Origin of the sequence: Steroidobacter denitrificans (genome assembly GCF_001579945.1) — a bacterium.
Classification (GTDB): Bacteria; Pseudomonadota; Gammaproteobacteria; order Steroidobacterales; family Steroidobacteraceae; genus Steroidobacter; species Steroidobacter denitrificans.
Window position 1 is genome coordinate 3,067,589 of sequence record NZ_CP011971.1, and the last position, 56,697, is coordinate 3,124,285.

A 56,697-nucleotide genomic window follows, 5' to 3' on the forward strand; every position below is an offset into this window, starting at 1 on the left:
GCTGCAGGACTTCTCAGGTCCCGGCACCGTCTTCGTCGGCATCCTTGTGGTCACCGGCGTCCTGCACTACGGCGACCTCACGGGTTGGTCCGTGGTGCCCTTGTTCCACAGCGTTCATGGCAAGCTGCTGCTGGTCAAGCTGGCGTTGTTCGCCGCCATGTTGGGACTGGCCGCACTTCATCGCTGGCGCGTGGTACCCAGATTGGAAGGTGAAGTTCTCGCTGGCGGTGGTTCGCGCTCGCTGCAGACACTTCGCCTCACCGTAACCATCGAGGCAACACTCGCTGTTCTGATCATTGCCGCTGTGTCCATCCTCGGCACCCTCAATCCACATGGGTGACCCGATGCCGACCCTAAAGATTGGGCTTCCCCGATCTATGAAGATCCGCGCGTTCGAAAGCATCTCGGGAAGGTCCTCGCTTCGCATTGCCAAGAGTGCCATCGAAGATCAAGCCAACTGGATTTCTAGCCCGGCCATTGGCGTTGGCTCATTGACCTAAGGGGAGCAGGCCCCATGGGTTGCAGTCCCATCTTCGTTGGCGTCGAAGCACATGAATCACAAGGAGAGTGATCTATGGAGCTTCGACATCTGCGCTGCTTCATAGTCCTGGCTGAAGAACTGCATTTCACGCGCGCGGCCGACCGTCTGCACATCGAACAGTCACCGCTTTCTCGCATCATCAAAGAACTGGAAGACGAGCTCGGCGTCCTGCTGTTCACCCGTGACCGGCGAGGAACCCAACTAACCCAGGCGGGGGCCGTGTTCCTGCAGGACGTCCGCAGGGTATTCACGATGCTGGAGCAGGCATGCGAGAACGCCAAGGCTGTTTCGGCAGGCTTTCGAGGTAGTCTGCGTATTGCGGTCTCCGATGGTGCTGTGGACCCGCGACTGTCGGCGTTCCTGGCGCGTTGTCGCGAGGAGGAGCCAGAAATCGAGATACGGCTCTCCGAAGTGCCACTGGTGGAGCAACTGCGCGGACTGCGATCCGGTGACTTCAAGATCGGATTCGCACACACGGCGGAAGTCGGAGACGGCATCGTCGCCGAACCGATCTGGCGCGACCCGCTCGTGGTTGCCGTTCCCGCGCGCCATCCCCTCTTGGTCCACAAGGAAGTTCCGCTCGATGAGTTGGTCAGTTACCCGCTTATCCTATGCAACCAGCACATTTGCGAAGGCTACTGCAGGGCGTTGACCCAATTGCTCCGACCACTGAAGCGAGAGCCCAACGTCGTCGAGCGGGTGACTTCTCTGGAAATGATGCTCACCTTGGTCGGGGCCGGCTACGGCGTTGGCTTCACCACCGCGCCCAGAATCGGACTTTCCCGCCATCCCGACGTTGTGATGCGGCCGTTAGCGATGGATTCGGCGATGCTGACGACCTACCTACTCAGGCTGGACAGCGACGAGCCTACAGCTGCATTGGAACGGCTCATCGCCCGGCTGCCTGTCCAGCTGAACTACTGAGGAGGACACTGGTACGGCGCTACGTTCTCAGCTTCGAAGCCGCGCGCAGATTGCTTTCCGTAGCCACCATCAGGTCAGCGGCGCTGATCTTCAACGCTATGGCGATCTTAAGGATCAGGGCAAGCGTCGGCATGTGCTCACCCCGCTCGATCTTGCCCATGTGGGAACGCTCGATCTCAGCCAAGGACGCAAGCTCCTCCTGCGCTATCCCTTGCTCCAGTCGAGCAGCGCGCACTGCCTTTCCGAACGCCGATGCTGGTTCAGGCTCATAAGTGGTCGTGCCAGCCGGTCGGCCTCGTTGGACAGTACGCTTCTGCATCAGCAAAAGCGTCGAATATTGCTCTGACTTAAACCACGTTAAATTTAACTCTTCCTATGCTGCGAGCCTTGTTTCCCCGGCCATAACTGAGGACAGCCATGCGCGGCTCACCCCCATCCTCGGTGCTCAAGCTCGGCATATCGTCCGGCGTCCCCTCGTCCCGGTTAGCGGCACTGCTCGCGCTACATCGCGCGAAAGAGCCCGAGACGCCTGTCTCGATGGAGGAAGTCACGTCGTCGCCGGACCTCATTGAGGGCGTGAAGAACGGCCGCTACGACATCGGGTTGGTGGCGACGACGACACCCGCCGACGACGCGCCGCTTTGGCGTGAAGAGTTGGCGGTCGCGGTGCCCGATCGCTCCCCCTTGCTCCGCTATGCCGCGATCCCCCTTGGGGCACTCCTATCCTATCCCTTGTTTCAGTATTGCCCCCTGGCCTGCGAAGTGCTGTTCGGTCAAGAGTGGCCCGTTCTTTACGGGGTCACGTCGTATGAATTGATGACCGTGATGGTGTCGGCCGGCTACGGGGTGGGCATCGCCCCCCGTTCACGCATCGAACAGTCCCGGAGCTGGGGTGTTGTGATGCGACCGTTGGCGGACGGCTCCTACTGGATCGGAACGCACATGTTCCGATCCGAGCGGAACGACTCGCCCGCCATCGAGCGTTTCGTCAAGCGAGCGCAGACGATCGCGTAGTGCCACCCTCCCGACGAGGGAGGGGGCCGTCGATCTGCTGGATGAGCAGTGCGCGACGCACTACCTGTACGGCCATTTCCAACGTCTCCAGCGTCACCGCCTCGATCGGCGACTGGCCGCCGAATTCGTCGTAGGGCTGCGTTAGTGCGTGGTAGATCTCCCAGGGGTCCACGCCGCGAGCCGTCTGCTTGAGGATGGTCTGGACCAGGCGACGCTTGAGCGGGTCGAGCTGCCAGTCCGGCACACGCTGCCCCCGGTTGCCCAGGCTGATCGACAGCAAGTTGCCCGCCGTGACTTCGTAGGTGATCCAGCGCCGCGACTTGCCGGCGAGCTTGGCGTAGTCGGCGACGGACAGGTTGTGGGGCGACTCCAGGATGTCGAGCAGGATCATCCGCTCGCGCTGGACGTTCGAGATGGTCGGTTCCGTCTTGGGAGCGCGCACCGCAGACAGCCGTTGCATTTGGATGGCTCCCTGCGGCGGCGCGTCGTGCGGCTTGGACAGCACCAAGGTCTGCACCGTTGTGCTCGCAGGCGATCCTTGCGTGTTCGATCCGTCACCAGCCATCGGCAGGCCTTCCAAGTGGAGGGCCAGAGGATTGCTGGCCGCTTCCAACTGGCCCTGCTCCAACAGGTCCAGCCGATCGGCCCAGTCCTGCATCATGCACCGACGCTGCTCGACGTACTCGGCATGGTTGTAGGTGCGGCGGACCGGGTTCGGGTCGACGTGCGAGAGCTGCGCGTCGATCCACTTGTCGGGATAGCCCAACTCGTTGAGCGTGGTCGAAAGGGTGGCGCGGATACCGTGGCCCGTCAGCCGGCCGTCGTAACCCAGCCGCTTCACTGCCGTATTGAGCGTGTTTTCGCTGATGCGCTGCTTCAGGCTCTTGGCCCCCGGGAACACGTGCTTCTGTCCCTGCTTGAACCGCTCCAGCATGTGCCGGACGATTTCAACCGCCTGCAGGGACAGCGGCACGATGTACGGCGGGATGTCCTCCGTCCGCAGGTTTTCCTTCTGCATCTTCAGTTCGAGCTGCTTCACCACATCTGGCGGAATGATCCACAGGCCGTCATCGAGGTGGAACTGATCCGGCGTCGCAAGCCGCAGCTCGCCCGTGCGCACGCCCGTCAGAAACAACATGCGGACGCCGAGCTGGGTCTGCAGCCGGCCGGGGTACTTGCGCAGCAGTTGCAGGAACTCGGGTAGCTCCGACATGCGCAGGAACGGGTTGTGGCGCACGGGCGGCTGCGGCATGGCGACCACATCCAGGTCGGAAGCCGGGTTGCGTTCCAGGCCGGGCACGACCACCAGCGCGTAGCGGAATAGCTGGTTGAGCCAGGTACGCACCTTCTCGGCCACCGAGGGCGCACCGCGTTTCTCGATCCGACCGACGATTTCCAGCAGGTCGGCGCGAGTGATGACGTGGATCGAGCGCTTGCCCAGCGTGGGGAGCACGTCGTTGCCGAAGATGCGCGGAAGCGTGGCGAGCGTGGTTTGCCGTCCCCTCTTGAGGCGACCCTGTTCCCGGAACTTCAGCCACTTTTCGTAGACCGCCTGGAAGGTGTTCTGCTCGGCCTGGGTCGCCAGTTGTCGGTCCCTCGTCCGCTGGCGCTGCGGGTTGATGTCCTTGGCGACGAGCGCCCGCGCCTCGTCGCGGCGGGTGCGTGCCTCGCGCAGGCTGATCTCGGGATACACCCCCAAGGACATCCGCTTCTGCCGGCCGAGCCAGGTATAGCGGAAGTGCCAGGTCTTCGTGCCCGCGGCCGAGACGGCCAGCGACAGGCCGTCGAAGTCGGGGAGGGTGTAGTCCGTCCCGGTGGCCTTGGCCTGCCGAACGGCGACATCAGAAAGTGCCATGTCTGCTCCTGAACTGAGTCAGGAGTCAGATCGTCATCCCATGGCCCGCTCGTCCCTACCAACAATCCGGACTCGAACCCAACCGCCTTGATGGACTACTGGATGGACTAAATCAGTCCATCTGTCGGTGGATTCCGGTGGCCTTCACTGGACGCTCATCCGGCGAAAAAGCCTTTGCTGATAGTGGTTTATGGAACTCCTTGGAACTCCATGGAACCTGAACTGGAGCGGGTGATGGGAATCGAACCCACGTTAGTAGCTTGGGAAGCTACAGTTCTACCATTGAACTACACCCGCTGAACTCTGGAAATTCTGGCCTGCCCGTACCGCTTTCGCAAGCCTTTACGCACTCCCTGAATCCCCCGCCGAGCTGCGTCGGGCTTCCGCCTTCGTTCTTGCGGATCCGTCCCGAGCCCTGCTGGAGTATCCTTGCGGCCCCACGCCCCGGAAACGACCGATTTGAAATTCGATCTGCGCGATCTCGAACTGTTCGTGGCGGTGGCCGACGCCGGCAGCATTGCCCGCGCCGCGGATCGATCCCATACCGTTCCCTCCGCCGTCAGCAAGCGCATCTCCGATCTGGAAGAGCGCTTCGGCAGCGTGCTGATTCGGCGCGGCGCCAAAGGCGTCGAACTGACCGCCGCCGGTCACGCCCTCCTCGTGCGCGCCCGCGTCCTGCTGCACCAAGCCGCGCAACTCGACGACGAAATGCGTCGTCACGCCTCGGGGACGCGCGGCTACGTGCGCGTCTTCGCGAATATCAGCGCGATCGTGGAGTTTCTCCCCGGCGCCCTGGCCTCTTTCGCACAAGGCCATGCCGATATCCACGTGCACCTCGAGGAACACGTCAGCGCCGCAGTCGCCGCCGCGGTCGCCGACAACACCGCCGATCTCGGTATCGTCAGCGAACTTCCTGCGATCGACGGCCTCGACACCATTCCGTTCCGCCGCGATGATCTCGCCCTGGCGCTGCGGCCCGATCATCCCCTGGCGCGGCGCACGGCGCTTCGCTTCGCCGACGTACTCGATCAACCCCTGGTGGGGCTGCACGCCGACAGCTCCCTGCACCGCCTGCTCACCCATGCTGCCGCCGATCTGGATACCACGCTCCACTGGCGCGTTCATGTCACCAGTTTCGATGCCGCCTGCGCCATGGTCGCCGCCGGGCTCGGCATAGCCGTCGTGCCCCGTGCCGCCGCCAGTCCCTATATCCGCTCCCTGAGACTGGTTTCGGTGCCGCTCACCGATGCCTGGGCACAGCGTCAGCTGTTTTTATGCATCCGCGCCAACGCCGAACTTCATCCCGCGGCAAAGCGCCTGTACGATCATCTGCTTGCGCAGGGCCGCTCGCAGGATGAGCAAAAACAGCCATGACCATGCGCAAGCAAGAATCCTCCCTCCCCGCTGGCACGCAAAGCCAGACAGCCGGTACCGATACTCCGCGGCGCACAGTGCGCAGCTATGTCCTGCGTGCCGGGCGGTCCACCGCCGCCCAGCAGCGGGCACTTGTCGAACTATGGCCACGCTACGGCGTGGAATTCACGCCGCAGGCGCTCGACCTGGATCAACTGTTCGCCCGACGTGCGCCGCGCATGATCGAGATCGGCTTCGGTGCCGGCGAAGCGCTGCTCGCCTTTGCCCGCGCACATCCCGGCATGGACTGCATCGGCATCGAAGTTCATCGGTCCGGCGTCGGACATCTGCTGCTTGGCGCTCATGAAGCGGAACTGACCAACTTGCGCATCATTTGCCACGATGCCGTCGAAGTTCTGCAACGGCAGATCCCGCCCGCATCGATCGCTCTGGTGCATATTTTTTTTCCCGACCCCTGGCACAAGAAACGTCATCACAAGCGCCGCCTCATCCAGCCGGCATTCATGGATGTACTCGCCACGGCGATCGCACCCGCAGGCACCCTGCGCCTGGCGACTGATTGGGAACACTATGCACAGCACATGCGCGAGGTCATCGACGCTCATCCCGAATTCAGGAATATCAGTCCCGGCACCGGCTTCATGCCCCGCAACGAAGAACGCCCGCTCACACGTTTCGAACGGCGCGGACAGCGGCTAGGCCATGATGTATGGGATCTCGAGTATTTCCGGCGCTGATCGATGCCGATATAGCAAGCGGAACAGAGCGAGACTCATCAAATGTCACCCTACTGAAATGCAGTCATACCAAACCGGTACTCTCCCTGAGCTCCAGCACTTGGCTGCACGCCGACCTTCAACTGCGCACTGACTTTCGACGCCGTGGCCGTACGGAAAAAATCCCTATTGAATACGCAGTACCGCGCAGCTACAAATGGCTGTGAAGATTCCGTGCACGGATCCTATCCGCTTCCAGTGGAGTATCTGCGATGGCTTCAGCGAACCCGGTAGTGGGGAATTGGTATCGGCGCAGCGACGGCGTTTCGTGCGAAATCGTAGCGATCGATCGCGATGACGGCACGATCGAGGTACAGCACTTCGATGGTACGGTGGAAGAATTCGACTTGGAATCCTGGGACGAACAGGAATTCGAAGCGGGGTACCCTCCAGAGGATTGGATCGCCTCGGTGGACGTCGAGCCGGAAGATTTTGACAATGATCGGGAGGTCAGCGCAGCGAGTCAGTGGATCGACCCTTTGACGAGCCTGGACCGCTCCGAAGCCTCCGGCTATTCGGAGTGGCCGGCGCACGGCGATATGTAGCTTTTTGCTCTGTCGCCGCTCATGCGGTGGCTTCCATGCCGCGTCGCCATCCCAGGCCGCTCGGTGCCTTGTGCCACAGCCAGATGATCAGAAGCAGCGCAGGCAGACTCAGTAACGAGGTATAGATAAAAAACATCGGATACCCGAAGTGATCCACGAAGGCGCCGGACAAGCCCATCAGCATCTTGCCGGGCAGCGCATACAGTGATGAAAACAACGCATACTGGGTGGCGGTATAGGTGGCGCTGGTCAAGCTCGACAGATACGCCATGAAAGCTGTTCCCGCGATGGCCATGGCAAAATTGTCGCTGCTCACGATCAGCGCCAGTGCGGCAGGACTGGGTTGGTCGATGAATGCCAGTACCATGAAAGCCAGGTTCGTCACCACGGTCAGCACCAGGCCCAGTGTCAGCGAACGCAGTGCGCCGAGCCTCGCCACCAGTACCCCTGCCGCCAGCACCCCGATGATGGTCGCGAAGGAACTGAAAAATTTCGCTACCGCGGCAATCTGCTTCAAGCTGTAGCCCAGATCCAGATAGAATGGATTGGCCATTACGCCCATGGTGAAATCCGTCAACCGGTAGGTGCACACCAGCGCTAGTATCAACACCGCCAACGATTTACCGAAACGCGTGACGAAATCGACGAAGGGGCAGACCACCGCCGCGATGAACCAGGCGCCTGCGCTGCGTAACCCGTCCGGCCAGTGCGCCTTGTCGGTTACAAAATCGATGACCCGTTGTTCCTGTTCGAGAACGGCGCCCCGCGCGGACTGCGGCGGCTCGTCCACGATGAAGGTGGTCACAATACCGATCAGCGCAAAACCCGCCATGCTGAGATAGGCAGTGCCCCAGCCCGCATCGGCCGCGATCCACAGCGCCAGGGCACTGCCGACGATGATCGCCACGCGATAGCCGAGCTGGTAGCCGGCCGCCAGGGCGCCCTGCTGGGCAACAGGCGCCGACTCGATGCGCCAGGCATCCAGGGCGATGTCCTGGGTGGCCGAAGAGAACGCCAGCAGCAAGGCGGCCGCTATGATGGCGCCCAGTCCGCCACCCACCGGATCGCTCACCGCCAGCTGCGCCAGCGCCACGACAATGCCGATCTGTCCCAGCAGCATCCAGCTGCGCCGTCTGCCGAGCCAGCGCGTCAGGCCGGCGATGGCCACCCGGTCGACGATCGGCGCCCAGAAGAATTTCAGACTGTAGATGAGACCCACCCAGGACAGCATCCCGATCGTCGTGCGCTCGATGCCTACGTCGCGCAGCCATGCCGAGAGTGTCGAAAACACCAGCATGAACGGCAAGCCGGCGGAAAACCCCAGGAACAGCATCGCCAGCACCTTGGGCTCGCGATAGACCTGTATCGCCTTCCACCATCCGGTCGACGGCGAATCCGCCTCAGCAGCGCCCGCGGAAGCCTTCAAGAATTGCAGTCCGTGATAGGCGGAGCATGGACCGAGCGGTCTACCACGCTATGGCGATCCGGCAAGCCGGCCTCAGCAGCGACGAGGATAAGAACAGGCATCGACACATTATAGAAGGGATCGGACAAGAGAGGCTGTCCTGCACTACCATTGCCGCCATCCTGATCATCCTCTCATCGCCTATGTCCTCATTCATCGATCTGTGCCTGCAACTTGGCGTCTTGCGTTTCGGCGAGTTCAGGCTCAAATCCGGGCGTGTCAGTCCTTATTTTTTCAATGCCGGCTTGTTCAATACCGGCCATGCACTGGCGGAACTCGGCCGCGCCTACGCACGGGCGATCCAGAATTCCGGCCTGGCCTTCGATCTGTTGTTCGGGCCGGCGTACAAAGGCATTCCGCTGGTATCGAGCACCGCGATCGCGCTCGCCGATCACTACGGCCGCGATCTGCCTTGGTCGTTCAACCGCAAGGAAACCAAGGATCATGGGGAGGGCGGCAGCATCGTCGGTACGGCCCTGCAGGGCCGCATCCTGATCATCGACGACGTGATCACTGCCGGCACGGCGATCCGGGAATCGGTGGAAATCATCCGCGCCGCCGGCGCGGATCCGGTCGGCGTCGTGCTGGCGTTCGATCGTCAGGAACGCGGGCAGGGCCGCCGCTCCGCGGTCCAGGAAGTCGAGCAGGATCTGGGCATGCCCGTCACCAGCATCATCAAGCTCGCGGACCTGATATCCTGGATGGAAACGGCGGGGGATGCGGCTGCGCTGGCGGCACTGCGGCGCTACCGTAAGGATCATGGGGTGTGATCGAAGTCTTACCGATGCATTGGATTCGCACATTCACGATTTTCGCCATCGTGCTGCCCGGCGCGGCGCTCCACGCGGCGCAAGGTGCCGGCGGCTCGTCCCGTGGGGCTTACTATCGTTGCAAGGATGCCAGCGGACAGACACATTACGGCGACAGCATGCCGCAGCGCTGTCGCGGGCTCGATACGGAAGTGCTCAACGAGAACGGCATCATTATCCGCGTGATCGAAGGGGAGCAGACACGCCTCGCCCGGCAGACTCGCGAAATGGCTGAAGCCAAGGCTCGCAAGGAACGTGAAGCAAGCTTGCAGCGCGATCGCAACTTGCTCGAAACCTACCTTGGCGTGGAGGACATCGAGCGCCTGCGTGATCAGCGCCTCGAGCTGCTGACCGGACAATACCGCGTCACCGAACAAAACATCGCCAACCTGCGTGAACGCCAAAAACGCCTCGAAGGCCAGATCGCACGCTTTCGACCCTACAGCGGCAACGACAAGGCGCCGCCGCTACCGGACCACCTTGCCGAGGAAATGGTGAATACGGTCAAAAGCCTGGATGTCTACTTGCAATCCCTGGACAGGAACCGCCAGGAACAAGATGAGGTCAGAGCTGCTTTCGCAGCGGACATCAAACGCTTCAAGGAGCTGAAAGGGTTGCCGCAAAAGTAGGGCTGCCGCAATCAAAGACCACGCCCGCCGGAGAGTGTCGAGAGACACCCTCGAATCAAGACGGAGCCTGCGGCGAATTCCGTGCGCATCGCCACCGGATCCACGACAATGGGCCTCGAATTCCGGCGGATCCTCAGCGACGTCCGGAACTGCCGAACCCCCCGCTGCCGCGCTGTGTCGCAGCAAACTCCTCGACGACTTCAAACTCGACCTGCACCACGGGTACGACGACAAGTTGTGCGATCCGCTCGCCCGGCTCCACGATGAAGCTTGTCTGGCCGCGATTCCAGCAAGATACGAATACCTGGCCTTGATAGTCCGAATCGATCAGCCCGACCAGATTGCCCAGTACGATGCCGTGTTTGTGCCCCAGTCCCGAACGCGGCAGAACGATTGCCGCATAACCTGGATCGTCGAGATGAATCGCGATTCCGGAAGGGATCAACTGAGTATCGCCAGGCCTGAGTTCCAGCGGTGCTTCCAGGCAGGCGCGCAAGTCCATGCCCGCGGAACCCGCTGTAGCGCGCTGCGGCAGGGGAAAATCGCGGCCGATGCGCGGATCGAGTATCCGGACCTGCAACCGGCGGCGCCTGTCTATGGTGCCCTTGGTGGTGCCCTTGGCCGACGCCTCGCCCGCCGATATATCGGCGAGTGTCACTGCGCCAGGCATGGCGGCCGAGGAAGCGGTGCCGTCAGCTGCCATGGGGAGTCGACTCTGTTTTATCTGGATCGCCGCCCAGGGAGGCTGCGCCCGCCCGAGCATGGAAACGCTCGGCGATCACCTCGACCAACTGACGTGCCAGCGCAGCCTTGCTGTTGAACGCCAGTTCGCGCTTGCCGTCGCGCCAGTACACAGTCAGCGCATTATCGTCCCGGTCGAAGGCCAGTCCCTCACCGACGCGGTTGGCGGCGATCATATCCAGGTTTTTGCCTGCAAGTTTGGCCAGGGCATTGCGCTCGACATGCTCGGTTTCCGCGGCGAATCCGACCAGGAAGGGACGGGAGGGCAGGCGCGAAACGGTACCCAGCACGTCCGGTGCACGCATCAAGGCCAGCGTCATGGTGTCGGAGGTTTTCTTGATTTTCTGTGGAGCAATTTCGATCATCCGATAATCGGATACGGCGGCGGCGGCAATGAGGATATCGGCGTTGCCCACCGCACCGGAACCTGCCAGGGCGGTCTGAACCGCCGCAAGCATTTGCTCTGCGCTTTCCACCTCCAGCCGCTCCACGCCCAAGGGTACGGGAATCTGCACCGGTCCGCTGATCAGCATGACGTCGGCACCGGCTTCCCGGGCAGCGGCCGCCACCGCATATCCCATTTTTCCGGAACTGCGGTTGCTGATGAAGCGCACCGGATCGATCTTTTCCCGGGTCGGCCCGGCTGTTACCACCACCCTCAATCCCCGCAACACCCCCGATTCACGTCGCGGTACGAACACTTCCTCGGCGATCAGTGCCGGCTCGAGCATGCGTCCAGCCCCCACTTCGCCGCAAGCCTGCACGCCGCTGGCCGGCCCCAGAATACGGATACCGCGCTGTTTCAACAGTTGGACATTGGCCTGCGTGGCAGGATTCGCCCACATCTGGCGATTCATGGCCGGCGCCAAAATGATCGGTGCCGTCGTGGCCAGACAAAGCGTGGTCAACAGATCTGCGGCGAAACCGTGCGCCAGTCGCGCCATGAACTCCGCCGTAGCCGGCGCGACCAGGATCTCATCGGCCCAGCGTGCCAGTTCGATATGCCCCATGGCGGCCTCGCCGGCTTCGTCCCAGAGATCGGTGCGCACCGGGCGCCCCGACACCGCCTGAAAGGTCAGCGGCCCCACGAACTCCCGCGCGCCCCGCGTCATCACCACCTGGATTTCTTCCGCGCCTCGCTCGAACAGGCGACGCACAAGGTCCGGGCTCTTGTAGGCGGCGATTCCGCCAGTCACACCAAGCAGGATTTTTCGCGGCTGGGCACTCATGAGATGCGATTATGAGCATCTCATGAGTGCCCGGTAAACAGTGGTTGCAAATACCGCCATCCCGGACCGGCATCCTCCCCCACCCTATCGCCTCCTCCTGCGCGCTGCCGAGGTTAAAACGGCATCGGCCTGATCATGCCGCTTGAACCATCCAGCGATTCGGCGAAGTTCCGCAATCCGGTGCAAATCTACGCAAACACGCACTTATTCAGCAGGATTGGCGCTCCCAACTCATCCATAATGCACTTCAGCCAGGCTCAAGGAGAGCCCTATGTCGATTCGACAATGGCCACACGGCGATCGCCCCCGGGAAAAGCTCCTGAACCTGGGTCCGGCAAGACTGAGCGAAGCGGAACTGTTGGCAATCCTGCTGCGCACGGGGATCCGGGGCCGCAGTGTCCTCGATATCGCCCGCGGCCTGCTGATGGAATTCGGCTCGCTGCGCGGGCTGCTGACCGCCCGCCAGGAGCAGCTATGTGCATTGCCTGGGCTGGGAGTCATCGGTTACGTCACCCTGCAGGCCGCCCTGGAACTCGCTCGACGCCACTATCAGGAGCTCATGCAGACCGGATCCGCCCTCGAGAACCCGCAGATGACCCGGGAATTCGTCCGCGTGCGCCTGCGCGACCTGCCCCACGAAGTATTCTGCTGCCTGTATCTGGACAACCGCTGTCGCGTCATCGGCTTCGAAGAGCTGTTTCGAGGCACGATCGACGGCGCCAGCGTCCATCCCAGAGAGGTCGTCAAACACGCTCTGAGCCGCAACGCGGCCAGTGTCATTCTGGCGCACAACCATCCTTCCGGTCAGGCGCTGCCCAGCCGCGCCGACGAACTCATCACCCGCCGCCTCAAGGAAGCCCTGGCGCTGGTCGATATCAAGGTATTGGACCACCTGGTCGTCGGCGACGGCGTCTGCGAATCCTTCGCCGAGCGAGGGCTGATCTGAGCTGATCCGAGTTGCTCCCAGGCGGCCACGCTGGTATAAAGCGCGATTCATTATAGGTTCGTTCCGGCCTGGGCTGCGTCGTCCGCGCGCCCCCCGGACTCCCGAAGGAATTCGTCATGTCCAAAGTCTGTCAGATCACCGGCAAACGGCCGATGACCGGCAACACCGTGTCGCACGCCAACAATCATCGACGCCGCCGTTTCCTGCCCAATCTGCATGTGCAGCGCTTCTGGGTGGAGAGCGAACGCCGTTTCGTGAGCCTGCGGGTATCCGCAAACGGCCTGCGCACGATCGAGAAAAACGGTATCGATGCGGTCCTGGCGAAGCTGCGCGCCAACGGCACCAAGGTCTGAGTGACCGAGCTGACCGACTCTCGAGGAGCATCAAGCCATGCGTGAAAAGATCAAGCTCGTCTCCACCGCCGGTACCGGCCATTTCTATACGACCACCAAGAACAAGCGCCTCCATCCCGACAAGATGGAAGTCCGCAAGTTCGATCCCAAGGTCCGCAAGCACGTGGCCTACAAGGAAGCGAAGATCAAATAACACCTCCCCGGAGAGAGGATAATGGCGGCAGGAATGCAGATTCCCGCGGCCAGGCGGCCATTATCGAATCCCCATGCCCGAACTTCCCGAGGTCGAAACCGCCCGGCGCGGAATCGCACCGTCCGTTTTGGGACGCCGTCTGGAGCGGATACTGGTACGCGAACCTCGCCTGCGCTGGCCGGTATCGGCCGCGTTGCCGCAGCTGGCCGCCGGCCAGCAGATATGCGATCTGCGGCGCCGCGCAAAGTATCTGATCTTCGACCTGGAGCGCGGCAGCCTACTCCTGCATCTGGGCATGTCGGGAACTCTACGGCTGCTGCCCCACGACATTGCACCGGTGGCGCATGATCATGTCGACATCGTCCTCGATTCTGGCCTGTGCTTGCGCTTCAACGATCCGCGCCGCTTCGGCAGCCTGCTATGGACCGCTGAAGATCCCCTCACCCATACCCTGTTGCGGCAATTGGCGCCGGAACCCTTGGACGAAGTCTTCGACGGGGCTTACCTGACGCGGGTCGCAAAAGGCCGGCGCGTAGCCATCAAGCAATTGTTGATGAATAGCCGACTGGTCGTGGGCGTAGGGAACATCTATGCCAGCGAAGCTTTGTTTCGTGCCGGCATCCGGCCGCTTCGCGCTGCCGGCCGGATTACACATGCGCAATTCGACGCGCTGGCCGCGGCCATCAAGGAGGTGCTGCACGAGGCCATCCGCGCCGGTGGCACGACACTGCGCGATTTCTTCGATCCCGAGGGGCTCCCGGGTTATTTCAAACAGGCGCTGTATGTCTACGGACGCGGCGGAGAACCTTGCCGCATCTGTAAAAAACCGATCAGACAGATCGTTCAGAGCGGACGCTCCACCTATTTCTGTCCCGGCTGCCAGCACTGAACCTTCCCGCGGCAGCGAGGTGACGTCGCCGGCGCCTCAATAGACCACGCCGACTCCGACACCCCGGGGATCGGACACCGCCCGGACGGCTCCACTGGCATAGTCCCAGGTAACGATCTGCATGTTGCCCGGCTGGCGCGATTCGCGAATCGTATGGCCGTAGCGCTGCAAGACTTTCCTCTCCTCCTCGCTCAACGCACCCGGCTCGAACGACAGAACGTCGGGCTGGTACTGATGATGATAACGGCCCCTCTTGACGAACTCTTGCGCCGGTACGCCGTCCAGCCAGTCCAGGGTGGCAAGCAGCACCATGCCCATGATGAAACTACCCCCCGGCGTCCCCAGGATCATCAAGCCGTCGGACTTCTCGACAAACGTCGGTGTCATGCTCGACAGCGGCCGCTTCCCCGGCTCGATCGCGTTCGCTGCCGATCCCAGCAAGCGAAAGCCGTTGGGGACACCGGGCTTGGCGACGAAGTCATCCATTTCATTGTTCAACATGACGCCCGTTCCCGGCACCATCAATCCCGAACCGAAAAAGAAATTGATCGACATCGTGCCCGCGACCCGGTTGCCCTCGGCATCCAGGATCGAGAAATGCGTCGTCTGGCGGCCCAGCCCGGCCGCGTTGATGCTCGGTAAAGCGTCACTCGGCGTCGCCCGGTCCATGCGAATGGAAGCGCGCTGCCCGGCAGCATAAAAGGGATGAATGAGTTGCCGGGTGGGCACCGGTACGAAATCCGGGTCTGCCAGGTATTCGGCACGATCCCGGTGGACTCGCCGCATCGCCTCGACGATCAAATGCTTGCGTGTGGCGCCGTCGAGTTTTCCCAAGTCATAGCCCGACAGAATGTTCAGCGCGTCGATCAACCCCACACCACCCGAGGACGGCGGCGGCGCGGAGACGATGCGTGCGCCGTGATAATCGCCATACAGAGGCTGGCGCTCCTTCACCTGATACTCGGCCAGGTCGGCCAGCGTCCAGAGACCACCGAGCGCCTGCACCCCCTCGACCAGACGCCGCGCCACCTCGCCCCGGTAGAAGCCATCCGCCCCGCGCTCGGCGAGTGTGCGCAAGGTACGCTCCAGGTCCGGCTGACGAATGACCGCGCCCTCCGCCGGTACTTCGCCGTCCGACAGGAATACGGCCGCTGCCGCACCCGCTTCGAAAATCGTCCGCTTCGCCTCGATACCGCCGCGCAAGCGGGCATTCAACGCGAAGCCCTTATGCGCCAACCGGATCGCCGGCTGCAGACTGGCCGCGAGACCAAGCCGGCCGTAGCATTCGGCCAGATATGCAAAGCCGGCCGGCTCGCCCGGGATGCCGGCGGCCAATGCAGTGGTGGTGGATCGCCCGCTCGCCACCTCGCCTCGTTCATCCAGAAACATGTCGCGCGTGGCGGCGCCAGGTGCCACCTCACGGGCATCGATCAGAATCTGCATCCCGTCGGCGGCGCGGTGCAACAGCCAGAATGCCCCGCCGCCCAGCCCGGAACTGCTGGGCTCCACGACCGCCAGCGCGGCGCTGACGGCCACCGCCGCGTCGAAGGCATTGCCGCCCTCACGCAGAATCTCCAGTCCCGCCTGCGTGGCCAATTCATGCGCACTGGCGATCGCCGCCTTGCCCGGTATTCGCGCAGGAATTCCCGGCCGACCGGCCGGGCCCGCCTCATCACGGAGGATCGGCGTCGCTGCGGCCGCTGCCGTGACCGGCATCTGCCTCGCCTGATCCGCGGCGGAACTTGGACCACACTGGGCCGCCTGTACCGAAGTCGGTACCAGTATCGACAGAACGATCAACGACAGGATTCGGCAAACCTGCGACATCTGCTCCGCTTGGCGATTCGCGCGCCGCATTTCTAGCGCTCGACGCGGCGCGCCGCCCAGGCGCGCCGCAGGGCGGCCTCCACGCTCGGATGCACAAATTGGGCGACATCTCCGCCTAAACTGGCGATTTCCCGCACCAACGTCGAGGAAATGAAATTGAACTGCGGCGCCGGCGTCAAAAAGACATAGTCCACCTGGTTGGTAAGATGCCGGCTCATGGTCGCGAGCTGAAATTCGAATTCGAAATCGGACACGGCCCGCAGCCCCCGCACGACCACACCGAGGTTGTGCTGACGAGCAAAGTCGACCGTCAATCCCGTATATCCAGTGATCTGCACGTTCGGCAGGTCGGCCAGCACTTCGCTCACCAGTTGCACGCGTTCATCCAGGGAAAACAAGGGCGCCTTGCCCGGATTCGCAGCTATCGCGACGACTACCCGATCGAAAATCCCGCTTGCACGCCGCACCAAGTCGTAATGGCCGTTGGTGATGGGATCGAAGGTGCCTGGGTACATGGCGCCGGTCATGACGTAACCTCGCGAGAGTTGGAAATCCGGCCCGTTCGCGGCAGGCCCGTTCGCAGTAAATGATAGCTGACTTGACCGGCGCGCCGGCTGCGATACATCTGCCAGGAAGGCGGTGGCAGCAAGGGCGTACCCTCCGCACATTCGATGTAGATCCAGGCCTGCGGTGCCAGCCAGCCCTGCATCAGCAGGCCGCACACCTCCGGCAAGGCTGCCGATTCGAATGGCGGGTCCAGGAACACGATATCGAAGGGCCGCGGTGCACGCCGCAGAAAACGACCGGCATTTTCCACATGGACCGAAGCCTGTGTGCACTCCAGTCCTTGCAAGGTATCGCGTAGATATCGCCCGATGCGCACCTCGCGATCGACGAAACACACGTGCGCCGCACCTCGCGATAGCGCCTCGAAACCCAGGGCGCCGCTGCCGGCGAACAGATCCAGACAGGACGCACCCACAATATGAGGCTGCAGCCAGTTGAACAAGGTTTCGCGCACCCGGTCGGGCGATGGACGGATGACCTGGATCGCCGGGAAGTCCAGGCGCCGGCCGCGCCAGCGGCCGCCGATGATGCGTAATTGATACGCCTCCTTGACGGCCTGCCGCTGCGCGCCGGGAACGCGACGCGTGGTTTTTTTTTCATCCACCGTACTGCCGGCCTTGCGGCTACCGGCTCTTTCGGCGCCTCTCTTGAGAGTCGGATGTACCATGCCATGATCATAAAGGAGGATGGTGCGGAATGATCGTGGCATGCTGCTAGAATCGCCCTCGCCCGCAGATCCTCCCTACGCTCGCAAGCGCCTCCGCCGTCCTCGTGAGACCGCGCGCGGCAGGTATGAGCGAACGAACGCCGCGCTTCGTCGCGATGCGCATCTGCAACCTATGCTGCCGGATGAATTCGGATGCTCGGCTTCTTCAAAAAATCCAAATCTGACTCCACTCCCTCGAAGTCCCCTCCCCACCCGCAAACGGCGGTGAGCAGACCGGGCTTGTTCAAGCGTCTACGCGAAAAACTCAATCGCGGCGATTCCTGGCTGACCTACGATCTAGCGAACCTGCTGCCCGGCGGACGCATCGATGAAACCGTGCTCGAGGAGCTGGAAATGCGGCTGATCACGGCCGATGTGGGTGTGGAAACGACCGAAAAGATCCTTGCAGACCTGCGCGGCAAAGTGGCGCGCCAGGAACTCGGCGATCTCGATGCGCTCATCGCCGCCCTGCGCACCAGCCTGCTGGACATACTCCAGCCTCGCGCCCGGCCGCTGAAAATCGACGCCGACCTCGCACCATTTGCGATTCTGGTCGTGGGCGTCAACGGCGCCGGCAAAACCACTACGATCGGCAAACTCGCCCATCATTTCAAGGCGCAAGGCATGAAGGTCATACTGGCCGCGGGTGACACCTTTCGCGCCGCCGCGGTGGAACAGTTGCAGGCCTGGGGTCGGCGCAACGATGTGACGGTGATCGCGCAAAGCACCGGTGCCGATCCGGCGGCAGTCGCCTTCGATGCCATGCAGGCCGCCCAGGCCCGCGGTTTCGACGTATTGCTGGCCGACACGGCCGGCCGTCTGCATACCCAGTCCAACCTGATGGACGAATTGCGCAAGGTGAAGCGTGTAATGGGCCGCATCGATGCCGGCGCTCCCCATGAAATCCTGCTGGTACTCGACGCCAGCCAGGGACAGAACGCTCTGCAGCAGGCACGCCTGTTCAATGCAGCCCTGGGCGTCACCGGCATCGTGCTCACCAAACTCGACGGCACCGCAAAAGGCGGCATCGTCTTCGCGATCGCCAGCGAGTTGGACATTCCGATCCGCTATATCGGTATCGGCGAGGCCGCCGAGGATTTCGCGGAATTCGATGCGCCGGCCTTCGTCGATGCGGTACTCAAGAAGGACTGAGGAATGATCCGCCTCGACCACGTCTTCAAACGCTATCCGAACGGTCGAGAGGCGCTCAGCGATCTGTCGCTGGACATCGCCGCCGGGGAAATCGCCTTCCTCACCGGCCATTCCGGCGCCGGCAAGTCCAGCCTGCTGAAGCTGATCGCGCTCATCGAACGCCCCAGCCGGGGCCGGCTGATCGTCAACGGACAGAATGTCGCCGGCGTATCGCGCTCCAGAATCCCGGCCTTCCGGCGTCGCATCGGCATGGTATTTCAGGACCACAAGCTGCTGCACGATCGCACCATCTATGACAATGTCGCCCTGCCGCTGATCGTCGCCGGCATCGGCGGCAAGGAAATCGGCCGGCGGGTGCGCGCGGCTCTGGATCAGGTCGGCCTGTTGGGACGCGAACACAGCGTGCCGCTGGAACTGTCCACCGGCGAGCAGCAACGTGTCGGCATTGCCCGCGCGGTCGTCAGTAAACCCCCGTTGTTGATTGCCGATGAGCCGACCGGAAACCTGGATCCGGACCTGTCGCTGGAGGTCATGAATATTTTTCGCCGCTTCAATGAGGTAGGCGTCACGGTGCTGATCGCCAGTCATGACCTGTTGCTACTGGAGCATTTTCCGGTGCGGCGTATCCGCCTGGAAGCCGGACGGCTCGCCGGCGACTCGCCCGCCCACGTGATCGCGAGCGAGCCTCCCCCGAATCCGATGTCCGAGCAGGCCGCCCTGCGCAACGATGCCCTGAGGACCGATACCCACCCGCCGGCCGCAATCGCACGCGACAGCGGGCCGGCGAACCTGCTCGATCCACGTAAGTTGATCGAACAAAACGAAGGAACGGCGCCATGACCGCCTGGATGACGCGCCATCTGCAAACGCTGGTCGGTTCGCTTGGACGCCTGATGCAGCACAAGCTCGCCACGCTGCTCACGGTCCTGGTGATAGGCGTCGCCCTCGCATTGCCCGCCGGCCTGCACCTGCTGATTACCAATGCCCAAGGCGCAGCCGGCAACTGGAACCGGACGCTCGACCTATCGGTCTTCCTCAAGCGTCCCACCTCGGCCGACGACGCGCGCGCCATCATCGAGCGTATCCGCCAGCGCCGGGATGTCGAAGGTGCCGAACTCATTCTCGCTGACGAAGCACTGAAAACATTCCGTCGCGAATCGGGATTTGGCGCCGCGATCGACGCGCTGAACGACAACCCCCTGCCGCATACGCTTGTCGTACGCCCCGCCCCTGAGCATGCGAACGCTGCCGGTCTCGAAATTCTGGCTGCCGACATCCGTGCGCTGCCCTCCGTTGATATCGTGCAACTCGATACGGACTGGGTGAACCGGCTGGATGCCATTCTCGCGGCCCTGCGCGCCGGTGCATTGATCGCCGCCGGTGTGCTGGCACTGGGCGTCCTGGTGATCGTGGGCAATACGATCCGCCTCGACATCCAGAACCGTCGCGACGAAATCGAGGTCACCAAGCTGGTGGGCGGCAGCGATGGCTTCGTTCGCCGGCCCTTCCTGTACGGCGGCATGTGGTATGGGCTGGCCGGAGGACTGACGGCGCTGCTCATCACCCAGATCGCCCTTGCGTTGCTGCAGGCGCCTATCGCCAGAATCGCGGGCTTGTACGGCAGCGATTTCAGATTGAGCAACCTGACCCTGGAATCCGCCCTGATCCTGTTGCTCACAGGTGCGGGGCTGGGTTGGCTGGGCTCCTATATCGCCGCCAGCCATCACCTGCGCCGTATCGAGCCCTCCTGAGCCGTCGAATCCTCCTGAAGGGCGCCAAACGGGGGAACCCTGAGCCCGGCCCAAGCGTTGCAATCCCTCGCGGATCGGGCCAGGTCACCCGGCATTGAATGGCCAGTTTCCTGGCATCAGGACTGCCGGACAAAGGGAACCTTTCCCTCGTTTAGCACTCTGAGTGTATGACTGCTAAACTTGCTATCAATTCTTCGGAGGGGGATCCTGCCAATGACTGATGTTGCGACTCCGATGGCCTTGACCACCACGGCACGCACCACGACCGAGCTTGCCTTCGCCGGTCCGGTCGGCAGTCTGGATGCCTATGTGGATCGCGTGGCGCGCATCCCGGTACTCACGCGCGACGAGGAAACGGCTCTTGCACAGCGCCTGCGCCAGGACGGAGATCTGGATGCGGCACGCCAACTGGTGCTGTCGCATCTGCGCTTCGTCGTGCATATCGCACGCGGCTATGGCGGCTACGGTCTGCCGATCGGTGATCTGATCCAGGAAGGCAATGTCGGGCTCATGAAGGCGGTGAAGCGCTTCGACCCGGGTGTCGGCGTGCGCCTGGTCTCATTCGCCGTACACTGGATTCGAGCGGAAATCCACGAATACGTGCTGCGCAACTGGCGTCTGGTCAAGATCGCGACCACCAAGTCGCAGCGCAAGCTGTTTTTCAACCTGCGCCGCTTCAAGAAGAATCTGGGTTGGCTGACCGATAGCGAAACGCGGGCGATCGCCAGCGATCTCGGCGTGAGTGCCGCGGAAGTCACGGACATGGAACAGCGCCTGAGTTCCCGCGACCTGTCTTTCGATCCGACGCCGGATATGGACGACGAGGACGGCGGCAGTTATTCGCCCTCAGCCTATTTGCAGCACCCCGAGGCCGATCCCTCGATCGCCATCGAGCGGGAACAATGGGACGAGGACACCTCCGAGCGTCTGGCACAGGCGCTGGAAACGCTGGATGAGCGCAGTCGCCATATCCTGCATAGCCGCTGGATGACGGAACAGAAAGCCACTTTGCACGAACTCGCCGAGAAGTACGGTGTCTCCGCCGAGCGTATTCGCCAGATCGAGGCCAACGCGATTCGCAAGCTGCGCGGTCTGATCGCGGAGCCGGCTGCGGCCTGATCCGCTGCCCTGAGCTGCTCCGCGATAAAAGCCGGCACCTGGGTCCAGGTGCCGGCCGGATCGGATCCCGCTCGTCATGCAGTGGCTGGTACCTGCCGGGCCGGCCTATGTCACCGGGACGATCGTCAACTCAACTCGTCGATTCGCCGCACGACCCTGCTCGGTATCATTCGAGGCAATCGGATAGTTCTTGCCGGCGCCGACGGTGAGCAGCCGCTGGGTACTCACCCCTCGGCTCGACAAATAGGCCGCTACCGATTGCGCACGGCGCTCCGACAAGGTCTGATTGTACTGGTCCGAACCCGTGCTATCGGTATGCCCGGCGATCTCCACCACGGTCTTGCCGTATTCCTTGAGGACCATGGAAACGCCGTCCAATACGCTGTAGAACTGCGAATTAACATCGGCACTGTTCAGCGCGAAGGTGACGTTGCCCGGCATGTTGAGCGTAATGTTGTCTCCCATGCGCGTCACGCTCACGCCGGTGCCTTCCAGTTGCTGGCGCAGCTTTGCTTCCTGCACATCCATGTAATAGCCGACGCCGCCGCCCGCGATGGCGCCTACGCCCGCGCCGATGAGTGCATTCTCCAGTTTGTCACCCTTGGTCAAAAGCCCGACCACGGCACCGGCGGCTGCACCGATGCCCGCGCCCTTCACCGCCTTGCTGGTTTGTTGTTCGCGCGTGTAGGGGTTCACGGTTGTACAGGCGCCGAGCACGCAGGTCGCCACGACAGCAATACTCATCGGTCTCAAGAATCTATTTACCATAAAATCTCCTTATCTTCATGAAAAACATCTGCATTCTGCTGATCCGTCACCATCCAGGATCGGCCGGCCGCTCATATGCGTTCGTCGCGGCGCCAGGCGGCGGCGAATCCAGGCCGCTACCCGTGCGCCAGCCCGCCGGATGCGCATCATCGGGCATCAGCCTCGCGAGACCGTGCTGAACGGATCCTGAATTCAGAACGGAAGCCGCAGTTTGCGATAAACGAAACTCAACAGCCATTGCGGCCCGATCCTCAGGAACCGGTTGCCGGTGAAGAATCTTGTTTCATCTGCCATTCCACCCGGCCATTCCGCCTGGCCGTTTCACCCGGTGTTTCCCCCGGCCAGACCTGTCAGCAGTCGATTTCCCCTACTGCCTCGATGCAAGCTTGCGGTTAATCTTGCATGACTTTGCCAAGAGTCGAAAACTCGATAGGCACACTGTGTCAGGCAATGACACAGCCCGGCAAAACCCGGTACCGGAGTCATTCTGGAATGAAGCACCGCACCGCCGCTGAACTCGACCCCGTCGATCTGTACGCCGTACGCAGCATGCTCAGTGAAAGCGAGCGTCTGATGCAGAATTCCGTCGCCGCATTCGTCGATCATCAGGTCATCCCCATCATTGCCGAGTGCTTCGAACACGAACACTTCCCTCGGGAGCTGATCGGCACCATGGCCGAACTCGGCCTGCTGGGCTGCTCCCTGCGAGGTTACGGGTGCGCCGGTCTCAATGGCGTCTCCTACGGCCTGATCTGCCAGGAACTGGAACGCGGCGATTCCGGACTGCGCAGCTTCGTGTCGGTGCAGTCCAGTCTGTGCATGTATCCGATCCATGCCTTCGGCAGCGAAGCGCAAAGAAAGCGCTGGCTGCCACCCATGGCCAGGGGCGAAGTCATCGGATGTTTCGGCCTGACGGAGCCGCATGGCGGCTCCGATCCGGCAAACATGAAGACGTACGCCCGCAGACAGGGACAGGACTGGATTCTCAATGGCTCCAAAATGTGGATCACCAACGGCGCCATTGCTGACGTGGCTATCGTGTGGGCTCGTACCGATGGTGGTATTCGCGGCTTCCTGGTCGAGAAGGACTTCAAGGGATTCAGGACCAGCCTGGTCAAGCACAAAATGAGTCTGCGCACATCGGTCACATCCGGTCTGTTCTTCGATAACGTGATCGTGCCGGAAGAAAACGTCCTGGGGGTGGTCGGTCTGAAAGGCCCGCTGTCCTGCCTCACCCAGGCGCGCTTCGGCATCTGCTGGGGCGTGATCGGTGCCGCGCAGGCCTGTCTTGCCCAGGTCATCGATTACTCGAAGACACGCAGCCTGTTCGGCAAACCGCTGGCAGCCACTCAGTCCGTCCAGATCCGGCTGGCGGAGATGTCGCGCAAGATCACCACGTCACAATTACTGGCACTGCAACTCGGCCGCCTGTACGACTCGGACCGGATGGAGCCCACGCAGGTATCGATGGCCAAGTGGCATAACACCCGCGCCGCCATAGAAGTTGCTCGTGACGCGCGCGATCTGCTGGGCGGTGCCGGTGTCAGCATCGAGTATGTACCGATCCGTCACGCGCTCAATCTCGAAAGCGTGATCACCTATGAAGGTACGGAAACCATTCATCAACTGACGGTTGGACGAGCGCTCACAGGTCTGAGTGCCTTCTGAGCGGGCCAGGGCCGAGCACTGCCGGGAATCCCCGACGGCAATATCCACCCCGACCGGCCTCCTTCGACAATGACACCCTGTCCGGCCGTACCTTAGAATGGCCGGATGTTGCGACAACAAAACAGTGGCAATAACACGACAAAGTGATATAAGCTTTGTTTTCGCCGTGACACACTCGCAACATGTGTGCCACTTACGGAATTACACGACAGTTGCTCAGTCAGGCCGGCTTGGCCATGAAGCAAGCAGGCTCAGCAGAGCGGCTCGAAGCAAAAAGCGGGGATGGCAGCAAGGGAGCAGGGGAACATAATAAAGCATCATGGACGATGCCGCCGCGGCCCGGCAGGGGCAGGAAGGCGTCAGGTATTTGGAAAGGAAACAAAAAAGCCCTGCAAATGCAGGGCTTTTTTATGTACGTTCCCTTTATATTTCTTTTATTTACGTTTATTTACGTTGCCACGTTCCTGCGGCATCCTGGTAATACCAGCCCGCGGACGACTTGCCGATCCAGCGCTGTGCAAACGTGGCACGGATATCGGCTTCCCATTCCGGATGGCCGTTCGCGACGGCGATTTCGCGATACAGGTTATTGCGGTCGGCGTTCTCGTCGACGATCAGCTTGCGTACCGTATTTCGCTCCGGCAACGCGACCAGATTCTGGTCGCGCACTTCGATGAGTCCGTCGCGAGTCAGTCCCACGGCGCCTGCTTCATAATACTTTTTCAACAATGTATGACGCGACTCCATTGACTGAGTCAACTGGCGCACGGCCGGCGTGGCGATGTTCAGGTCCGGCCCTGACTGTGCCTGCGCCGGAGCCACCAGCAGATCGAGCAGCGTTCCGGCCGCAGCCAACAATACGCGTTGACTCGCACCCGTACGTTGGTGCTCGTCCCCATCCAGCGATGTCTGCTCCGGCTCCGGTACAGCGTCCCGCTTCGGTGCGGCCGCATCCTTGCCCCACACATCCTCGATGATCTTGTCTGCCGCCTTCTCTGCGGCTGCGGCGGGAAAATACACATTGATCGTGACGCATGCCGACAAGGCAAGGCAGCAGGCGGCCAGCTTCAACGGGGCAAAACGCAGCATCATGAACTCCCAGGTATCCTGCCGCGCGGCAGGCAGCGCAAGTCTGGCATTTTTACAGCCAAACTTCAGCGGGCGACCCGAATCGCCGGTCAGGCGCGGCTGAACCCCGGCCTGCCCGACTCCGGGCGAACGCCTATCGCACCACCGGCCCTTCCGCTTGCGTCACGGCCATGAGCTGCTGCACCAACCGCGGCCAGTCGACTCGGCGGGAACTGCCGATCACATCGATACGCGGCAAACCTTTGCCTTTCACCAGGTAGTAGGTCCCGTCCGCGCGATCTTCCACTCCCCCCATCGTACACACGTCGTTCTGCAGCCGGCAGGACACGCCCAGCCGGTCATAGTTGAAATCGTCAAAAAAACGCATCACGCCGCTCGACAAGGCTGCTGTCACGCCGGCGCCACCGCCGCCGATGCGGCCGATGTTCTGCACCGCATGCTGGCTGATGCGGTGCCGGGAGCGATCATGCTCCGGCGTATACAGGCGCGCATCGAACGCTACCGGCATCCAGTTGAACAACTGCAGCCCATCGATCCCACCCGACAACCTGCCGCTGATACGGCCAAAGGAAAAGGCGCGGGTCAGCGATTCCAGATCCAAACCGTCCAGCGCAATGTTCGAGTAGAAACGGGGCCACTGGCCGAACGGCTCTTCCAGCCGCAGATCCGCCACGGTGACCATCCCATCGAACACCTGGGCGCGCAAGATCGTACCCAAGGTCAATACGCCATCGCGCATGCGCAGTTTCGACACCTTGCCGCTCAAGCGTCCGCCGAATTCTGGCCAGCCAAACGCCCGGCCCAGCGCCGCGATGCTCATCGGCTCGATCTGCGCATCGATCAGGAACGCCATGCCGGTGGAGCCGGTATGGCGCATACGGAAACTCTGCAGGTCGATCGCACCATCCAGCACCGGTATCCGCGCCGGCCGCAAAAGATGAAACTGCCGATCGCCGGCCGTGAACGCCAGAGCTCCGCCACCTACCTCCAGGCCGAACACGGCACCGCTGCGCCATTGCAGATGCGATGCCTGCTGCCGTGCGGCCGGCGGCGCCGCGCCGCCGGCTTTCACTTCGCGCCTGGTCTCGGCAAGCGGCGGCCTCGTCATGCTCCAGTTCACCTGTCCGGTCAGTCCGGCCAGCCCGAACCCCAGCCGGTTGCCGACGTCCAGTTCATCCAGGGTCAGGGCGATCTTGCGCGGCACACCATCCTCGACCTCAAGATGCCCCTCGACGCGTCCCGACGTCTGCATCGACTTGAAGTTCGTATCCAGCAACAAAGGCTGCAGGTAGCTTTCGTAAGCCTCGGGAAAGCGCAGTCCAGCCAGATCCAGACGCATCGATCGCAGCGGCGGCCCTGCCCCGAATGCGATGCGCGCCTCTCCAGCGGCCTGAGCCACGCCCGCATGGGTCCAGCTGAAGTTGTCGAGCCTCAATGACCGTCCGGACGCAAAGCTTCCCGTGGCCTGCACGGACAACGCATGGACGCCGAAATCCAGGAAGAACGGCTGTGCATATACCTGTCCCGAGCCGGACTCGGCCTGTGCGGCGAAATGGATCGTATTCGCCGCCCGGTCATCGCCCTGCAACCGGCTGCGCAGACGTATCGCCAACTGATCACTGGCGATGCTGCCGCGATCGTTGTGCGCACTCAGCATCGATACATCGGCATCGATAGTTGCCGTATGCAGGCGGGTACCGGAACCACGGGCCTCGACCGATAAGCTGACCTCACCTTCCGCCGACCAACCGGCCACCGGCAGCGCCAGCGCCCCGGCAATCTGCATCAGCGTCGCCGGCGGCACGTTCGACATCTTCAATCCGCCTTGCCAGGCCCGTGCGCGCAACGTGCCCTGCAACTCCGCCGTGCCTTGCGCCAGCCGAAGGCCATCCAGGGAAATATCGAGCGTTGCATCGGCACGTCCATAGCGAATACGCGCCCGCAGAATCTGCGGACCGATGACCGGCCAGTCTGCTGCGACCCGTGCCTGCCTGCAGCCGAACGCCTCATCCGACAGATCGAGGCGCGGACATTCGATCCGCACTCCGCGCAGCGTCTCTTGCAGGGAAGCAAGTTTCAACTGGGCGATGGTGAGTATCGCGGAGGGCGCCTCCGCCCCGCCCGCCCCACTCACTCCGCTCACCCCGATCCGCACATCCCGGGCCTGCCAATCCTTGCCCTGTGCATGCTTCAGACTGAACACGATATCCCTCGGCACGCCGGGGCCGGGCGCAGATGCGGGAATCTTTGCCGTCGCGACAGCCGAAGCACCAATCCATAGCGTGCAGACCAGGGCCGTCCAGGTCACCACCTTCCAGGCCGGCGCCCTCCAGACCGGAACGATGGACCGCACCACGGACCATCGGGCCATGCCGGTGGGCCGAATCGGGTACAGTCTTTCGGATGGATCCTTCCTGGTCCTCATCGACCTGCCTGAACGATTTCGCCAGCGCCTGCTGCTCGCATGACGGCACTGGATCATTAATGACTCAGCCCATGTAGCCGGTTCACCCGATGCCGCGACGGCAGCCTGGCGAAGTCCGCGCCGGGACGCGGACATGAAGGCAGGCCGCTCAGCATGAGGCCTGGCCGGCTGTACAGATCAGAAGGACTGGCCAGAAAGGCGCCGAGGCAGCTATGTTAGGCACACCCATGGTGTTTCTGCCAGCCAATGCCTGTCACTCATTATGAAGCGTGCTCTGATCGTCGATGATTCACGCTCGGCCAGGATCATCCTGAGCCGCATGCTCGAAAGTTACGACCTGGAGGTGGATGCCTGCGAATCGGCCGAGCAGGCGCTGGAACACCTGCGGCACAGTAGAGCCGATGTCGTCTTCATGGACCATCTGATGCCCGGGATGGATGGATTCCAGGCCGTGCAGGCGATCAAGAACAACCCCGAAACCGCCACGATCCCGGTGATCATGTACACCTCGCAGGAAGGTGAATTGTATTTGTCCCAGGCACGCGCGCTCGGCGCCGTCGGCGTATTGCCGAAAACGATCAACCAGTCGGATGTATCGCGCGTGCTCTATCAATTGCACCTGCTGCCCGACCGGCGTCAAGAGGCGCCGGGCGTAACGCCCGCCCATGCATCGACATCGGCCGCGGCAACCCACTCCGTGGATGCAGCTCCCCTGACCGAACGGCCTGCACAGACCGACACGCGCCCCGAAAAAGCCGTCGACACCCGGACCGCCTATATGCCGGCAGGCGCGCACGACGTCGTCCATCTCGACGCCCATCCCGCTCCCGGCGAAATGGAAGTGGCCATACGTACCGCCGTGACGCCGCTACTGAAGGAGCACGGCGTGGAAATGCGCCGGCTGCTGCTGGCCAGTCTGGAGGTCTTCGCCCGGCGTATCGATAAGAACGCCAGGCAAGCTGCGCTTCACGCGGCGCCCGTCCAAGGGAATTCCGCTCCCCGTTCCGTCGAGGGCGATTCCGGCCGGCTCGACCAGGTGCCTGCCGAAGGTGGCGAAACGATCTCGGCGCCTGCGCCGAGATCGGTCCGGCGACGCTGGCCGCTGGCGGCGGCGATCGCGGCATTGGCTCTGTTGCCCACCGCGGTGCTTACCCTGATGCAGCTACGCGCCCAGGATCACATCCACGAGTTGGCGCGCTCCAATGCTCATCTGACGAACCTCCTGGCGGAACAGCATGCCGGTCTGCGCGAATTACAACAGACCCTGGACAATCCCCCGCTGGATATCGCAGCCGCTCTCCTGGAAGCGCCTCGTAAAGTGGCAACGGCCAATGTGCCCTATGGAGAAGCGCCCTTGGCGGGTGCGCGACTGGAACGATTGCGCGAAATGATCGCAGCGCTGCAATCCGCCGGCTTCGAGGGCAGGCTGCGTATCGCCACATTCACGGGTGAATTCTGCCTGACCGGCAACAGTATGGAAGGCTATTCGCTGGCCGCCGACGATACGCCTCTGCAACGCTGCGATCTCGTCGGCAATCCATTCGAAGACGCCCTGACGGCCGCTCAGCGCCAGTCTCTCGCGTTCGCGAACCTGATCGCATCCACGCAGCAGGAAACCACCGCACTTACATTCGACATCCACTATGAAGGCCGCAAACCCAGCGTTCCCTATCCCGACAGCGGCAAGTCGGCTCAGCTGTCGGCGGGAGAATGGAACAGGATCGCCGCACAAAATAATCGCGTCGAGTTCATCGCGCTGCCGGCGGGCTCCTGAACATCCGTTGTCTATCCCCGCCGGAAACGGGCCCTGAGGTCTGCCACTGAGACCTGACGCCTGACACCCGAACGCTATGATGGTGTCCGGGGATCTCCATGACCGGCACCGCGGATCCGCCACTGCCGGAGCGAGCGCCGGATTGCGCCATCGTTATCCGGTTTCGCCGTCCTGGAATCTTTTTTCCTCGAAATGGACCACCGGGGCGGCGCTGGTCACCGCCACATCGCCGTCCAGCACCGCACCTTGGGCGATCGCGATGATGGCAGCGTTCACCGAGCCGCGAATGCGCGCGGTATGACGAATCTCGAGCTTGTTCTCGACCCTGACGCTGCCCTCCACCTCACCTGCAATCACCGCATTCGCCGCACATACCAGGCCCTCCCAACGGCCGCCTGCCGACAGGGTGAGCGCCCCCCGCACGACGCCTTCGCCTTGCACCCTGCCGGCAACGATCAGGTCTGCGCCGCATTCGAGATTGCCGATCAAAGTCGTGCCCGCTCCCACGAAGGTCGGATTGCCGGATCCACGATCGGCGAAGCGACGGTGCGGTGTATCGGACATGGAATGCTCCTTGTGCGGGCTGGCCTCGCGGATGGGCATCCACAAGAGTGCAGTTGGTAAACGATGCATGAGCGGCTCGTGCAGCGCCAGCATGTCTGCCCGTAGCGACAGACTGCAGCGCCTGCCGCAGCCAGATCAATACCGCACTCCTTGCACGCCGGCGGCTTTCATTGTCGCTATGATGAGCCGCCTCACCGATCAGGACCGATTCTTCCATGCGAATGCTGCATCGACTCCTGCTGCTCGCCCCGCTCCTGCTGCTCGCGGCGAACAGCACAGCCGATACGCCCGGCCAGGTTCCGGGCGCCGGCCTGGTCGAATTCGCCGTACTCGCCAACGGCATGCGGATCATTGTCTGGCCCGATCACGACATCCCGAATGTCGCTCTGTACAACTGGGTACGCGTCGGCAGCCGCAATGAAGTGCCCGGTATCACCGGCCTCGCGCATTTCTTCGAACATATGATGTTCAATGGCACCCATACCCATGCACCCGGTGAATTCGACCGGATGCTGGAAGCCAACGGGGCGCGCAACAACGCCTATACCAGCGGCGACGTCACCGTGTACCAGGATTGGTTTCCCCGCGCAGCGCTCGAACCGATCTTCGCCCTGGAAGCGGACCGGCTGCGCAATCTCGCGTTCGATCCCGAAGTCATCGAAAGCGAACGTGGCGTCGTGTATTCCGAACGCCGCCTGCGCGTGGAGGACAGCCATTTCGGTAAACTCCAGGAACAGGTCCAGGCCACCGCCTTCCTGGCGCATCCCTACGGCATACCCACGATCGGCTGGCCCTCGGACATCGAATCCTGGACGCTTCGGGATCTGAAGACCTTCTTTGTCACGAACTATGCGCCCAACAATTGCACGATGGTGCTGGTCGGCGACGTCGATCCCGACGACGTAATCGCGCTGGCCAGAAAATATTTCGAGCCCCTGCCCGAACAGACGCCGCCGCCGCCGGTACGCACCATCGAACCCGTTCAGCGCGGGGAACGGCGCGTAAATGTCGAGGTCGATGCCCAGACCCCCTTGCTGCAATTCGCCTATCACGCCCTGGCAGGCAGCGATGAACGCTGGCCCGCTCTCGATCTACTGGCACGCATTCTCACGGACGGCGACGCGTCTCGGCTGTATCGCTCACTGATCGAAGAACAGAAACTGGCCATTTCGGTCGCCAGCCACATCGAGGACGGATTCGATCCGGGTCTGGCCTGGTTCTTCCTGTCCCTGCCCGCCGGCGGCGACCTGCAGAAAGCCGAGGCGGCTTTCACGAACGAAATCGAGCGGCTGATCAAGCAGGGCGTCGACACCCGGGAACTCGCCCGCGCCCGCAGCCAGGCCCTGGCGGATTTCTGGCGCGGTCTGGCCACGATCGACGGCAAGGCTCAGGCGCTCGGCACCTATGCCGTGCTGCGCGGCGGTCATGAAAAACTGTTCGACACGCCTCGCCTCTATGAACAGGTCACATCCGAGGATATACGGACACTGGCCGCCGAGTTCCTGCGCCCGACGAATCGCACGGTCGGCGTGCTGAAGGCCGGCGCTCCGCAGGAGGGTCGAGCGCCGTGAGACAGGGGATCATGAAAAGGTTCGAAAGCGCCTCCATCCACATGATCCTGGGCATGGTCTTCGTCCTGGCGTGTCTGCTTGCCGGCCGGGCGGCGCTCGCCGGCGGCGGCGTGAAGACACCCGATTTTACGCGCCTGCGGCTCGCCAACGGCGTCGTCATCCTGCTGATGGAGCAGCATGACGTTCCATTGATCGCCTTCGAGGCGGTCCTGCGCGGCGGTGCACTGGGCGATCCTCCCGATACGCCCGGCGTTGCCGCTGTACTGGCCTCCCTGCTGGAGAAAGGCGCCGGCGCGCGCGACGCCGGCGCATTCGCTCGTGCGATCGCCGACGTCGGCGGCATCATCGAGACCTCGGCCAGCGCCGAAAGCATTTCGATCGGCGGCTCCTTTCTGGCGCGCGATCAGGCGCTGATGGTGGAACTGCTGACAGACATGCTGCAGCGGCCGCACCTGGCGTCGGCGCAGTTCGAGGCAGTACGCGCCCGCCGGATCGAATTCATCCGCGCGGCCAAGGATTCCAGCCTATCGGCGCTGACCTCGATCTACGGCATGGCACGATTGTTCGGCGAACATCCCTACGGCCGGCCGGTGAGCGGCAGCGAAGCCAGCCTCGCGCGTATTTCTCGCGCCGATCTCAGCCGCTACTATCAGGATCAGCTTGGTGCCGATCGGCTCATCATCGCCATCGCGGGAGACTTCCACGCCGCGCAAATGCAATCCCTGGTGTCGCGGGCCTTCGAACCATGGCGTCGGGCCGGTAAGGCATTGCCGGAGGTGCCGCCGCCTCCCGGACCGGTGCGCGGACGCAGCGTGCTGCTGATCGACGCGCCTGATTCGGCGCAGTCCTATTTCTGGGCCGGCAGCCTGGGAGTCGCACGCAGCGATCCGCGCCGTGCCGCGCTGGACGTCGCCAATACCCTGTTCGGCGGCCGCTTTACCTCCATGCTCAACAGCGAGCTGCGCGTGCGTACGGGCCTGAGCTATGGCGCGGCTTCGCGATTCGAACGTCTGACGCACGCCGGCAGCTGGGCCCTGACTTCCTTCACGCGCACCGAGACCACGATCGCCGCCATCGACCTGGCGCTGCAAACGCTCGATACGCTGCATGAGGATGCGCCGCATCACGGCGCCCTCGACACAGCCGCGATCGATTCCGGTAAGCGCTATATCCAAGGTCAGTTTCCGCTGGCCTTCGAGACCGCGGCACAATGGGCCTCCCAGCTCGCCAGCCTTGAATTCTATGGCTTCGATCGCAGCTACATCGACGGCTATTCGGATTCCATCGATGCGCTCACGCTCGAACAGACGCGCCGCGCCGTCGAGGAGATTTTTCCGCACAGCCGGGAACTGATGCTGGTCGTCATCGGCAATGCGAACTTGATCGGCGAAAAGTTGCGTAAATACGGTCCCCTGGTGCGCATGAAGCTGTCGGATACGGAATTCCGTGTACCGGCGGACAGCTCGCGAGCCACGCCGACAACCGCGCCTAAATGACCACCGGGTCCGCGCCCAAACAAAGCTATCCGGCGCGGCAGACGGCCCGGGCCGGCGCGCGTCGCGAGATGCGCCGATGACCGCGCCCCGGAAAGCATGCCGCCCGGAAATACGTATCAGCCCGAAGTGCACCGGTTATTCGATAAAGACAATATCCGAGGCGACACCTGAACTCGAACACCTGCCCCGGCCGGGGGCACGAAGCGGAGTCACCGTGACCGACACCAGCGCAACGCAGGCAGTGGAATTCAACGATGGTGCCTTCACCGTCGACGCGGCGGTCATTGCCGAAGGCTTTGCTCTCGCCCCGATGCTCGTTCAACGCAGAATGCGCGAAGGAAAGCTTACCAGCCGGTGTGAACGCGGCATGGATGAGGACGCCGGGCGCTATCGCCTGACTTTTTTCTATAATCAACGACGCTTCCACCTCGTCGTCGACGAGAGAGGCGCGATCCTGGAGCGCTCCGCCACCGTCAGGGCGGCTGCCGGAAGCGGCACCGGCAATCACCCTTGAACATTGGTTTCCGCTATCGGCACGCGGATCGGCACGAGCTTTGCGCCCGATCCGGCGCCGGCCGGTCACGGCCTTGAGGCGGCCGCGGGAACTCTAGCAGGCAGCGTTACCCCATGCGTATTCTATCCGGCGTTCAACCCTCCGGCCTGCTTCATCTGGGCAACTACTATGGGGCACTCCAGCAATACCTCGAACTGCAGCATGAGGAACAGGCGCTCTACTTCATCGCCGATTTGCACGCCCTCACCACCGTGCGCGATGCCGCGGCGTTGCGCACGGGCACCTTCGAAGCCGCGCTAGCCTTTCTTTCCCTGGGACTCGACCCGTCCAAGGCGATTCTTTTTCGGCAAAGCGACATTCCGGAAATCACCGAACTGCTCTGGATACTGGGCTGTCTCGTGCCGCTTTCGCACCTGGAACGCGCTCATGGCTACAAGGACAAGACCGCCCGTGGAATCGCGGCAAATTTCGGTCTCGTCGCTTATCCCGTGCTGATGGCCGCAGACATCCTTGCGTTCGGCGCGGATGTGGTGCCGGTCGGCAAGGACCAGATACAGCACCTCGAGTTCGCCCGGGACTGGGCCACTCGATTCAATCTCGCCTTCGTGGCGCGGTATGACCCGCAGGATCCCGAAGCGCACCGGCAGGGTAATGAGCGCGGCATCCTCAAATTGCCGCAGGCACGCTTGCAGGAAACCGCTGCCCTCGTTCCCGGCACCAATGGACAGAAAATGTCCAAATCGTCCGGTAATACCATCGATCTGTTTGCGGACGATGACTCGGTGCGCAAACAGATCATGGGTATCAAGACGGACTCGACATCGATCGAGTTGCCCAAACCCGACAACGCGTTGTATCGATTGCTCCAGCTGGTCGCCCCGCCCGCCGAGTTCGCACAGATCGACGCAAGCTGGCGCTCGGGCGGCAAAGGCTACGCCGAGTACAAGAAGACGCTCCTCGAGTGCTTCCATGCAAGGTTCGCAGCGCCCAGACGGCGACACGAGGAGTTGATCCGGGACCGTGGTGCGATAGAACGGATCCTGGCGGACGGTGCGCAACGAGCGCGCGCCCTTGCCGCCCCCGTCATCGATCAGGTTCGCCGTGCTGTCGGCATTCGCTAGCCCGGCATCACGGGCCGGGTTCATACGAAGCGGCTTTATCTTGCTACAGCGCATCGATCTGCGGCCGACCCGTCGGCACGGTCGAATCGTGTGACGCCTGTCACATCGCCACCGCGTCATACTCCTGGAAACGCCGTTATGGTTGCGTTTCGGGCCTGGGGTGCCTCAGGATTCCCCGTCTTATTGATTAAGTCCTGCGAGGAGGCGAGACTTCGAGGCTTGCGCACGGAATCTTCCGCGCCAGCCCTCCTATACGGTATGCAGTATCGGCGCAGCGATTTCGATGTCACCAATGCGGTGCAGGTCAGTTCGGCGGAAGCCGTACGCCGCGCCGTCGGTGATCTGTTCCGGCAGGCCTGGCCGAATTATCCGCTCGATCGTTTGGACAGTGCCTTCCAGGATTTCGAGCGGCTGTTCAATGGTCAATTTCCCGGCTACTACGGCTGCGACACCGTCTATCATGATTTGCAGCATTCGCTCGACGGTACCTTGGCGGTTGCACGGCTGATCGTCGCCCATGATCGTACCTGTCCCATCGACGAACGCATGGGGCCGGAGCGCGCCGTTCTGGGCGTCGTCACCGCCCTGTTCCACGATGCCGGCTACATTCGCCAGACTGACGATCAAACCCATCGCAATGGTGCGGAATTCACGCGCAGCCACGTCAGCCGCAGCGCTCATTTCATCGGTCGCTATCTGCCTACGATCGGTATGGCCGCATGGGTGCCCGTGGCGACCAAGATCGTTCACTTCACCGGCTACGAGGTCCAATTCGATCAGATTCGTCTGGACGATCACCGCGATCGCCGGCTCGGTCATCTGATCGGCACGGGCGATCTGATCGCACAAATGGCCGATCGCTGTTATCTGGAAAAATGCCGGGACCGCCTGTATCCGGAATTCGTGCTAGGCGGCATCGCGATGCCCAGCGACGAGGCGGGCAAGCCGTCGGTGCGCTTCAGCTCCGGATTGGATGTATTGCGTCAGACGCCCGATTTTGCGCAAGAGGTGCGACACACCCGTCTGGACGGCGAATTCGGCGGCCTGTATCGAACACTGGAAGCCTTGTTCAACGGCCGCAATCCCTACATGGAGATGATCGACCGTAATTTGGACTATCTCGCCGAGATCCTGCGCACCGGGCGCTGGCCCATGCTCCGGCGCGAACCACCCTGTTTCACCTGGGAGCGCAACCCGGTGCAGAACATCCGCTCCCTGGTCATCGGCCATCTCAAGCAGGTCTGGAAATAGCCATCGCTCTACCCCCGGCGTCCAGGCGGAGCTAGCCTGTACGTATGTCACCACCTGATCAATCCATCATCGGCCTTGCAGCCGCCCTCGCCGTCGGCATGCTCATCGGCCTGGAACGCGAGCGTCACAAGGGACGTGGTACGGGACGCGCCGCCGCCGGTATCCGTACCTTCACCCTGATCGCACTGTCGGGAGCGATCAGCATGCTGCTGGGCGACACGCTCGTGCTGGCCGTATTCGGCATCATGCTCGGCACCCTGGCCGCAATCAGTCTCCTGCACTCACCCCGGCGCGATCCTGGGCTCACGACCGAAATCACCATGCTGATCGCCTTTCTGTTGGGCGGCCTGTCCATGCGTCAACCGCAACTGTCGGCGGCACTGGCTGTCGTCGTCACCATCATTCTCGCGGCACGCACCCGCCTGCATGACTGGATACACGATGTGCTCACCGATCAGGAAGTGCGCAGCGGATTGATGCTGGCGGCGGCGGCACTGGTGATTCTGCCTCTGACGCCGACGGAACCCGTCGATCCTTGGGGCATCATCGCGCCGCGCCGGTTGTGGTTGCTCGCCGTACTGGTCATGGCCATCAACTCCGTGGGCTATATCGCCTTGCGCGCCCTCGGGCCGAAAGTCGGATTGGTCGTGGCCGGCCTGCTCTCCGGATTCATTTCTAGCACCGCGACGATCGCCGCCTTGGGAGGCAAGGCCAGGAGCAGTCCGGAACTGCATCGCGGAGCAGTCGCCGGTGCAGCGGCCTCCTCCATTGCAACCATCATCCAACTGTCCCTGCTGACTTCGCTGACTCACCTGACGACGTCGTTGCGGCTGGCGCCCGCATTGATGGGCGCCGGAATCGCGGCCGTGGCCTATGCAGGTCTGTTCACGCTGCGCAGCGCACGCGAGGTCAGCGAGCGCGAATCGCCGCCTGGGCGTCCTTTCGACCCCAAGACGGCCATCGTGTTCGTATTGCTGGTCGGTACTACGCTGGTGGTATCGGCCTTGTTGACCCAATGGCTGGGAGACAGAGGCCTGTTGATCGCGAGTGCCGCCGCGGGCTTCGGCAACACTCATTCTCCGGCAATCTCGGCCGCGGCCCTCGCCGCAGCCGGCAGCACTTCCCCCGAATTCGCCGCGATCGCCGTTCTTGCGGCATTCAGCACCAATACGCTGTCGAAGTTTGTCGTTGCCTTCACTTTGGGCGGACGGCGCTACGCTTTGGAACTCCTGCCCGGTCTCGTATTGATGTTGCTGGCCGCGTGGGGCGGCTGGTTCCTGGGTACCTTGATTCCATGAAGCGTCCGCTCCTTCCGCGCAGCCGTACGACCAAGCTCAAACGCGGCACAAGACATCCGTTGACGAAGCTCGCCCGGCGCTTTCCGCATAAACGCGCCTTCATCACCGGCGCAGGCAGCGGTCTGGGGCTTGAACTGGCGCGCGCCCTGGCGCGGGACGGATGGGCGTTGGGCCTGTTCGATCGCAATGTCGAGCGTCTCGCTGCGGTCGAAGCCGATTTATCCGGCAGGGGACTTTCCCTGACGGCCTATCCGGGTGACGTCACGCATGCGAATGAATTGACGGTCGCCGTCAATTCATTCGCTGCCGGCAACAACGGACTGGATCTCATCATCAATAATGCCGGCGTCGTCGCCTGTGGAACGCTGATGGAAGTGTCCACCGAAGACTGGCGCTGGAGCATCGACGTCGATCTCATGGGCACCGTGCACGGCTGCAGAGCGGCCATTCCGCATCTGCAACGCAACGGTCGCGGGCTGATCATCAACGTCGCCAGTGCGGCAGCCTTCGCGGCGGTACCCGGAACGATTTCCCACAACGCCGCCAAGGCGGCGGTACTGGCGCTGAGCGAAACCTTGCGGCAGGAATTGCGCAGCATCGGCATCCAGGTCAGCGTGGCGATGCCTGCGCTTTTTCCGACCAATCTGTTGGAGTCGGCGCGAGGTCCGGCCGGCCGGCGCGATCTGGCTGCCAGGCTAATGCGCTCCTCGCATTACCATGCCGCCGATGCAGCCCACGACATCCTCGCCCGGGCAGCCGCCGGAGGCGCCTATATCGTCCTGCCGCGATCCATGCAGCGCTGGTGGTGGATGAAACGCTGGATGCCTGAATTGTTTCTGCGCCGGGTGCACCGGCGCCGGGAGGCACTGCATCCTTACGTCGAACGGCCGGTCCGATTCGACGCACGGGACGAACGGCCGTGAGGATCGGCCCCTGATCCGTTCACGGTTTATCACCTTGGGGCGCATCCACCGACAGCAGGTAGCGAGTGTAGATTTCAGGCAGCCGTCCCAGCACTTGGGAGCGTCCCGCAATCTCACTGGTTTCGAGCACCTGCCGCAACATCGGCATGCTCAAGCACTCCAGCGCCGGCAGCGCCACCGGCGCATAGCTCAGATGCCAGGGTTCGGGACTGACGCCGCCATGATCGATACGATAGGGTCGATAATAGCCGAAGCGGCCCATGTTCACGTCCAGCCAAGCGGACAGACGCGCGAAAATCCCGCCGGATGCATATTCGGCGGGCACCAGTTGTACGGTATAGCCGGGGGGCACGCTGGCAGCGTCGATTACGTCCACCTCGCTGCCCCAGTGATGTCTGCTTCCTCCCGGGATCGCCGACCAGCACAGAATCGCGTCCATTCTTTGTGCATCCGTCAGGTGCTCGCTTTCCAGCGGCTGCCCTTCCCGGTCCAGCAGCGGCCGCGCCCCCGTCCATTTGCGGTTCCAGATCAGCAGTTGGGTAGCGAAATCCCTGAAGCCCGATCGGACCACCAGATCGATACCCTGTGCCGCCGCGGCGTCTCGCATCGCCAGGAACGAAGTGACCGTTTCATAATGCAGCATGCAACTCGGCTGCTCCAACTCGACGATATGGGTACATGCGCGCCCAGTGAGCTCCAGCTCATTCATCCTGCGAAAAACCTCGTGACGACCTCCCGGAGATATCCCGGAGATATTCCGAACAAGTATGACAAATTCATGTCAAAAAAACCGACATGCAACTCGCGCGATCTTGTGCAAGGAACGCGAGTATGATGACACAGACGGCAACCTCCAATTCGCGCTTGCTGCAGGATGTGGACCCGACGAAGGCGTAAAGGGCGCCGATGGCAAGCGGCGATGGAACAAAATGACACCCTGACGACGTGGTGTCGACAATGAAAACGAAATGGATGATTGGCTGGTGGTGCCGGAAAGGCAATGAACGATGGAGCATGCATTGAGATCGCATGGCCTCAGAACCAAGTTGATTTTGATGGCGCTCGCCGCCGGCGCGTGCATCACCGCGACGCTCTTTCTACTGGAATATATCGAGTATCGGGTATCGAGCCGCGACATCGGCATCCACGGCGAACGCATACTGCTGGCCGCCGAAAGCCGGCGCCTCGATCAACTGGCCGACGATATCGCCACCGCCGGCGCACCCTTGTTCGAAAAAGCACTGCGCGAGGATGACCTGGAGACGGTTCGCCGCAACGCTGCCGATCTGCTGGAAAATCCCGCAACGATCGCCGTCCGCATTACCGGCGAGGATGGCGGCATCGTCTACGAAGCACAGCGTATCGAACCCTGGACGCTCTCGCTTGCCGCGGACGAAAAGCGCAGCTTCCGGCGCGCGCTGGGCGAATCCACCGGTAGTCTCGAAATCATCGTGGGGCGTCCAGGTCTCGAGGCCTCGGCGCGGACGTTGCGCGAACAGTTGAAAGACGCCGAACGGTACACTTTCCAGCGCTGGAGCCGAATCATCATCGGCGCCGGCATGCTCATTACGCTGATGCTCGCCATCCTCGGCTGGCTGCTGGCAAGACGGTTTGAACGGCCGATCAACGAACTGATCCGCTCCGCCGAACGCATCGGCGAGGGAGACTATACCCAGCCCCACAAAGTCACCAGCAACGACGAGATCGCGGCACTGGAAACCGCTCTGGATCGCATGAGACAGAATCTGCGCCAGACCATGATCACCAAGAATTACCTCAATACCGTGCTCAACAGCATGAATGACGCGGTCCTCGTCACCTCGACGGACGGTACGGTGCGCAGGATCAACGACGCAGCGGTGCGATTGTTCGGTTACAGCGAACCGGAGATCTCCGGCCAGCCGTTCGTCAACCTGATTGCTGAGAACGAGCGTGCCGCTTTTTCCCTGGAAACGGCTGTCACGGAAACTCGCGAGTCGGTGATCGCGGCGCGCAATGGACAAACGATACCGGTCTCACTCTCGTGTGCGCCGCTGGCCGCCGAGGATCCTCAGTTCCAGGGCATGATTTTCGTCGTCCGCAATATCACTGACCGTAAGCGTGCCGAGCGGCGCATTCGCTATCTGGCGCGCTACGACGCCCTTACCAAGGTGCCGAATCGGATGCAGTTCCAGCATATGCTGCAGCAGGCGATCGCACGGGCACGACGCGACGAACGCGGCATCCTGCTGCTGTACTTGGACATGGACCGTTTCAAGGAAATCAACGATACCTTCGGGCATGCTGCCGGTGATCGGACTCTCGAGGTGCTCAGCGAACGTCTTACGCGAATCCTGCCGCGTGAGACCGTGATCGGGCGCCTGGCGGGTGATGAGTTCGGACTATTCGTCGAGGGCGTCTCCGCCACTGACGATGAGCGCATCCAGGCAGCGAACTTGTCGCGCATGGTACTTGCAGAAGTCTGCAAAGCCTACTACGTCGATCATCAGGAAGTATTTCTCACGGCCAGTCTCGGTATCGCCTTCTGCCCGAAGGATGCCGAGAACGTGATCGATCTCATCCGTAACGCCGATGCGGCCATGTACCACTCCAAGCAGGCCGGCGGCAACAGCTTTGCCTTCTATTCACCGGACATGAACGCCGCGGCAGTCGAGCGGCTCATGTTGAAAAGCAAGCTTCGCCGCGCACTGGAACGCGATGAGCTGATGATGTTCTATCAGCCCAAGGTCGATCTGAGGGACGGCCGTATCGTCGGTGCAGAGGCACTCTTGCGCTGGCGTTTGCCGGGACATGGAGACATCCCCCCCTCACAATTCATTCCCCTGGCGGAGGAAACGAACCTGATCCTCGGCATCGGCGAGTGGGTGTTGAACCGGGTCTGCGCCGACTATCGGCGCTGGACCGAGCGCGTCCCCAATCCGGGGCGTGTTTCAATCAACCTGTCTTTGAAGCAACTGCGTCAGGCGAGTTTCATCACTCGGTGCAGGTCCGTTTTTCGCCGTCACGAAGTCTCTCCCACCTGCTTCGAACTCGAGATCACCGAAACGACACTCATGGCCGATCCGAAACGAACGGTGAAATTACTCGATGAGCTGTATGCCATGGGCCTGCATCTTTCGATCGACGATTTCGGCACGGGCTATTCATCACTCAGTGCCTTGCAGCAGTTCCCGATTGGAACCTTGAAGATAGACCAATCCTTCGTCCGCGATGCCGCCATCAATTCCGATGATGCAACGATCGTGCGGACGATCATCGATATGGGTAAGGCGCTGGAATTCGAGGTCATCGCGGAAGGTGTCGAAAACGAGGAACAGTTCAATTTCCTGCGCAGCCGCGGCTGTCATTACGGCCAGGGCCGGCTGTTCGGCGACGCCATGAGTTCGGATGAATTCCTGGCGCTGCTGGCCATGCAGCACAGTGGGAACGCCAAGATCAGCGAATTGTTCGCTTCCTGAATCTCTCCTCCACTCCTCATCCAGACGGTGCCCGCGGGGAATAGCTGTCCTCCGGCCGGCGGCCGGTGTCAGAATTCCATCATGCTTACGTTTTCATCCTTGAGCCTGCGTCGGGGCACCCGGCTACTGATTGCCGATGTTTCGTTCACCATCCACCGCGCCGAGAAAGTCGGTATCGTCGGCGCCAACGGTTGCGGAAAATCCAGCCTGCTGGCGTTGATCCTCGGCGAACTGCAGCCTGACGCCGGCAGCTTCGAACTCCCCCCGCAACGGGTCATAGCCCATGTCGCCCAGGAACTCGCCGCCGATGAATGCGATGCCATCGAATTCGTGATGGACGGCGATCGGGAGCTACGCGCCATCCAAAAGGCTATCGCCGATGCCGAGGCAAACGATGCGGGCGCCTTGCTGGGCGAGCTTCATGGACGTCTGGATGCGATCGGGGGCTACGAAGCACGCAGCCGGGCGGGCCGTCTCATGCACGGACTGGGATTTACCGCTGCGGACGAGACTCGGCCGGTGGATACGTTCTCCGGCGGCTGGCGCGTGCGGCTCAATCTGGCGCGGGCCTTGATGTGCCGGTCGGATCTGCTGCTGCTGGATGAACCCACGAATCATCTGGATCTCGACGCGGTCATCTGGCTGGAAGAGTGGCTGCGCACCTATCCCGGCACGCTGCTCATGATCGCGCATGATCGGGAATTCCTGGACCGTACCGTGGGCCGGATCGTCCACATCGAAGCCGGTACCGCGCGTCTCTACAGCGGCAATTATTCCGCATTCGAAGAACAGCGTGCCGCGCAGCTGGCGCAGCAGCGCTCGATGTACGAACGCCAGCAGCGCCAGATTAGACACATGATGAGCTTCGTGGAACGTTTTCGCGCCAAGGCCACCAAGGCCCGCCAGGCTCAAAGCCGCCTCAAGGCGCTGGAACGCATGGAGCGGATCGCGCCGGCACACGTCGATTCGCCCTTCGAGTTTTCCTTCCTGTCCCCGCAGAAGCTGCCCCGTCCTTTGCTGACACTGGAGAAGCAGTCGGCGGGCTATGGTGAACGGCGGATACTGGAGTCGATCAGCATGACGATCGCGCCGGGCAACCGCATCGCCTTGCTGGGACGCAACGGCGCGGGGAAATCCACCCTGATGAAACTATTGGCCGGCGAGCTTCCAGACCAGACAGGCAGACGCACCGAGGCGCGCGACCTGCGCATCGGTTATTTTGCCCAGCATCAGCTCGAACAGCTCACGCCGGACGACTCGCCGCTGATGCATCTGCGGCGCCTGGGCGCAGATACGGCGGCGCGCGCGGCCGAGCGGGAGTTGCGCGGCTTCCTGGGCGGATTCGGGTTCAGCGGCGATCGAGTCTTCGAACCGGTCGGGCTGTTCTCCGGTGGTGAAAAAGCCCGCCTCGTCTTGGCGCTGGTGAGCTACCAGCGGCCCAACCTGCTGCTGCTGGATGAACCCACGAATCATCTGGATCTGGAAATGCGCCAGGCACTGGCCATCGCCTTGCAGGACTATGAAGCCGCCGTGGTATTGGTCTCTCATGACCGGCACCTGCTGCGCGCGGTCGCCGATGATCTGATCCTTGTCGACCAGGGACAGGCCCGGCCGTTCGAGGGCGATCTGGATGACTATGCCCGCTGGTCTGCCGCCCGCGAGCCGTCTACGGGCGAGGCGCCGACTCCATCCTGCGGCAAGGCGGCCAGACCCGGCACCGGCCGTGGCGCCAACCTCAGCATCAATCCAAGCATGGAGCAGAAAAAACAACGCAAACGCGCCGCGGCACAGCGCCGTAGCCGCATCGGCCCGCTACTGGCGGAAATCGCACGCATCGAAAACAGGATTCAGGCACTCGAAATGCGGCGCAAGGAACTCGAGGCTTCCCTGGCTTCATCTGACGTCTATGCCGCCGAGGCTAAAACACGGCTCCAGGAGCTGTTGCAATCACAGACGCAGCTGATCCGCGATATCGACGCTCAGGAAATTTCCTGGCTGGAAGCCAATGAACGATTGGAGGCTGAACTTGCCGCCGACCTTGATCCCGCCGACATCCAGCTGGCGTCGGATACCATGCTGATCGAAAATCCCCGGCCAGCCAACAGTCGCAGGTGACACGGGATGAATGTATCGATAGGCGAGTCCGGGGATCAAGGCGCCGCGGCCGGATCCGGCAGCATGTCTGAGACTGGATCAGGCGCGCCGCGTTGTCGCGTGCTGCCCTTCCAGGGCGCCTGCAATTTTCGCGATATCGGCGGCTATGTGGCGCAGGATGGACGTACGGTGCGCTGGGGCAGGGTTTATCGCACAGGTGTGCTGAGTTATCTCGGCGAGGACGACCGGGATGCATTGCGGTCGCTGCGGATCCGAGCCATCTGTGATTTACGGCGCGGAGGAGAACGCCGGCGCGAACCGACCCGTTGGCCCGAGGAGGGCGATCTGCCCCGCAAGCTGCATTGGCAGGATGGTGCCGAGGCTCCCGCGATCCGCGATTTCGCGGTGGGACGGCCGCCCACGGCTGCAGGCATGTTTGATGCAATGATCGATATGTATCGCGCCCTGCCGGCCTGGATGGGCAGCAGGATCGGCGGTCTGTTCGAATGCATCGCGAATGATCATGTACCGCTGATCGTCCATTGTGCGGCAGGCAAGGATCGCACGGGGATTGCCGTGGCTGTATTGCTGCACACGCTGGGGATCCCTTGGGAAACGATTATCGAGGACTACCTCCTGACGAACCTCGCGGGCAATTTCGAAACATTCATGCGCACCCGCCGCGATATTCAGCTCGGGCTGACCGACAGCGAACATCCGCTACTGGCCATGCCGGTAGCGATGCGCCGGGTTCTGTTCAGTGCCGAGGCGGCATTTCTGCAAGCGGCCAAGGACGAAATCGATCTTCGCTATGGCGGCCTGGATGCCTATCTGGAGCGCGCTGCAGGCATTACGCCGACGCTTCGGGAACGCATGCGCCAGACGCTGCTGGAGCCGCTCTGAGACGCGCTGTTTAGGTCTAGGCAGCGCTGGCCAGCGGCAAGGTGAAATGGAAGGCAGCCCCCTCACCGACGACGCCGGCCGCCCAAATCTTGCCGCCGTAGCGATTCACGATACGCGCCACCAGCGCCAAGCCCACGCCGGTACCCGGAAAGTCCGTAGCCGAGTGCAACCGCCGAAACGGTTGAAACAGATTCCCGGCATGCGCCATATCGAAACCCACACCATGATCACGTAGGCAATAAATCCTCTCGTGTCCTTCTTCGCAGCTGAACTCGATACGGACCCGCGGCTTGCCGACGCTGTATTTCCAGGCATTGGACACCAGGTTGAACACCAGGGATTTCATCAGGCGAGGGTCGGCCATCACGATCAGGCCAGGCTGGACATGACTGTCGATATCGATGCGCCCGTGCTGTTCGGCAATGTCATCGATGCATTGACGCACGAGGCCGCTTAAGGAAACCTCCTCGCAAGCCAGCTCATGACGTGAAACGCGTGCGAGCGAAAGCATGCCGTCGATCACCTCGACCGCACCGCGCACCCCGGCATGGATGCGATCGAGCCGCTTGCGCACTTCCGGGTCCGCAGATTCGTTCAACCTCAACTCCAGCAACCCTGCCTGGCCGGAAATCGTCGTAAGCGGAGAGCGCAGATCGTGAGATGCCGCGGCACTGAATGCTTCCAGTTCGTCATTCGCCGCCGCCAGGCGCTCGTTCGCCAGCGCCAGTTGGGAAGTACGCTCGGCGACTCGCTGCTCCAGCGTCTCGTTGGCTCCCTGCAGCGCCTTCCGGGCGCGATCCAGTTCCTTGGCATAGTGCTGTAAGGCCAAAGTCAACAGCAGCAGCATGATGCTCGATATACTCGCCACGATCACCATTTTCAGCATTCGCTCCCGCCACGACGCCATGATCGATCGATGGGTGCGCCCCACGACTGTGAGCAAGGCGGCGGCCGGCTGCGGCCGGGAGACAGCGTACATCATGCCGGCACTGCCAGCCTGGGCACGAAATTCGAGGATCGTCGGCTGCTGCTGTACCGCCCGCAGGATATGTTGCCGCTCCGTGCTGCTGATTCGCGTCGACATCGGCAGGTCGGCGGCTGCGCCGGATACGACGCGCGCCAGAATATCGCCGTTTTCGGTCATCAACCCTATGACCGCATCCGCAGGCAACGTGCGCTCGTAGCGCCGGTGCAGCGCCTCGATGTCGAACCAGGCACCTGCATATCGGATCTCTCCTGCCGGCGCAGCGATCCGCACGGCAATCGGAATGACGCGTTGCGCGGGATTGACCGGCACCGGGATCGGCGTACCGACGAACATGGAAGGCGCCTCGCGGAAGGCACCCAACAGCCACTCAGGCGGCCGGGATGCCGCCTCGCGATAGTCTCCCCGTGCCGCTGCCATGAAGCGATCCGGCGCCGCCACGAACAGAGCGTCTACATAGGCGCCGCCGACCAGATCGCTGCGCAACATTCTCAATGCTTCGCGCTCCTCGGCATGTCGTATTCCGCCGATCGCCTCGAGATGACTGGCTGCCGCCTGCGCTGAACCCAGCCCATCGGCCAGGACGGCCTCGGTATGCAAATTCAATCCCGTGGCAAAATTCAACAATGCCGTACGGGCCGCCGCACGCGTCTGCTGTCGGTCGACGAATACGCTTGCCATGGCGTAGACCCACGCGATGGCGGCGATGATGCCTGCGTATGCGAACACCGATCTTCTCAGGCGTGTCAGCCGGGGATCCGACAGGGATGCGGTCTGGACCGGAGCGTGGTTCATACCTGGGATCGGAGGCCGGGTTGAGTTGAAAGGCTGGACGGACTCGCTGTTTTGTCGGGCTGGCTTTCATCCGGCTGGCGGAGAGTGCCTGCTAGGGCAAGGAATCACAGTATTCTGTAATCGGACCGTCGACAGAATAGCATTTGCCGTACACCGGGCGACGGTCCGCATCTACCGGGATCGGCCAGGCCGCTGCAAAGACCATGGAAACGCCTTGTCAACCAAACCGCACCTGGCGCGCTTTATGTTCTGTCAAGCGCCGAATCGCCGTAGCGATACGGCCCATACCTTACGACAGGAGCGACCATGTTGAAATCAATCATCCTCGGAACTCTGCTGGTAACCTCGGCCGGCGTCGTCGCGGCGCATGCGCGCGACGGCGGACCGGATCCCATGCTCAGCCAGGCCGACAAGGACGGGGACGGCGCCATCAGCCGCGATGAATTCCGGAATGCGAGAGTCGAACTCTTCGCGCGAATGGACAAAAATTCAGACGGCTACCTGGATGAAGCGGACCGGCGTACCGATACGAAAGCGCCTGGAGCCGCCGCAAAGACGAATACGGATCAGCCGCCTCGCAAGGGCGCCAGGCACGAACACAGACGCATGCACAAGGACATGAACCACAAGACCATGTTCGAACGTCTGGATGCCGACGGCGACGGCAGACTCAGCAAGGATGAATTCGTCGACGGCGCCATGTCCAGGTTCGACCAGGCGGATACCGACGGCAACGGCATGCTCGACACCCAGGAACTGGAAGCGATGCGGAAGGCTGGAAAGCAGCGCCTTCGGGAGCCGCGTCAAAAGCGCAGCAAGGCGCAAGCGTCCGGAAACTGGCAGCAGAAATCCGGGAACTGAGCAGCGGGAATCCTGCAACTGGCGGGAGAAAACCGGAAACCGACCGCGGAAACGGCGGGCATCGACAACGATGCCCGCTTACTGTCCGGCGGTTGCCGACGCCTTCGCATCAACGCCGCGGCGGCCGCGTGGATTCGCGCTTCGCAGGCCCGCCTCTTGCTGATTTACCCCTTGCTGATTCACTTGGACGCTCCCGGCGCATCTTCTGCACCTGCGTCTTCAAAGCACGGCTGATCTGCAGCTTCTGTCCGGCGATGCGCGTCTTCTGTAACTCGCGAAACACCTCCTTGGGCATGCCCGGCGGCAAATCGACAAAACTATGATCCTCGCAGATCACCACGCGGCCGATGTGGCGTCCGTCGAGGCCCGCCTCGTTGGCGATGGCACCGACGATATTGGCGGGTTTGACGCCATGCACCTGACCGACCTCGATGCGGTACGTCTCCACCTCGGTCGGTGAAACTCGGCCCGCGCCTTTCCCGGAAGGCCGCTCCGGCCGCCTTGTCGGTCCATCCGATACCGACTCAAGCCTGGATCGCGATACGGCGGCCCGAGCCTCGCCCCGCAATGCGGGCCGATGTTCGAACTCGCCTGCCGGAGGCGTGTGGACTTCCCGGGAACCGGCCTCGACCGGACCGGCCTCGACCGAGTCCGAACTCTCCATCAGCGATTTCGTCCCCTGCACGATACTTGCCAGGGCCGCGGCGATCTCGACCATCGGTACATCATGCTCCTGCTGGTAGCGTTCGACGACATTGCGCATTGCATTGCCGGCACCGCTGGCCAATATCTGGGTGAGGCGTTCGTTGAATCGTTCGACGCGCCGCCGATTGACGTCTTCGATGCTGGGCAGTTGCATCGGGGCGATGCTCTGGCGAGTGGCCCGCTCGATCACGCGCAGCATGTTTCGTTCACGCGGCGCAATGAACAGGATGGCCTCGCCGCTGCGCCCGGCGCGGCCCGTGCGGCCGATGCGGTGCACATAGGATTCCGGATCGTAGGGAACATCATAGTTCACCACATGACTGATGCGTTCGACATCGAGTCCCCGCGCCGCGACGTCGGTCGCCACGACGATGTCGATCTGGCCCGCCTTGAGCCTCGTGATCGTGCGTTCACGCTGTGCCTGAGCGATGTCGCCGTTCAATGCCTCGACCGCGAAGCCACGCGCCGCGAGCCGCTGCGTCAAGTCTTCCGTCGCGAGTTTGGTGCGAGCAAACACCAGCATGCCGTCGAAAGGTTCGGCTTCCAGGATGCGCGTCAGGGCATCGAGCTTGTGCACTCCGCTGACGATCCAATAGCGCTGGCGGATCTTGGCTGCCGTCGTAGTCTTGCTCTTGATGGTCACTTCCACCGGTTCGCGCAGATACTTCTGCGCGATACGGCGTACCGCCGCAGGCATCGTCGCGGAAAACAGTGCAGTCTGACACCGCGGCGCCCGCTCCAGTATCCACTCGACGTCATCGATGAAGCCCATGCGCAGCATCTCGTCCGCTTCGTCGAGCACAAAATATTTCAGCGTTTCCAGAGCGAGCGTGCCGCGCTCGATATGATCCATGATGCGTCCCGGCGTACCGACGACGGTATGGACGCCGCGCCGCAGGGTCTGCAACTGGGGCGTATAGCTTTGTCCGCCGTAGATCGGCGCAACATGAAAAGCACTCATTCCTGCTGCGTAGCGCTGAAAGGCCTCGGCGACCTGGATCGCCAGCTCACGCGTCGGCACCAGCACTAGCGCCTGGGGAGCGCGCCGCGCCAGCTCGATCCTCGACAAGATCGGCAGTGCAAACGCGGCGGTCTTGCCTGTCCCGGTCTGCGCCTGGCCCAGCACATCGGCGCCCGCCAGCAGAGGGGGTATCGTCGCCGCCTGGATAGGCGAAGGCGATTCGTAGCCGACCGCATCCAACGCCGTGAGCAGGGCCTCATTCGCCAGTAGATCGCGAAACCTTGTACCTTCGGGCGGGATGGAGTCTTCGGGTGCGGCCTGTGGCCTGTCGACGGGCAAGGGAACCTCTGCAAATGCGGCATGGGCCGCGGCGGGAAAATGGGCGCGCGATTCTAGCCTCCCGCGTAACCTTGCGATACCCGGATCGTTAAACAGGGGCGACTATCCCTGGCATCGCCACGGCGACTTCCGGAAGGGCGATACGCCGAACGACTGGCCTGAGCGTGGCGGATGTTGCAAATATATCGCACACTTGCGCCCCTGCGATGCGAAGCACGAGGCAATGGCGCGATGTCACCACGATCGGCAGGGCAGCTACTGACGCGGCGGCTTGCGAGATATTTCCGGGCGCTTTCGGCCTGTCTGGCGGCGCTGTTGCTGATCGGTGCTCCTGCGCTCATGCTGAGTGCCTGCGGTAGCAAGAATACCGCCGAGAGCCGGGCCGGCCGCAAGCCGATCGTCAGGATCGATGGGTCGAGCACGGTGTTTCCCATCGCAGAAGCGGTGGCGGAGGAGTTCCAGCTTGCCCGGCGCGGGGCTGTCCGGGTCACGGTGGGATTATCGGGTACTGGCGGAGGTTTCAAGAAACTCTGCCGCGGAGATGCCGATATAACCAATGCGTCGCGGCCCATACTGAAAGGTGAAATGGAAGCCTGCCGCGCGAGCGGTGAGCGTTACCTGGAATTACCGATCGCGTTCGATGCCATCACCGTGGCGGTCAACCCTGAAAACGACTGGGTCGAATCGTTGACCATCGCCGATCTGAGGAAAATGTGGGAACCCGCCGCACAAGGCAAGATCACGCGCTGGAACCAGGTGCGCCCCGAATGGCCCGACATGCCGCTGATGCTATTCGGTCCCGGAGCAGACTCGGGAACGTTCGACTATTTCACCGAGGCAGTCATGGGAGAGGCCAAATCAAGCCGCGGCGATTATACGGCGAGTGAAGACGACAATGTGCTCGTGCAAGGCGTCGAGCACAACAAGAATGCGCTAGGCTATTTCGGGTACGCCTACTACATCGCGCACAAGGAAAATATGCGGGCAGTGGGCATCCAGGCCGACAGCGGCGCAACCGTCCTCCCCGATCTGACGACGGTTCTCGACGGCAGCTATCGGCCGCTGTCACGGCCCTTGTTCGTGTATATCGCTGAAAATGCGGCACAACGGCCTGAAATACGCGACTTCATCCGCTTCTATCTGCTCGACGGCCCTGATCTCGCCGCGCAGGTCGGATTCGTGCCGCTGCCTGAACATGCCTCGCAGGCCGCGCTCCTGCATTTCGAGAACAATCGTGTCGGCACTATTTTTGGCGGTCTACCCGTAGTAGGCATCACGATCGATGAGTTGCTGCAGCGTGAAGCTGTGCATTAGCACCAAACGGCCCTCGATATCCTTTCTGATCGGGATGAATATCGGGAATGCATGATGATGCAGAAGCATTGACCGCCCCTTGCGCCGCGGTATCTTCAAGGAACCGCGGTATCTTCAGGGAAATGCGGCCAGGATCCGTTCGACCACCGTATCCGCCTCTTCCTGAGTCAATTCCCGGCTCGCAAAGCTGGTATCCAGCGAGCCGCTCCAGACCTGTGCATTGCTCGCGACATCGATCACGTCCAGCATGAACGTAGCGGACTGCCGCTCCTTGCGGCTGATCGGAACGCTGACCCCGATCCCCCCGACCATGCCCCGCGAACCGCCGCCGGCGCCGACAGCGACGCGCGGCTTGGCGGCCGCCGACTCGCGAAACAACAGCACATAGGTGATACGGCAGTCCGGGCGGTCCGGCGACAGCTCGTAGCCCTTGTCCTGCAATCGGCGCATCGCTGCCGCGCGGATCCGCTGCTCATTGAGCGATGCGGCAACATCACGCACCGCCAGCCAGTCGAACGTGCGGCATGCGGTAAGATCCGTGTCGGCCTGCTGGACTCTCACCTTCGAGGTACTGGCGGCACAAGCCGCAAGCGCCAAGGCCGGTATCGCCGCCGCCAATGCCTGTAGCATGCGCCCTGCCACCGGAAACCTGCGCAAAGCATCGCGCCGGGTGCGGCAATATCCAGACGAACCGTCATCCGATATGTTCATTGGGATCCTCCCGGCTGTAATCCACGATGGGCTCGGACACCGCTACGCTGCCGGAATACTGCGGCGGCCCGTACGGCAAGAGTGCATTCGGCTCCCTTTCGATCACAATCGCCCCCTTCGGCGCCGACGCCGCGATCGGCACGATTGCGGCAAGTTGAGATGCAAGACGCCCAGCCTATCAGGTACCGGGACCGGTGGAATATGCCCGCTACGTGGAGCAGATCGTTTTTTGTAGACTGCCGGTCATGACAGCCGCTGCTTCCAATCGGTTCCCGGTCTATCCGCCCGGTCTGCGCCGGCCCTTGCGCGCCGGGCGCACCGCTGCCCCGTCCCGCCGATCCATGGAGTTCTCGACTCGACGGATCCGCCTGCTGGGGAGCCTCATCCTGGGAACATCCCTGCTGACAGCCTGCACGGGACCGCTCGTGCGGCAGCACACCGGCTCCGTCAGCAGCACCGCTCAGGCCATGCCCGGCGAGGCGGATACGCTGGCAAGCGCCGCGCTGCAAGCCTGGGCGGAACGGCGGAATACCGCTCAGGCGCTGGCGCTGATCCGCCGCGCCGTGCAGCATGACGAGAATCGCCCAGACCTGGTCTGGCTGCAGATCCGTCTATGTGCCGAGGCAGACGGCTGTGATCCGACCCCCTTCGAGACTCGGCTGCGCCGATTGGATCCCGCCAACGGCGTTGTCTGGCTCGGCGCTCTCGGGCGTGCCGAAGACCGGCTGGACAATCAGGCGGCGGCATCCCTCCTGGACGCCATGAGTCGTGTTACAGGATTCGACCTCTATTGGACGACGCTGGTGCGCCGCCTGACGCTGGCGCTGAACGCCGCGCACGGGCCGATGTCCGGCGCCGATGGCCACGCTGTCCGCCGGCCGGACGATGCAGTCCTGACGGGAGCCTTGAATGACATCACCGGTTGGTTGTCCCGGCTCGACACACCGGCGTTTGGGCCGCTCACGACGGCATGCAGCCCGCCCCGGGCGCATGCGACAGGTACGGTAGCCCGATGTATATCGATTGCGACAATCATGCAAGGCAGCGACACGGCGCTCGCGGAAGCGCTGGGACTGGGCATCGCACAACGTCTCGCGGCGCCCGGATCTCCCCAGGCCGCGGCGCTGGACCGGCGCATCGATGTCCTGCGCTATCGCACGCAGGGCGCCGTGGCTATCATGGAAGGCCAGAATGAGCGCGAAAAGTTCTCGGCCGAAATACTGGATCTCATGAAAAACCTGCGTCGCGAACAGGATGTCACCGGTACGATTCTGCGCTGGGCGGGACATCCCCTGGATCCGCAGCAGTGACACCGGCCGACCTGCGGATGGCGCTGCGGTGTCGGGCAATGCTCGCCGCGGCGGCGACGGCCGGCATCCCGGACCGCTCGAAACGGATACGAACTGTACTGCCGGGAACTACGCGGCGGCCGATTGTGCTTGCGCAGAACGCACGCCGAGCACCTCTGCCAGATCGGCCAGCAGCTGCGCCAGTTCGCCGGTCATGAGCGTGAAATCGATATCGAATTGTTCCTCCGCGGCGGGTTGGGCCGCCTCGTCCCCGGGGCCGTCCTTCTCGATCGCCAGGAACTCCACGCGCTTGACCTGTAATTTCTCCGTCAGCACGAAGGCGATGCGATCGTTCCAGGTCAGACCCAGCCGCGTGGCGAACATCCCGGCGCCGATGTGCGCACGGATATCTTTTCCATCCAAGGGATGACGCACATAACGGATCGTGGGCTTGCTCGGATCCGCCGACTGCAGCTCCAGATCCTGCTCGATCGTGAAGCGTAGCGGAGCATCGCCGGCCATCACCCAGGCCCCCAGGATCTGTGGTACGGAGCGCTCGGTCTCCAGGAATTCCACCGCCAGCGTCCCCAGCGTATCGCGCAAGGTTTCGATCAACTCCTCCGCCCGCGAGGCGCCGGCGGCATCGATCACCAGCCGGCGATTGGCCGGATCGATCCAGGCGCATGTGGATCGCTTGCGGGTCAAGGCGCGCCCACGCAGTTCTTCCCCGACCCGTTCCTTCAGCTCACGCATCTGCCGGCGGCCGACAGGATATCCTTGCTGCTCCTCCAGTTCCTTGGCGCGCTCGCCCGCCACCTGGCGGATAACCGAGGCAGGCAGCAGCTTCTCTTCCACGCCCAGAGCAATCAAATGCTGGCCGTTGGTCGTGTGGACGAATCGCCGGCCGGGCCCGACCGGCACCCATCCGCGGCTGTGCCTATCGAAGCTGCCGCAGGGCGGCAGCGAACGATTCGACAATTGAGTTTCCAGTTCGGCGGCGGGAACCGACCAATCTTCCGGCAACCGATAAACGATGAGATTCTTGAACCACATGAGGCGTTGGGGACGAAATGAGGGACGACCGCCGGACGGGCGGGGCCAAAGGCGCCTAAGTATACGTACCCCGGTGCGTCTGGCCAGGATGGTTCACCGAAGGCGGTGACTTGACCCTCAAGGCTCGACGTATGCCGGCGCGGCCGGCTAGAAATCCGGTTCACCGCCAGACCTCTGCAGATCGCTTGCTATCGAAGCCGATACCTGCCGGGCGAGCGACAGCGCCGCCTGCTGCCCGGCCGACTCGAACGCGCCTACCACCGCACCCATACGATTCCGGGCTGCCTGCCGGCGGGCATGGATGCTGAATGTCCGCACCAGTTTGCGATCCGCGACGCGAATCAATCGAGCGGTGAAATATATCTGTGCCGTAGGCGCTGCCGTTTCGCCGGTATACTCCGCCTGAAAATCGCGTACGTCGATATCCAGCAGGTAGGCGCCGCCGATCCTTGCCCGCTCGGAACTCACGCTGTTGAACAGTTGCTGATCGCGCAGCGAATCGATCAACAAGGACTGCAGGACTTCGGCGGCAGGCGCTCCCCAGCGTACGGCCCGGTAATAGTCCAGCCGCCGGCCCGTAAGGACGCCGATTCGATCGGTATCCAAGCCGGGAGCAAGATGCGGCCTGGCGATCGACAGGTCGATGCCTGCGGCGCCCGACAGGCTTTCGTCGCGGAGGGCCGGATCCGGTGCCGCGGGTGCCAGCACATATATCGTATTCACCGGCAGATCGCTTTCCAGCAGCGATCCGCTACAGGCGGACAGCAGCATCGCCGGGATCATGAGCCAGGCCAGCGGTTTCCGGCGCCCGATACGCAGCCACGACCCGCTGGCCGCTGAACGTCCCGCGCGCGACAACGCTTCCCCGGCATCCGGCATCGTTGTTGTCATGGATCGATCTCGACGCCGCTCTGCGGCGGTTCATACAGAATCTGCGACGGATTTTCCCGGAGGCTGCGCGACAGATCGCGAAACTCCCGCGCCGCCGAGCGGGTCTCGCGCAGCAGCTGTTCGATTTGAAATAATCCTTGTTCGCTGAAATGTCCAAGCTGCCGTTCGCTCTGGTGCGTGAATGCATCCATACGCCCGGCAGCCTGCGCCAGATGCCCCGCGGTTTCACTCAAGCGAGCCAGCGTCGCGCGTATCTCGGGGCGTGCATCGACCGTAATTCCGCGCATCGCCCGTGCGCCTTCACGAACCTCATCGACCGCTCCCTGCAACTGGACGATCAGCTGCGTCACCTGCGCCGTGGTCTGCGGCAGGCCGACCGTTGCCGTGCGCACATGCTCGATCGTCGCCGCCAGCCCCTCGATGTTGTCGTCGGACAGTATGCGACTGAAGCGGTCGAGCAGCACATTGGCGCTGCCCACCAGTTCCGGCAAACTGGCCAGGAACACGTCGATGTCGGAAGCCACCGACTCGATCACCGGATAACGCTCCCCCTGCGGCAACGGAGCGCTTTTATCGAGTTCGGGCGCCTCGCGCAAATTGACGTACAGCAGTCCCGTCACGCCCTGCAAGCCGAGGCTGGCGCGCGTCGCTGAGGAAATGGGCGCGCTGCGGTCGATCTCCGCGATCGCCGCAACCCGACCGGGATTCGCGGGATCGATGGACAGCCGGCGTATACGACCGACATCCACGCCTAGATAACGCACCGGGCTGCCGCGATCCAGGCCGCTGACGCTGCCGCTGAAGTAGATTTCGTAAAGCGTATATTCACGCCCGTCATTGGCGTTCGTATACCACAGCACGAACCCTACGGCCGCTGCAACGGCCAGCAGGATGAACGCGCCGACGGCAACGTAATTGGCTTCTCGTTCCATGCGCGAATGTCGTCAGTGTCCGAGTTTCCACCACCCTCAGCGGTGACGGCGCGGGTTCCGCAGATCGCCGCCCCGGCACGGCTGCGCCTCATCAGCTGCCCGCGCTGCCATATGCGCCGCACGGGCGCGCGGCCCGTGAAAGTATTCCCGTATCCACGGATGAGGATTGTCCACGAGTCCCTCGAGCGTATCGACCACGATTTTTCTGTCAACCAGCACGGCCACCCGGCTACAGGTTGCGATCAGTGTATCCAGGTCGTGGGTAATCATCACGATCGTCAGTTTCAATCCACGATGCAGATAACGCACCAGTTCATCGAACGCCGAGGCCGAGATCGGATCGAGCCCTGCCGTCGGCTCATCCAGAAACAACAGCGTCGGATCGAGCGCCAGTGAACGGGCCAAGGCCGCCCGCTTGACCATGCCGCCCGAGAGCTGGGAGGGAAGCTTGGCACCGGCCTCCAGCGGCAGGCCCACCATGCGCAGACGCATTTCGGTCAGCGACGCCAGAGCCTGCGCTGACACATCGAAATACTCCCGTATCGGCAGCTGGATGTTCTCCGCCACCGTCAGCGAGGAGAACAAGGCTCCCTGTTGAAACGTGACACCGTAGCTGCGCTTGACCGCCAGCATCTCCGACTCGCTCATTAGCGTAATGTCCTTGCCGGCAATCAGCACCTGGCCGGCGGTCGGGCGATGCAATCCGAGCATCGTGCGCAACAGCACCGATTTTCCGCTGCCGGAACCACCGACGATGCCGAGCACCTCGCCGGGATGGACATCGAGGTCGATCTGGTCGTGTACCAGCTGCGCACCGAAGCGATTGACCAGCGAGCGCACGGAAACGAGGGGGGGGTGATCCATCGAGAAAACCGTCAGAAGTCGAGTTCCACGAATATGATCGCAAAGATCGCATCCGCGAGGATCACCAGAAAGATGGACTGCACGACGGCCACGGTCGTCAGCCGCCCCAGTTCCCGTGACGAGCTGCGCACTTGCATACCGCGATAGGTACCGACCATCGCGATCAGGAGCGCAAACACAGGCGCCTTGATCAAGCCTGCCCAGAATGTCGTGGGTGCCAGCGCATCCTGTACTCGGGCAATGTACTGGGGCAGCGGGATATCCAACAGCAGGGACGACAGCAGCGCCCCCCCCATCAGACCCATCGCGTCGGCAACGATCGTCAACAGCGGCAGCGCGATGAGCAAGCCGATGACGCGCGGCAGCACCAGTACTTCGAAATAGTCGATGCCCATCGAGCGCAGCGCATCCACTTCCTCATTGAGACGCATCACGCCGATCTCCGCCGCGAAGGCGCTGCCCGAGCGCCCGGCGACGATGATTGCGGTCAACAATACCCCCATCTCGCGCAGCACGGCGATCGCCACCAGGTCGACCGTGAAAATTTCGGCGCCGAACTGGCGCAATTGTTGCGCCCCCAGGTAGGCGACGATGACGCTGATCAGGAATGCGATCAGCGCAACGATCGGGACCGCCTGGATACCGGTCTCATAGACATGGCGCGTGATCGACGGA

52 protein-coding genes, 1 tRNA gene and 1 pseudogene (2 of these 54 only partly in view) are annotated in these 56,697 nt (G+C 62.6%); 32 read left to right on the forward strand and 22 right to left on the reverse strand.

Features of this window, described 5'->3' with window-relative positions; translation table 11 throughout:
• Together copD and ACG33_RS13795 are read left to right on the forward strand one after the other, a co-directional pair.
• Positions 1-340 carry the final stretch of a copper homeostasis membrane protein CopD gene (copD, locus tag ACG33_RS13790; RefSeq protein ID WP_237392731.1) on the forward strand. Its footprint begins 596 nt before the window's first position, so only the last 340 of its 936 coding nucleotides appear in the window; its start codon lies beyond the left edge, outside the window; it ends in the stop codon at positions 338-340.
• Between the two features lie 234 nt (positions 341-574).
• Entirely contained in the window at positions 575-1,465 is an 891-nt protein-coding gene (locus ACG33_RS13795; RefSeq protein ID WP_014159564.1) for a LysR family transcriptional regulator, read from the forward strand.
• A 19-nt stretch (positions 1,466-1,484) separates the two neighbouring features.
• On the opposite strand, the gene ACG33_RS13800 is transcribed toward ACG33_RS13795, so the two are convergent.
• Positions 1,485-1,784, reverse strand: coding sequence for a helix-turn-helix domain-containing protein (locus tag ACG33_RS13800; protein WP_066922036.1), 300 nt, complete (start codon positions 1,782-1,784; stop codon positions 1,485-1,487).
• 98 nt (positions 1,785-1,882) lie between these two features.
• On the opposite strand from ACG33_RS13800, the gene ACG33_RS13805 reads away from it, so the two are divergent.
• Positions 1,883-2,479 carry a LysR family substrate-binding domain-containing protein gene (locus tag ACG33_RS13805; RefSeq protein ID WP_066922038.1) on the forward strand — a complete coding sequence of 199 codons (597 nt, stop codon included), beginning with the start codon at positions 1,883-1,885 and terminating at the stop codon, positions 2,477-2,479.
• On the opposite strand, the gene ACG33_RS13810 is transcribed toward ACG33_RS13805, so the two are convergent.
• Complete coding sequence (locus tag ACG33_RS13810; protein ID WP_014159561.1) at positions 2,454-4,334, reverse strand: tyrosine-type recombinase/integrase; 1,881 nt, start codon at positions 4,332-4,334, stop codon at positions 2,454-2,456. The two genes, ACG33_RS13805 and ACG33_RS13810, sit on opposite strands and share 26 nt — an antisense overlap.
• 223 nt (positions 4,335-4,557) lie before the next feature.
• A tRNA-Gly gene (locus ACG33_RS13815) sits at positions 4,558-4,631 on the reverse strand.
• Positions 4,632-4,793: 162 nt separating this feature from the next.
• Here ACG33_RS13815 and ACG33_RS13820 point away from each other — a divergent pair.
• The 3 genes from ACG33_RS13820 (at position 4,794) to ACG33_RS13830 (ending at position 7,029) form a co-directional block, all read left to right on the forward strand.
• A complete protein-coding gene (locus tag ACG33_RS13820; RefSeq protein WP_066922041.1) occupies positions 4,794-5,708 on the forward strand; it encodes a LysR family transcriptional regulator in 915 nt (304 codons plus the stop codon).
• Positions 5,709-5,710: 2 nt separating this feature from the next.
• Positions 5,711-6,445, forward strand: a complete 735-nt coding sequence (gene trmB, locus ACG33_RS13825; RefSeq protein ID WP_083537286.1) for a tRNA (guanosine(46)-N7)-methyltransferase TrmB — start codon at positions 5,711-5,713, stop codon at positions 6,443-6,445.
• Between the two features lie 251 nt (positions 6,446-6,696).
• A complete protein-coding gene (locus ACG33_RS13830; protein WP_066922043.1) occupies positions 6,697-7,029 on the forward strand; it encodes a DUF6763 family protein in 333 nt (110 codons plus the stop codon).
• A 19-nt stretch (positions 7,030-7,048) separates the two neighbouring features.
• Here the strand turns inward: ACG33_RS13830 and ACG33_RS13835 are convergent, their stop codons facing one another.
• Positions 7,049-8,455, reverse strand: coding sequence for an AmpG family muropeptide MFS transporter (locus ACG33_RS13835; RefSeq protein WP_210399090.1), 1,407 nt, complete (start codon positions 8,453-8,455; stop codon positions 7,049-7,051).
• Between the two features lie 182 nt (positions 8,456-8,637).
• Between ACG33_RS13835 and pyrE the strand changes: the two genes are divergently transcribed.
• Together pyrE and ACG33_RS13845 are read left to right on the forward strand one after the other, a co-directional pair.
• A complete protein-coding gene (gene pyrE / locus ACG33_RS13840) occupies positions 8,638-9,264 on the forward strand; it encodes an orotate phosphoribosyltransferase (protein ID WP_066923473.1) in 627 nt (208 codons plus the stop codon).
• A complete protein-coding gene (locus ACG33_RS13845; RefSeq protein WP_066922045.1) occupies positions 9,261-9,932 on the forward strand; it encodes a DUF4124 domain-containing protein in 672 nt (223 codons plus the stop codon). Before pyrE ends, ACG33_RS13845 begins: the two co-directional genes overlap by 4 nt.
• Before the next feature lie 133 nt (positions 9,933-10,065).
• On the opposite strand, the gene dut is transcribed toward ACG33_RS13845, so the two are convergent.
• Positions 10,066-10,530, reverse strand: coding sequence for a dUTP diphosphatase (dut, locus tag ACG33_RS13850; protein ID WP_066923476.1), 465 nt, complete (start codon positions 10,528-10,530; stop codon positions 10,066-10,068).
• A 94-nt stretch (positions 10,531-10,624) separates the two neighbouring features.
• Positions 10,625-11,902, reverse strand: a complete 1,278-nt coding sequence (coaBC, locus tag ACG33_RS13855; protein WP_066922047.1) for a bifunctional phosphopantothenoylcysteine decarboxylase/phosphopantothenate--cysteine ligase CoaBC — start codon at positions 11,900-11,902, stop codon at positions 10,625-10,627.
• A gap of 271 nt (positions 11,903-12,173) precedes the next feature.
• Between coaBC and radC the strand changes: the two genes are divergently transcribed.
• From radC to mutM, 4 genes are all read left to right on the forward strand, one after another.
• Entirely contained in the window at positions 12,174-12,848 is a 675-nt protein-coding gene (radC, locus tag ACG33_RS13860; protein WP_066922049.1) for a RadC family protein, read from the forward strand.
• A gap of 116 nt (positions 12,849-12,964) precedes the next feature.
• Entirely contained in the window at positions 12,965-13,201 is a 237-nt protein-coding gene (gene rpmB, locus ACG33_RS13865) for a 50S ribosomal protein L28 (protein WP_066922051.1), read from the forward strand.
• A 37-nt stretch (positions 13,202-13,238) separates the two neighbouring features.
• Complete coding sequence (rpmG, locus tag ACG33_RS13870; RefSeq protein WP_066922054.1) at positions 13,239-13,394, forward strand: 50S ribosomal protein L33; 156 nt, start codon at positions 13,239-13,241, stop codon at positions 13,392-13,394.
• A gap of 73 nt (positions 13,395-13,467) precedes the next feature.
• Complete coding sequence (gene mutM / locus ACG33_RS13875) at positions 13,468-14,283, forward strand: bifunctional DNA-formamidopyrimidine glycosylase/DNA-(apurinic or apyrimidinic site) lyase (protein WP_066922056.1); 816 nt, start codon at positions 13,468-13,470, stop codon at positions 14,281-14,283.
• A 36-nt stretch (positions 14,284-14,319) separates the two neighbouring features.
• Here the strand turns inward: mutM and ggt are convergent, their stop codons facing one another.
• From ggt to rsmD, 3 genes are all read right to left on the reverse strand, one after another.
• Entirely contained in the window at positions 14,320-15,999 is a 1,680-nt protein-coding gene (gene ggt, locus ACG33_RS13880) for a gamma-glutamyltransferase (protein ID WP_083537291.1), read from the reverse strand.
• A gap of 143 nt (positions 16,000-16,142) precedes the next feature.
• Positions 16,143-16,637: a pantetheine-phosphate adenylyltransferase gene (gene coaD / locus ACG33_RS13885; RefSeq protein WP_066922058.1), complete on the reverse strand. Its 495-nt coding sequence runs from the start codon at positions 16,635-16,637 to the stop codon at positions 16,143-16,145.
• Complete coding sequence (gene rsmD, locus ACG33_RS13890) at positions 16,634-17,344, reverse strand: 16S rRNA (guanine(966)-N(2))-methyltransferase RsmD (RefSeq protein WP_083537293.1); 711 nt, start codon at positions 17,342-17,344, stop codon at positions 16,634-16,636. Before rsmD ends, coaD begins: the two co-directional genes overlap by 4 nt.
• A gap of 192 nt (positions 17,345-17,536) precedes the next feature.
• Between rsmD and ftsY the strand changes: the two genes are divergently transcribed.
• From ftsY to rpoH, 4 genes and pseudogenes are all read left to right on the forward strand, one after another.
• Entirely contained in the window at positions 17,537-18,535 is a 999-nt protein-coding gene (gene ftsY / locus ACG33_RS13895; RefSeq protein WP_066922060.1) for a signal recognition particle-docking protein FtsY, read from the forward strand.
• 3 nt (positions 18,536-18,538) lie between these two features.
• Positions 18,539-19,186 (forward strand): annotated as a pseudogene (gene ftsE / locus ACG33_RS13900) (cell division ATP-binding protein FtsE); the annotation flags it as partial.
• 185 nt (positions 19,187-19,371) lie between these two features.
• Complete coding sequence (ftsX, locus tag ACG33_RS13905) at positions 19,372-20,286, forward strand: permease-like cell division protein FtsX (RefSeq protein ID WP_066922061.1); 915 nt, start codon at positions 19,372-19,374, stop codon at positions 20,284-20,286.
• Between the two features lie 234 nt (positions 20,287-20,520).
• Positions 20,521-21,405, forward strand: coding sequence for an RNA polymerase sigma factor RpoH (gene rpoH, locus ACG33_RS13910; protein ID WP_066922063.1), 885 nt, complete (start codon positions 20,521-20,523; stop codon positions 21,403-21,405).
• A 105-nt stretch (positions 21,406-21,510) separates the two neighbouring features.
• Here rpoH and ACG33_RS13915 read toward each other — a convergent pair whose 3' ends face one another.
• Positions 21,511-22,149, reverse strand: a complete 639-nt coding sequence (locus ACG33_RS13915) for an OmpA family protein (RefSeq protein WP_066922066.1) — start codon at positions 22,147-22,149, stop codon at positions 21,511-21,513.
• A gap of 516 nt (positions 22,150-22,665) precedes the next feature.
• On the opposite strand from ACG33_RS13915, the gene ACG33_RS13920 reads away from it, so the two are divergent.
• Positions 22,666-23,841 carry an acyl-CoA dehydrogenase family protein gene (locus ACG33_RS13920; protein ID WP_066922068.1) on the forward strand — a complete coding sequence of 392 codons (1,176 nt, stop codon included), beginning with the start codon at positions 22,666-22,668 and terminating at the stop codon, positions 23,839-23,841.
• Positions 23,842-24,285: 444 nt separating this feature from the next.
• Here the strand turns inward: ACG33_RS13920 and ACG33_RS13925 are convergent, their stop codons facing one another.
• Both ACG33_RS13925 and ACG33_RS13930 read right to left on the reverse strand, forming a co-directional pair.
• Entirely contained in the window at positions 24,286-24,933 is a 648-nt protein-coding gene (locus tag ACG33_RS13925) for a YdbL family protein (RefSeq protein ID WP_083536967.1), read from the reverse strand.
• Positions 24,934-25,063: 130 nt separating this feature from the next.
• Positions 25,064-27,301, reverse strand: a complete 2,238-nt coding sequence (locus ACG33_RS13930) for a hypothetical protein (RefSeq protein ID WP_157071809.1) — start codon at positions 27,299-27,301, stop codon at positions 25,064-25,066.
• A gap of 316 nt (positions 27,302-27,617) precedes the next feature.
• On the opposite strand from ACG33_RS13930, the gene ACG33_RS13940 reads away from it, so the two are divergent.
• Entirely contained in the window at positions 27,618-29,129 is a 1,512-nt protein-coding gene (locus tag ACG33_RS13940) for a response regulator (RefSeq protein ID WP_066922074.1), read from the forward strand.
• Between the two features lie 153 nt (positions 29,130-29,282).
• Here the strand turns inward: ACG33_RS13940 and ACG33_RS13945 are convergent, their stop codons facing one another.
• Positions 29,283-29,693: a bactofilin family protein gene (locus tag ACG33_RS13945; protein ID WP_210399092.1), complete on the reverse strand. Its 411-nt coding sequence runs from the start codon at positions 29,691-29,693 to the stop codon at positions 29,283-29,285.
• Between the two features lie 221 nt (positions 29,694-29,914).
• On the opposite strand from ACG33_RS13945, the gene ACG33_RS13950 reads away from it, so the two are divergent.
• From ACG33_RS13950 to ACG33_RS13980, 7 genes are all read left to right on the forward strand, one after another.
• Positions 29,915-31,264: a M16 family metallopeptidase gene (locus ACG33_RS13950; RefSeq protein WP_066922082.1), complete on the forward strand. Its 1,350-nt coding sequence runs from the start codon at positions 29,915-29,917 to the stop codon at positions 31,262-31,264.
• An 11-nt stretch (positions 31,265-31,275) separates the two neighbouring features.
• Positions 31,276-32,760, forward strand: a complete 1,485-nt coding sequence (locus ACG33_RS13955) for a M16 family metallopeptidase (RefSeq protein ID WP_066922084.1) — start codon at positions 31,276-31,278, stop codon at positions 32,758-32,760.
• Between the two features lie 214 nt (positions 32,761-32,974).
• Positions 32,975-33,274 (forward strand): DUF6522 family protein, encoded by a 300-nt coding sequence (locus ACG33_RS13960; RefSeq protein WP_210399093.1) that lies wholly within the window; start codon positions 32,975-32,977, stop codon positions 33,272-33,274.
• A 113-nt stretch (positions 33,275-33,387) separates the two neighbouring features.
• Complete coding sequence (gene trpS / locus ACG33_RS13965) at positions 33,388-34,395, forward strand: tryptophan--tRNA ligase (RefSeq protein WP_066922086.1); 1,008 nt, start codon at positions 33,388-33,390, stop codon at positions 34,393-34,395.
• A 219-nt stretch (positions 34,396-34,614) separates the two neighbouring features.
• Positions 34,615-35,646 carry a hypothetical protein gene (locus tag ACG33_RS13970; protein WP_210399094.1) on the forward strand — a complete coding sequence of 344 codons (1,032 nt, stop codon included), beginning with the start codon at positions 34,615-34,617 and terminating at the stop codon, positions 35,644-35,646.
• A gap of 44 nt (positions 35,647-35,690) precedes the next feature.
• Positions 35,691-36,944 carry an MgtC/SapB family protein gene (locus ACG33_RS13975; RefSeq protein WP_066922089.1) on the forward strand — a complete coding sequence of 418 codons (1,254 nt, stop codon included), beginning with the start codon at positions 35,691-35,693 and terminating at the stop codon, positions 36,942-36,944.
• On the forward strand, positions 36,941-37,867 hold the full coding sequence (locus ACG33_RS13980; protein WP_066922091.1) for an SDR family NAD(P)-dependent oxidoreductase: 927 nt from the start codon (positions 36,941-36,943) through the stop codon (positions 37,865-37,867). Before ACG33_RS13975 ends, ACG33_RS13980 begins: the two co-directional genes overlap by 4 nt.
• A gap of 19 nt (positions 37,868-37,886) precedes the next feature.
• On the opposite strand, the gene ACG33_RS13985 is transcribed toward ACG33_RS13980, so the two are convergent.
• Positions 37,887-38,576 carry a M15 family metallopeptidase gene (locus ACG33_RS13985; protein ID WP_066922092.1) on the reverse strand — a complete coding sequence of 230 codons (690 nt, stop codon included), beginning with the start codon at positions 38,574-38,576 and terminating at the stop codon, positions 37,887-37,889.
• Positions 38,577-38,886: 310 nt separating this feature from the next.
• On the opposite strand from ACG33_RS13985, the gene ACG33_RS13990 reads away from it, so the two are divergent.
• From ACG33_RS13990 to ACG33_RS14000, 3 genes are all read left to right on the forward strand, one after another.
• On the forward strand, positions 38,887-41,325 hold the full coding sequence (locus ACG33_RS13990; RefSeq protein ID WP_168160103.1) for a putative bifunctional diguanylate cyclase/phosphodiesterase: 2,439 nt from the start codon (positions 38,887-38,889) through the stop codon (positions 41,323-41,325).
• An 81-nt stretch (positions 41,326-41,406) separates the two neighbouring features.
• Complete coding sequence (locus ACG33_RS13995) at positions 41,407-43,440, forward strand: ATP-binding cassette domain-containing protein (protein WP_066922096.1); 2,034 nt, start codon at positions 41,407-41,409, stop codon at positions 43,438-43,440.
• A 63-nt stretch (positions 43,441-43,503) separates the two neighbouring features.
• The gene (locus ACG33_RS14000) at positions 43,504-44,322 is read left to right on the forward strand and encodes a tyrosine-protein phosphatase (protein ID WP_168160104.1); all 819 of its coding nucleotides are present in this window, start codon (positions 43,504-43,506) and stop codon (positions 44,320-44,322) included.
• 16 nt (positions 44,323-44,338) lie between these two features.
• Here ACG33_RS14000 and ACG33_RS14005 read toward each other — a convergent pair whose 3' ends face one another.
• On the reverse strand, positions 44,339-46,102 hold the full coding sequence (locus tag ACG33_RS14005) for a sensor histidine kinase (protein ID WP_066922100.1): 1,764 nt from the start codon (positions 46,100-46,102) through the stop codon (positions 44,339-44,341).
• Between the two features lie 306 nt (positions 46,103-46,408).
• Between ACG33_RS14005 and ACG33_RS14010 the strand changes: the two genes are divergently transcribed.
• On the forward strand, positions 46,409-46,963 hold the full coding sequence (locus tag ACG33_RS14010; protein WP_066922102.1) for an EF-hand domain-containing protein: 555 nt from the start codon (positions 46,409-46,411) through the stop codon (positions 46,961-46,963).
• 109 nt (positions 46,964-47,072) lie between these two features.
• On the opposite strand, the gene ACG33_RS14015 is transcribed toward ACG33_RS14010, so the two are convergent.
• Positions 47,073-48,968, reverse strand: coding sequence for a DEAD/DEAH box helicase (locus ACG33_RS14015; RefSeq protein ID WP_066922104.1), 1,896 nt, complete (start codon positions 48,966-48,968; stop codon positions 47,073-47,075).
• 339 nt (positions 48,969-49,307) lie between these two features.
• Here ACG33_RS14015 and ACG33_RS14020 point away from each other — a divergent pair, with 339 nt between their 5' ends.
• Positions 49,308-50,282: a PstS family phosphate ABC transporter substrate-binding protein gene (locus ACG33_RS14020; protein ID WP_407696502.1), complete on the forward strand. Its 975-nt coding sequence runs from the start codon at positions 49,308-49,310 to the stop codon at positions 50,280-50,282.
• A gap of 114 nt (positions 50,283-50,396) precedes the next feature.
• Here the strand turns inward: ACG33_RS14020 and ACG33_RS14025 are convergent, their stop codons facing one another.
• Positions 50,397-50,993: a DUF4136 domain-containing protein gene (locus ACG33_RS14025; protein ID WP_066922106.1), complete on the reverse strand. Its 597-nt coding sequence runs from the start codon at positions 50,991-50,993 to the stop codon at positions 50,397-50,399.
• Positions 50,994-51,019: 26 nt separating this feature from the next.
• Here ACG33_RS14025 and ACG33_RS16915 point away from each other — a divergent pair, with 26 nt between their 5' ends.
• Together ACG33_RS16915 and ACG33_RS14030 are read left to right on the forward strand one after the other, a co-directional pair.
• Entirely contained in the window at positions 51,020-51,151 is a 132-nt protein-coding gene (locus ACG33_RS16915; protein WP_257721737.1) for a hypothetical protein, read from the forward strand.
• An 87-nt stretch (positions 51,152-51,238) separates the two neighbouring features.
• Positions 51,239-52,303 carry a hypothetical protein gene (locus tag ACG33_RS14030; protein WP_157071810.1) on the forward strand — a complete coding sequence of 355 codons (1,065 nt, stop codon included), beginning with the start codon at positions 51,239-51,241 and terminating at the stop codon, positions 52,301-52,303.
• Between the two features lie 108 nt (positions 52,304-52,411).
• Here the strand turns inward: ACG33_RS14030 and ACG33_RS14035 are convergent, their stop codons facing one another.
• The 5 genes from ACG33_RS14035 to ACG33_RS14055 form a co-directional block, all read right to left on the reverse strand.
• Positions 52,412-53,335 carry a recombination-associated protein RdgC gene (locus ACG33_RS14035; RefSeq protein ID WP_066922111.1) on the reverse strand — a complete coding sequence of 308 codons (924 nt, stop codon included), beginning with the start codon at positions 53,333-53,335 and terminating at the stop codon, positions 52,412-52,414.
• A 147-nt stretch (positions 53,336-53,482) separates the two neighbouring features.
• A complete protein-coding gene (locus ACG33_RS14040) occupies positions 53,483-54,226 on the reverse strand; it encodes an ABC-type transport auxiliary lipoprotein family protein (protein ID WP_083536973.1) in 744 nt (247 codons plus the stop codon).
• Entirely contained in the window at positions 54,223-55,158 is a 936-nt protein-coding gene (locus ACG33_RS14045) for an MlaD family protein (protein ID WP_066922115.1), read from the reverse strand. Before ACG33_RS14045 ends, ACG33_RS14040 begins: the two co-directional genes overlap by 4 nt.
• 36 nt (positions 55,159-55,194) lie before the next feature.
• The gene (locus ACG33_RS14050) at positions 55,195-56,022 is read right to left on the reverse strand and encodes an ABC transporter ATP-binding protein (RefSeq protein ID WP_066922117.1); all 828 of its coding nucleotides are present in this window, start codon (positions 56,020-56,022) and stop codon (positions 55,195-55,197) included.
• 11 nt (positions 56,023-56,033) lie between these two features.
• On the reverse strand, positions 56,034-56,697 hold the 3' portion of the coding sequence (locus ACG33_RS14055; protein WP_066922119.1) for an ABC transporter permease. It continues 455 nt past the right edge of the window; the window shows 664 of its 1,119 coding nt (coding positions 456-1,119); the start codon falls outside the window, past its right edge; its stop codon occupies positions 56,034-56,036.

What these genes read in the sequence shown, in the direction of transcription:
- ACG33_RS13920 (WP_066922068.1), top strand. Translation starts at nt 22,666, where the DNA reads ATGAAGCACCGCACCGCCGCTGAACTCGACCCCGTCGATCTGTACGCC.
- rpoH (WP_066922063.1), top strand. Translation starts at nt 20,521, where the DNA reads ATGGCCTTGACCACCACGGCACGCACCACGACCGAGCTTGCCTTCGCC.
- ggt (WP_083537291.1), bottom strand. Translation starts at nt 15,999, where the DNA reads ATGCCGGTCACGGCAGCGGCCGCAGCGACGCCGATCCTCCGTGATGAG.
- ACG33_RS13830 (WP_066922043.1), top strand. Translation starts at nt 6,697, where the DNA reads ATGGCTTCAGCGAACCCGGTAGTGGGGAATTGGTATCGGCGCAGCGAC.
- ACG33_RS14040 (WP_083536973.1), bottom strand. Translation starts at nt 54,226, where the DNA reads ATGACAACAACGATGCCGGATGCCGGGGAAGCGTTGTCGCGCGCGGGA.
- ftsX (WP_066922061.1), top strand. Translation starts at nt 19,372, where the DNA reads ATGACCGCCTGGATGACGCGCCATCTGCAAACGCTGGTCGGTTCGCTT.
- radC (WP_066922049.1), top strand. Translation starts at nt 12,174, where the DNA reads ATGTCGATTCGACAATGGCCACACGGCGATCGCCCCCGGGAAAAGCTC.
- ACG33_RS14025 (WP_066922106.1), bottom strand. Translation starts at nt 50,993, where the DNA reads ATGAACATATCGGATGACGGTTCGTCTGGATATTGCCGCACCCGGCGC.
- ACG33_RS14035 (WP_066922111.1), bottom strand. Translation starts at nt 53,335, where the DNA reads ATGTGGTTCAAGAATCTCATCGTTTATCGGTTGCCGGAAGATTGGTCG.
- rpmB (WP_066922051.1), top strand. Translation starts at nt 12,965, where the DNA reads ATGTCCAAAGTCTGTCAGATCACCGGCAAACGGCCGATGACCGGCAAC.
- ACG33_RS13950 (WP_066922082.1), top strand. Translation starts at nt 29,915, where the DNA reads ATGCTGCATCGACTCCTGCTGCTCGCCCCGCTCCTGCTGCTCGCGGCG.
- ACG33_RS13980 (WP_066922091.1), top strand. Translation starts at nt 36,941, where the DNA reads ATGAAGCGTCCGCTCCTTCCGCGCAGCCGTACGACCAAGCTCAAACGC.
- ACG33_RS14005 (WP_066922100.1), bottom strand. Translation starts at nt 46,102, where the DNA reads ATGAACCACGCTCCGGTCCAGACCGCATCCCTGTCGGATCCCCGGCTG.
- ACG33_RS13955 (WP_066922084.1), top strand. Translation starts at nt 31,276, where the DNA reads ATGAAAAGGTTCGAAAGCGCCTCCATCCACATGATCCTGGGCATGGTC.
- ACG33_RS13795 (WP_014159564.1), top strand. Translation starts at nt 575, where the DNA reads ATGGAGCTTCGACATCTGCGCTGCTTCATAGTCCTGGCTGAAGAACTG.
- ACG33_RS13945 (WP_210399092.1), bottom strand. Translation starts at nt 29,693, where the DNA reads ATGTCCGATACACCGCACCGTCGCTTCGCCGATCGTGGATCCGGCAAT.
- trpS (WP_066922086.1), top strand. Translation starts at nt 33,388, where the DNA reads ATGCGTATTCTATCCGGCGTTCAACCCTCCGGCCTGCTTCATCTGGGC.
- ACG33_RS14010 (WP_066922102.1), top strand. Translation starts at nt 46,409, where the DNA reads ATGTTGAAATCAATCATCCTCGGAACTCTGCTGGTAACCTCGGCCGGC.
- ACG33_RS13985 (WP_066922092.1), bottom strand. Translation starts at nt 38,576, where the DNA reads ATGAATGAGCTGGAGCTCACTGGGCGCGCATGTACCCATATCGTCGAG.
- ACG33_RS14030 (WP_157071810.1), top strand. Translation starts at nt 51,239, where the DNA reads ATGACAGCCGCTGCTTCCAATCGGTTCCCGGTCTATCCGCCCGGTCTG.
- coaBC (WP_066922047.1), bottom strand. Translation starts at nt 11,902, where the DNA reads ATGAGTGCCCAGCCGCGAAAAATCCTGCTTGGTGTGACTGGCGGAATC.
- ACG33_RS14045 (WP_066922115.1), bottom strand. Translation starts at nt 55,158, where the DNA reads ATGGAACGAGAAGCCAATTACGTTGCCGTCGGCGCGTTCATCCTGCTG.
- rsmD (WP_083537293.1), bottom strand. Translation starts at nt 17,344, where the DNA reads ATGGTACATCCGACTCTCAAGAGAGGCGCCGAAAGAGCCGGTAGCCGC.
- ACG33_RS14000 (WP_168160104.1), top strand. Translation starts at nt 43,504, where the DNA reads ATGTCTGAGACTGGATCAGGCGCGCCGCGTTGTCGCGTGCTGCCCTTC.
- ACG33_RS13995 (WP_066922096.1), top strand. Translation starts at nt 41,407, where the DNA reads ATGCTTACGTTTTCATCCTTGAGCCTGCGTCGGGGCACCCGGCTACTG.
- ACG33_RS13800 (WP_066922036.1), bottom strand. Translation starts at nt 1,784, where the DNA reads ATGCAGAAGCGTACTGTCCAACGAGGCCGACCGGCTGGCACGACCACT.
- ACG33_RS13930 (WP_157071809.1), bottom strand. Translation starts at nt 27,301, where the DNA reads ATGGCCCGATGGTCCGTGGTGCGGTCCATCGTTCCGGTCTGGAGGGCG.
- pyrE (WP_066923473.1), top strand. Translation starts at nt 8,638, where the DNA reads ATGTCCTCATTCATCGATCTGTGCCTGCAACTTGGCGTCTTGCGTTTC.
- ACG33_RS14020 (WP_407696502.1), top strand. Translation starts at nt 49,308, where the DNA reads ATGCTGAGTGCCTGCGGTAGCAAGAATACCGCCGAGAGCCGGGCCGGC.
- ftsY (WP_066922060.1), top strand. Translation starts at nt 17,537, where the DNA reads ATGCTCGGCTTCTTCAAAAAATCCAAATCTGACTCCACTCCCTCGAAG.
- coaD (WP_066922058.1), bottom strand. Translation starts at nt 16,637, where the DNA reads ATGACCGGCGCCATGTACCCAGGCACCTTCGATCCCATCACCAACGGC.
- mutM (WP_066922056.1), top strand. Translation starts at nt 13,468, where the DNA reads ATGCCCGAACTTCCCGAGGTCGAAACCGCCCGGCGCGGAATCGCACCG.
- ACG33_RS13940 (WP_066922074.1), top strand. Translation starts at nt 27,618, where the DNA reads ATGAAGCGTGCTCTGATCGTCGATGATTCACGCTCGGCCAGGATCATC.
- trmB (WP_083537286.1), top strand. Translation starts at nt 5,711, where the DNA reads ATGCGCAAGCAAGAATCCTCCCTCCCCGCTGGCACGCAAAGCCAGACA.
- ACG33_RS13810 (WP_014159561.1), bottom strand. Translation starts at nt 4,334, where the DNA reads ATGGCACTTTCTGATGTCGCCGTTCGGCAGGCCAAGGCCACCGGGACG.
- rpmG (WP_066922054.1), top strand. Translation starts at nt 13,239, where the DNA reads ATGCGTGAAAAGATCAAGCTCGTCTCCACCGCCGGTACCGGCCATTTC.
- ACG33_RS16915 (WP_257721737.1), top strand. Translation starts at nt 51,020, where the DNA reads ATGGGCTCGGACACCGCTACGCTGCCGGAATACTGCGGCGGCCCGTAC.
- ACG33_RS14050 (WP_066922117.1), bottom strand. Translation starts at nt 56,022, where the DNA reads ATGGATCACCCCCCCCTCGTTTCCGTGCGCTCGCTGGTCAATCGCTTC.
- ACG33_RS13925 (WP_083536967.1), bottom strand. Translation starts at nt 24,933, where the DNA reads ATGATGCTGCGTTTTGCCCCGTTGAAGCTGGCCGCCTGCTGCCTTGCC.
- ACG33_RS13805 (WP_066922038.1), top strand. Translation starts at nt 1,883, where the DNA reads ATGCGCGGCTCACCCCCATCCTCGGTGCTCAAGCTCGGCATATCGTCC.
- ACG33_RS13975 (WP_066922089.1), top strand. Translation starts at nt 35,691, where the DNA reads ATGTCACCACCTGATCAATCCATCATCGGCCTTGCAGCCGCCCTCGCC.
- ACG33_RS13915 (WP_066922066.1), bottom strand. Translation starts at nt 22,149, where the DNA reads ATGAGTATTGCTGTCGTGGCGACCTGCGTGCTCGGCGCCTGTACAACC.